Here is a 56,369-nt window from a genome sequence, read left to right as displayed (position 1 = left end):
GCCCTGCGCGGGCTTGATGTCCGGATCCTGCTGCCGGAACACGCCGACCACGTGCTGCCCTGGCTTGCGGCCTTTGCCTATTTTGACGAACTGCGCGGCGCGGGCGTGCGCATCCTGCGCTACCAGGGCGGCTTTATGCATCAGAAATGTTTTGTCATTGACGACACGATTTCCGGCGTCGGCACCGCCAATCTCGACAACCGCTCGTTCCGATTGAATTTCGAGACAATGGCGCTGTTCTTCGACCGCGGCTCCGCCGGGGAAATTGCAGACATGCTGGCCCAGGATTTTCAGCGTGCGACCGAGCTTAGCCTGCCGCTGGACCAGCAGAGGCTCAGCATCCGGCTGCTGGCCCCGGTAGCCCGGCTGCTGGCGCCGGTGCTTTAATCCTGGCCGTCATACGGCTGGCCGTTCAGAGAGAACAGGCGCCCCATCGCGCTGACCAGGAAGGCAGTGCTGATGCCGAACCCGAACAGCCCGGTCACGGCGGCAAAAGCGGCAAAGATCCGCAGCGCCGGCCCCAGCACCACGTCGCCATAGCCCAGCGTGGTGTAGGTCGCGAGCGAGAAATAGACGGAAGTGTTCCAGTCCTCAATCGCGCCGACCAGGACAAAGGCCGAGGACCAGATCCAGACTTGTGCGGTGTGGCCGCCGAGGATGATGAAAATCGCCGCGACCAGCATCAGTCCGATTTGCCATCGGCGGTACGGTTTGGGAAACCGGGCAGACAGCTTGTTCAGCACCGACGCGCACCAGACCAGAACCGAGATCTCCAGGATCAGGCAGACGCTCAGATAGATCGAGCCCCACAGCAGCTGGTTCCACAGTGTCATTCCTGCCCTCGTCTTCGTCGGTGGCTTGGCCTCTCCCGGCCGCCTAATTGGTTTCTGTTCTTAACCACTTAAGCCGAGGATCGCCAGCAGCAGGCATCCGGCCCTGTCTTTCTGCCGCACTGGACTTCCAAGAGCCAGAGGTATTGAGTGCATTTGCAGGAATGGACGGCCAAACGCCGGAGGTGCCGTAGAATGGTTCTGAAGATCCGCAACGTGACCAAGGCTTATCCCGGCCAGACCTCGGAAACCGCCGTGCTGCGGGGGGTGTCGCTTGACCTTGCTGCGGGTACCAGCCTGGCGCTGACGGGTGACAGCGGTTCCGGCAAAAGCACCCTGCTGCACTTGGCCGGAGCGCTGGATCACTTTGACAGCGGCGAGATCGAGATTGGAGCCACCCGGCTTTCCGGTCTTGGCGACCGCCATCGCGCAGCGCTTCGCAGGAAAGAGGTTTCTCTGGTTTTCCAGCAATTTAATCTCATCCCTTCACTCACGGTCCGGAAAAACATCTCGCTGCACGCGCGGCTTGGCGGCCGCTGGGACGCGGTTTGGGGCCAGCAGCTGGCGGACCGCCTTGGCCTGTCCGGGCTGCTTGACCGCTACCCGGAGCAGCTGTCGGGCGGCCAGCAGCAACGGGTTGCCATCGCGCGCGCCCTTGCCCTGCGTCCCAAACTGCTGCTGGCGGATGAGCCGACCGGAAACCTGGATGAGACCGCCAGCGCCGCGGTGATGGAGCTGATGCTGGAACTGGTGCGGGAAAGCGGTGCGGCGCTGTTTCTGGTCACACATTCCGCCGCAATCGCACAGATGCTGGACCGGCAGCTGCACCTCAAGCACGGCAAGGCCGCATGATCCGCGCCGCCCTGGGATCCATCCTGTCCCACTGGCGGCGCCATCCGCTGCAGCTGGCGACACTGATTGCCGGGCTGGCGTTGGCCACCGGCCTGTGGTCGGCAGTGCAGGCGATCAATGGCGAGGCCCGCGCCAGCTATGCCCGGGCGGCGCAGCAGCTGGGCACCGCAGGTGCTGACCGGCTGGTGCCGGATAGCGGCGGTATCGCATTGCGCCAGTATGCAGCCCTGCGCCGGGCGGGCTGGAAGCTGGCGCCGGTGCTGGAAGGCACTGTCAGGTTCGGGCGGCAAAGCTTTGATATTATGGGCGTTGACCTGCTCAGCCATCCGCTGGTGGCGGACATGGCCGAAGCAGCGGAACAGGATGGCGCGCCGCCGCTGGACGCGCTGCTGGCGCCGGGCCGCTTCTTTGCGCATCCGGACACTGCAGCAGAGCTTGCAGCCGCGCAGCAGCAGCACCCGGTCACCCGCACCAGCGCCTTGCCCCGCGGTGTGCTGGTGGCTGATTTGAGCCTCGCCAGCCGTCTGCTGAAGCAACCGGAGGCGCTGAGCTATCTTCTGGTCCTGCCCGGCCAGATTCCGGGCCTGACACCGCTGGCGGAACTCGCCCCCGCGCTGACCCGCGTTGCCGCCCAAAGCGCAGCAGCAGACACCGCGCGGCTCACCGACAGTTTTCACCTCAATCTGACCGCCTTTGGGCTGCTGTCCTTCGCTGTGGGGCTGTTCATTGTCCAGGGGACAATCACCCTCAGCCTGGAGCAGCGCCGCGGCCTGATCCGGACGCTGCGCGGGCTTGGGGTGCCGATGCAAGTCCTGACCGGCCTGTTCGCCGCAGAACTGGCGATTGCAGCATTGATTGCGGGTGCGGCTGGGCTGGCAGGCGGTTACCTGGTTGCTGCGGCGCTGCTGCCGGATGTCAGTGCCACATTGGCCGGGCTCTACGGGGCGCCGGTGGATGGCAGCCTGTCCCTGCGCCCTGGCTGGGTCTTGTCCGGGCTTGCAATGGCGCTTGGCGGTACATTCCTGGCCGGGGCACAGGCGCTTTTTGCGATGTGGCGGATGCCGCTCCTGGCGGCACCAGCAACCCGCGCCCGCGGCCAGCAGGCTGGCCGGACGCATCTGCTATCTGCCGCTGCGGGGGGCGTCTGCATCCTGGCAGGGATTTACGTTATTAATTTATTTCAGGGGCTTGTTTCCGGGTTTGTCTTTCTTGGCGGCCTGATGCTGGGCGCCGCTTTGATGCTGCCCTTGCTGATTTCAGGCGGCCTCCGGCTCGGCGCGCGGCTGGCCCGGCGGCCATATGCGGAATGGCTTTGGGCTGACACCCGGGCGCAGCTGCCGGGCATGTCGCTTGCCCTGATGGCGCTGCTGCTGGCGCTGGCGACGAATATTGGCGTGGGAACGATGGTTTCCAGTTTCAGGCTCACGTTTGTGGGCTGGCTGGACCAGCGCCTGGCGGCTGAGGTCTATGTGACCGCAGGAACTGACGCGCAAGGCGCAGCGCTTGCCGATTGGCTCGACGGCCAAGGGGTAACCGTGCTGCCGATCCGCCGAAGCGATCTGCGGTTCAAAGGGGCGCCGCTTCGGATCTATGGGGTGGTGGACGATCCGACCTACCGGGAGCATTGGCCGTTGCTACAGGCCTTGCCGCGGGTCTGGGATCGCGTCGCTGCCGGAGAGGCCGTGCTGATAAACGAGCAGCTAGCCCGCCGCCACGGCCTGGCGCCTGGCGGAAAGCTCCAGCTTGAACCCGGATGGTCGCTGACGATTGCCGGGATCTATTCCGACTACGGCAACCCCAACGGCCAGGCGATTGCCGCGCTGCACCAACTGCTGGCCCGCGCGCCCGGCATACCCAACCGGCAGTTCGGCCTGCGATTGCCGCCGGATCAGGTTCCTGACCTCATCAGCACCATCCGGGAGAGTTTTGAAATACCACGGGAAAACATCGTTGATCAGGCGAGCCTCAAGGCGCGCTCGCTGGCGGTGTTCGACCGGACCTTTGTCGTTACCGCCGCGCTGAACCTGCTGACCCTCGGGGTGGCCGCCTTTGCCATGCTGACCAGCCTGCTGACCTTGTGGAGCCAGCGCCTGCCGCAGCTGGCGCCGGTCTGGGCGATGGGGCTCAGCCGCCGCCAGCTTGCCGCAACCGAGGTGCTGCGCAGTGTCCTGCTCGCCGCGATCACCGCGGTGCTGGCGCTGCCGCTGGGGCTGATCCTGGCCTGGGCGCTGCTTGCGGTGATCAATGTCGAAGCTTTTGGCTGGAAGCTGCCCATGCATGTCTTCCCGGGCGACTGGCTGCGGCTGTTTCTGCTGGCGCTGCTGGCCGCCATGGTGGCTGCCGCCCTGCCCGCGCGCCGGCTCAGCCGGCTCGATCCGTCCGAACTGCTCAAGGTGTTTGCCAATGAACGCTAGAACTGTCCTCGCGCTTGTTGTTGCCGGGTGGGCTTCGCCCGCGCTGCCGCAAGGGTTTGCCGGTCTGGGCTCAGAGGCCGAAGGCTTTGCCATACCGCAGCGCGGCTATCAGCTGGACTTCCCCGCGGATCATGGCCCGCACCCGGACTTCCGTATTGAGTGGTGGTACTTGACCGCCAATCTTGAAGGCGCGGATGGCCGGGATTACGGCGTCCAATGGACGCTGTTCCGCTCGGCCCTGGCGCCAGGCGACGGGGCCGGCTGGCAGAATCCGCAGATATGGATGGCCCATGCGGCAGTGACCGCACCGGATCAGCACCTTTTTGCCGAGCGTATCGCCCGCGGCGGCATCGGCCAGGCAGGCGTCACAGCGCAGCCCTTCGCGGCCTGGATCGACAACTGGCAGATGGCGTCGTCCCAACATGGACTTGAAAACCTGAAGCTTACCGCTGCGGGCGTAACTTTTTCCTATGATCTGCAACTCACCGCGTCTGGCCCCTTAGTGCTGCATGGAGAAGACGGGTATTCCGTGAAATCCGCCAGCGTCCAGGCGAGTTATTACTATTCGCAGCCGCATTACGAGGTCACCGGCACCGTGTCGTTTCCCCAGAGCGCGGTTGAGGTCACGGGCCACGGCTGGCTGGACAGGGAATGGTCCAGCCAGCCGCTGGCTGAGGATCAAAGCGGCTGGGACTGGTTCTCGCTCAGCTTCGAGAACGGCGCCAAGCTGATGGGCTTTGTCCTACGGGCAGAAAGCGGCGATTTCACCTCCGGCACCTGGATTTCGGCAGATGGCACGGCGGAGCCGCTGGAGCCGGGGACCTTCCAAGCCGAGCCCTTGGAATACAGCGAGGTGCAGGGCCGCAGGATCCCGACACGCTGGAGCGCGCGCCTGCCGGAGAAAGCTGTTTCCGTTGAAGTCCAGGCACTTAACCCGCAAAGCTGGATGGGCACCACATTCTCGTATTGGGAAGGGCCGGTCACAGTCACCGGCAGCCACAGCGGCACGGGCTATCTTGAGATGACCGGGTACGAATAAGGGCGCCCGAAGGCGCCCCTAAGATGTTCAGCGGACCACAAAGACCGAGCAATCCGAGTGCCGGATCACCCGGGCCGCATTGGGCCCGAGCAGGTAGTCTTTCAGATCCGGCTTGTGCGCGCCGATCACGATCAGCCCGCTGCCCGCCGTTTCGGCCACTTTCAGGATCTCCTGATAGGCTGTGCCGGTGGCCACCAGATGGCGCACCTTTGCATTGCGCTCTTCCCCCAGCAGCTTGCTGCACAGGTCCTGAAGCCGCTTGGTGGCGTCCTCTACTGCCTTTTCGTGGTGGTGTTCCTCGAAAAAGCCGGACACCCAGGTCTCGCCGAAGTTGGGCAGGACGTTGACCACGTCCAGCTGGGCGCCGTCAAGATCCGCCAGCCTGGCGGCCTCGGTCAGGACCTTTTCGTCCAAGGCGCGGTCGCTCAGCTCCAGGGCGCAAAGAACGGGTTTGCTCATGCCGGTACTCCTTCCTGTTCACGCGCGCGTCCGCGCTGCAGAAACGCAATCAGCGCCACCAGCAGCAGCGCCGGGATGAAGATCAGTTCCTTGGGCAGCTGGCTGGCCGGGGCCTGGATTGCAATGATCCGCACCGGTTCGTCGGCGTAGAAGTCAAAGCTTTCCAGATTGGGCGCCGCCGGGGTGCCGAACATCGGCTCCTCCAGTTTCACCACGCCGTCCTCTTCCAGCAGCAGCAGGCCATAGGCATCCACAGCCTGCTGGCCGCCAGTGCCATCGGCGGTCAGGAGCATCGTCGTGCTTTTGATTTCGGACGTGTCGAAATCAGGGCCTTCCACAGTGATCCGCAGCTCAGCGCCCGGCTCTGCCTCATCCATCGCCTGCACCAGCTGCGCCGGCGGAACCTGCGCATAGGGTGGCATAATCCGGTCCATGAAAAAGTCCGGCCGGAACAGCGCAAAGGCGGCAAAGATCAGCAGGATGCTTTCATAGATCCGGTTGCGGCTGATGAAATAGCCCATTGTGCCGGCGGTAAAGACCAGGATCGCGATGGTAGCCGATATGGCAACCAGTATCCCCTGTATCCAGTTCACATCAATCAGCAGGAGATCGGTGTTGAAGATGAACACGAACGGCAGCGCCACGGTCCGCAGGCTGTAGAAGAATGCGGTGAAACCGGTGCGGATGGCATCGCCGCCAGACACAGCGGCCGCGGCAAAGCTGGCAAGCCCGACTGGCGGCGTCACGTCGGCCATGATCCCGAAGTAGAACACGAACAGGTGCACCGCGATCAGCGGCACGATAAGGCCCGACTGGGCACCCAGTTCCACCACGACACCGGCCATCAGCGAGCTGACGACGATGTAGTTGGCGGTGGTCGGAAGACCCATGCCCAGAACCAGAGACAGTATGCCGACCATAACCAGCATCAGGATCAGGTTGCCGCCCGAGATGAACTCAACCAGCTCTGACATCACCTGCCCCACACCGGTGAGGGTGACGGTGCCCACGATCACACCGGCGGTGGCGGTTGCCAGCGCGATGCCGATCATGTTGCGGGCGCCGTCGATCAGCCCGTGCCACAGGTCGCTAACGCCTTCCATGAAGGCATTGGCCATATCGCTCTGGCCGCGGAAAATGGCCTTGAGCGGTTTTTGGGTCACCAGGATCACGAACAGCAGCGCCGTGGCCCAGAAGGCGGAAAGACCGGGCGACTTCTGCTCGATCATCAGGAAGTAGACCAGCACGATGATCGGCAGCAGGTAATGCAGTCCCGCCTTATAGATTTCTGCCACAACAGGCAGTTCGACCTCTGCGGCATTGGGGTCATCCGGCACCAGATCATCAACGCCGGCGGCCAGCCACAGCAGTGCGATATAGGCGGTCACAACCAAGGCTGACAGCGTCAGCCCGGACGCGTCCGGCATGGCTGCAACGATCCATTTCACCGGGTACTGCACGCCATAGCAAAGCGCTGCGAAGCCGGCAAAGAACAGCGCCATACCGCCAATAGTACGGCCCATGGACACCACGCGGTTGCCCAGCGTCGGCATGTTCCGCTTCACCGCTTCCAGGTGCACGATATAGACCAGCGCGATGTAGGAAATCGCAGCCGGCAGGAAGGCGTGGGTGATCACCTCGACATAGGAGATGCCCACATATTCCACCATCAGGAAGGCCGCAGCGCCCATCACAGGCGGCATGATCTGGCCGTTCACGGAGGACGCAACCTCAACCGAGCCCGCCTGTTCTGACGTGAAGCCCACGCGTTTCATCAGCGGGATGGTGAAGGTGCCGGTGGTGACCACGTTGGCAATCGAGGAGCCGGAGATCAGGCCGGTCGCGGCAGAGCCCACAACCGCCGCTTTGGCCGGGCCGCCGCGCAGGTGGCCAAGCGCGCCAAAGGCCATCTTGATGAAGTAATTGCCGGCGCCTGCCTTATCCAGCAGCGCGCCGAACAGCACAAACAGGAACACGAATTTGGTGGACACACCCAGGGCAATGCCGAACACGCCCTCAGACGTGATCCACATGTGGCTCATCGCCTTTTTCAGGCTGGCCCCTTTCCAGCGGATGACTTCGGGCACGTATTCCGAAGAGCCGAAGAAAACATAGAGAAGGAAAATTGTCGCAATGATCGCCATTGCCGGCCCCAAAGCGCGGCGTGCGGCTTCGAACAGCAGGATCAGGCCGGCCAGGGCAAACCACTTGTCCATGTCATCGGCAAGGCCGCCAGAGTCGACGATTTTCTGATAGAAAATATAGCCATAGAGCGCGATGCCGGTCCCGGCGATGGCAAAGATCCAGTCCTGTATCGGAATGTATCCGCGCGGGCTGCTTTTTAATGCGGGATAGGCGGCATAGGCCAGGAAAATGGCAAAGGCCAAATGGATTTGCCGCGAATTGTTCACCACGCTGCCAGGCAGCAGCAAGTTGGAAACTGGTGAAGCCAGAATGACTTGGAAAACCGACCAGATGACTGCGACGATTGCCAGAAACAGCCCCACGCTTCCCACCGGGTTGCGGGCGCCGGCGTCAGAGGACGCGACAAGTTCCTGAAGCTCTTCTTCGCTGAGCGGTCGATTTCCCTGAGCATCGGATGTCATGGATAATCTCCCCTAGGGCCGGCGCGGAGCGGCTCGGCCTCAAATTTCATCCCCCGATCCGGGGGCAGAAACGGGGCGCTGATGCGCCCCGTCCCAGTGCTCAGGCGGATTACTCGATCCAGCCTTTTTCCTTATAGTACTTGGCCGCGCCAGGATGCAGCGGAGCCGACAGGCCGTCCGCAATCATCTCTTCCGGCTTCAGGTTGGCGAAGGCCGGGTGCAGCTTCTGGAAGGCTTCGAAGTTTTCGAATACCGAGCTGACGACCGCATAAACCGCATCCTCGGACACGTCTGCCGAGGTCACGAAGGTCGCGCCCACACCAAAGGTCTTCACGTCCTCGTCGGTGCCGCGGTACATGCCGCCGGGAATGGTGGCTGTGCGGTAAAAGGAGTTGTCGCCAACCAGTTTCTCAACCGCTTCGCCGTCCACGGTGACCAGAACAGAGTCACAGGCAGTGGTGGCTTCCTGGATGGAGCCGGACGGGTGGCCGACGGTATAGATCATCGCGTCGATCTGGTTGTCGCACAGCGCCGCGGACTGTTCCGCCGCCTTCAGCTCGGTTGCCAGGGCGAAATCTTCCATGCCCCAGCCCTTGGCGTCCATCAGTACTTCCATGGTGCCGCGCTGGCCGGAGCCCGGGTTGCCGATGTTGACGCGCTTGCCCTTGAGGTCGTCAAAGGTGGAAATGCCGGCATCGGCGCGGGCCACCACGGTGAACGGCTCCGGATGCACCGAGAACACGGCGCGCAGGCCTTCGAACGGGCCCGCTTCCTCAAACTTGGAGGAGCCGTTGTAGGCGTGGTACTGCCAGTCCGACTGGGCGACGCCGAATTGCAGCTCGCCCTCGCGGATGGTGTTGATGTTGTAGACCGAACCGCCGGTGGATTCGACGGCGCACTTGAAGCCGTGCTCCTTGCGGCCCTTGTTCACCAGACGGCAAATGGCGCCGCCGGTCGGATAATACACGCCGGTCACGCCGCCGGTGCCGATGGTGATGAATTCCTGCGCAGATGCTGCCGGAGCCATAAAGGCCGCGGTCACCAAAGCACCGATCGCCAGCTTGGTGTGTTTCATGATCAAGTCTCTCCCACTTGTCTTATGATTTTCAGCCCGGCCCGGGGCTTAGCGAAAGCGGTGTTTTGCTTATCGCACGGCCAGAGAATTTGGCCCCCAAGCAAGGCGTGTGCGGATTTTTTTTGCACGCCCGCAAGGGTTTCACCGGGACCTTCCCAAGTCAAGGGTGCTATCTATTGACGCACCCCTGAAAACAGCATTTTTCTCTGCCATGACGACAGTTAGGTAAATTTCCCCGTCAGTTTTCCCTGGCTTCCAGGTACCGGCATACAAAGAATTTAATTGCAAGGGAAATCTGCGGGCCGGCGATTCTTGCGCTACGGCAATTGCGGTTGGGCTGTCACGTGCCGGGCGGGGTCTGCCACCGCTTTTTGCGCTTGTTTGCTGTTGGTTGGGGGATTGCCCTGGTGACAAATCCGGCAGATGGCGCTAATAAGCGTCACACAAAAATTGATCCGCGGTTCAAGAACCGAAACTGCGGGCAGGAAGTCAGGGAGCTTGCGGCAATGCTGCTGAGCCAAGTAATTCACGACAACCCGTCGCTGACGGATTTCTGGGCTTTGGAGCGCTGCGTCTCCGCCGAGGCCCGCAAGATACCGCAGGAGACCAGTGCGCCGCTGACCTGCGATGTGGAACCGGAGTTCCGCTGCACGCCGCGGAAATGGGATCTGATCCTGTCGGCGGCCCATGAACGCGGCCTGCGGGCACGCCAGGGCTGAATACGCTGCATCCAAGCTTCGGCACGCACGGACGGCCCCGCCAGCCCGCAGGCTCGCGGGGGCCGCATCGTTATTCTGCCGGGCTGGCTGCGGGCGTGCCCTTGATGCGTTCGCGCATGCCTTGCATCATTGCATAAAGCACCGGCACCACGATCACCCCGACAACCGTCGCTGCCAGCATGCCGCCAAAGACCGCGATACCGATGGCGCGCTGGCTGGAAGCCCCTGCGCCGGAGGCCGCCATCAGCGGCACCACCCCCAGCAGGAAGGACAGCGCCGTCATCATCACGGCGCGGAACCGCTGCTTGGCGGCCTCTTGCGCGGCGTCCCGGATACTTAGGCCGGCCGCGCGCTGCTCCATCGCAAATTCAACGATGAGGATGGCGTTCTTGGACGCAAGGCCAATCAGCATGATCATCCCGATCTGGGTGTAGAGGTTGATGTCATTGCCTGCGATGGCTACCGCCGCGACGGCGCCGAACAAGGCAACGATAACAGACAGGAGGATCGCAACCGGCATGGTCCAGCTTTCGTATTGCGCCACCAGGAACAGGTAGCCGAACAGCACCGCCATCGCCAGGATCACCGTCACCAGCCCCGCGGAATCCAGCTGCTGCTGCGCGGTGCCGGTCCACTCAAAGGCATAGCCCGGCGGCAGCGCCGTGGCGGCCTCCTCCTGCATCACCTGGATGGCATCCCCGGTTGACAGCCCGGGCCCGGGCACTGCCGTCACAGTGGCTGAGCGGAAGATATTGTGCCGCTTAAGGAGCACCGGCCCCAGCACGTTCTCCACATCTATGAGGGTCGACAGCGGCACCATCTCGCCGGTCTGCGCCCGCACATAAAGCCCGCCAATGTCCTCGATCTTGTCGCGATAGGAGCCCTCAGCCTGCAGCATCACCTTGTAGACGCGACCGAACAGGTTGAAATCGTTGACATAGTAAGAGCCCAGATGCGTCTGCATGGTCTGGAACACCTCGGCAATCGGCACGTTCAGCGTCTTGGCCTTCTCCCGGTCCAGATCGACAAATACCTGCGGCACGTTGGCCCGGAAGGTGGTGTAGGACTGGGCGATCTCGGGCCGCTGATTGGCAGAATAGACCAGCGATCCCACCGACTGAGCCAGATCCTGCGGAGTGCCGCCCGCGGTTTGCTGGACCGCCATCTCTACACCGGCCGACATGCCCAGTCCGGAGATCGGCGGCGGGTTGAAGGCAACGATGCTGGCCGCGGCCTCGGCGTTGGCGATCCCGTAGATCTGGCCGAGGATAGCGTTTGGCTGCAGGGGTTCGCTCTGCCGCTCATCCCACGGAGCCAGGTTGGCGATGATCATCGCGCCATTGGCGCTGGCGCCGTTCAGCAGGCTGAAGCCATTGACCAGGACTGTGCCCTGGACGCCGGGGATCTGGCGGATCTGTTCGTCAATCCGGCTGGTCACCGTTTCGGTCCGCCCCAAGGCCGCCGCATCGGGCAGCTGCACATCGACAAACAGGTACCCGTTGTCCTCGGACGGGAGGAAGCCTTTTGATGTCGCCGTAAATACCGATCCGGTGCCGAAGGCAAAAGCCGCGATAATCGCCAGCCCGATCACCGGCAGGCGCAGCAGGCGCGTGACAATGCCCAGGTAGCCGTTGCGCACACCGCCGATCATGTTCTCAAACAGGGCCAGCAGCCCCTTGGGCGGGCCTGACCGGGGTTTCAGCACCATGGCGCAAAGCGCGGGCGACAGGGTCAGTGCATTGATCGAGGAGATCACAACCGCAACCGAAATGGTCACGGCAAACTGGGAGAACAGCTTGCCGGTGATCCCGGGCATGAAGGTGACCGGCACAAACACCGCCAGCAGCACCAGCGTGGTCGCGATAACCGGTCCGGTGATCTGACCCATCGCCTTGCGGGTGGCCTCCACCGGGGGCAGACCCTCCTCGGCGATGATCCGTTCGACGTTCTCCACCACCACGATGGCGTCATCGACCACGATGCCGATCGCCAGCACCAGCGCAAACAGCGAGATGGTGTTGAGTGACATGCCAAGGGCCAGCAAAAACGCAAAGGTCCCGATCAGCGACACCGGGATTGCCACCGCCGGAATAACGGTCGCCCGCAGCGAGCCGAGGAAGATAAACACCACCGATATCACCAGCACAAAGGTCATCATCAGGGTGGTGATCACGTCGTTCAGCGATTGCTCCACAAAATCGGTGGTGTTGAAGGGCACGGAATAGGCGACGTCTGCAGGGAAATCCTGCGACAGCCTCTCCAGCTCGGCCAGCACCGCTTCGGAAACGGCCAGCGCATTGGCGCCAGGGGCCTGATAGACCGCCAGGATGGTGGCCGGCACGCCATCGTAAAAGCCCGAGGCGCTGTAGTTGGAGGCGCCCAGTTCCACCCGCGCGATATCGCTCAGCCGCACGGTGCTGCCGCCGTTGCCGGTGCGGATCACGATGTCCTCGAACTCGCTGACCTCGGTCAGGCGGCCCTTGGATTTGATGGTGTACTGGAACACCTGGTCGCCGGGCACCGGCGGTGCACCCACCTGCCCCGCCGAGACCTCGATATTCTGCTCCCGCACCGCGTTGATCACGTCGCCGGGCGATATGCCGAGACCGGCCATCTTGTTGGGGTCGAGCCAGACGCGCATGGCGTATTCAAAGTTTGTCAGGATGTCCGCCTTGCCGACGCCGGCCACCCGCGCCAGCGCATCCTTGATGTTGATGGCGGCATAGTTCGACAGGAACACGCTGTCATAGGTCCCCTCGGGTGAGGTGAGCGCCGTCACCAGCAGCATGTTGGAGGAGCTTTTCTGCGTCACCACACCGTTGGCCGTGACTTCGGCGGGCAGCGCCGCAACCGCTTGCGCCACGCGGTTCTGCACGTTGACGGAGGCAATGTCCGGGTCGGTGCCGACCTCAAAGGTCACCGACAGCGAATAGCTGCCGTTGTCGGCGGAGTTGGAGGACATATAGAGCATCCCGTCCACCCCGTTCACCTGCGCCTCGATCGGCGCGGCGACGCTTTTTTCAACGGTTTCCGCGTTGGCGCCCGGGTAGCTGGCGGTGACGTTCACCACCGGCGGAGTGATTTCCGGGAACTGTGCAACAGGCAGAACGAAATAGCCGATCATCCCCATGACCGTCAGAACCAGGGAAATGACAATTGCGAATTTAGGGCGTGAGATAAAGAGAGAGGAAAACATCGCTTACTCTCCAGCCTGCGCCGCCGGGACCGGATCCACCTCGACACCGGGGCGGATCTTTTGCAGGCCCTGGACCACAACGGTTTCGCCCTGCGTCAGCCCGTCCAGCACGACAATGCCGGTGCCCTGCACATCCCCGGTCACGATATAGCGCTGCTGGACCTGGTTCTGGCCGTCGACAACCAATACAAACGGTCCCTGCTGATCGCGCTGAACCGCGGCCTGGCTGATGATGATCCGGTCAATGGCCTCCTGCGACTGCAGGCCGACGGTCAGAAAAGCACCGTCGAGGATCAACCGGTTGCTGTTGTCGAATTTCGCCCGCACGGTGACGGCGCCGGTGTCCGGGTCAACCCGGTTGCCGGCAAAGGCGATCCGGCCCTTCTCCTCCAGTTCTTCACCGTTCGGCAGCACGACGAACACTTCCGGTGCAGTTTCGGGATTTGCGCGGTCGCGGCCTTTGGCCTCCAGCTCTTGCAGGATCTCGACGAACTGCTTTTCATTCAGCGAGAAGGAGACATAGACCGGCGCCTCCCGCACGATGTTCACCAAGGGGGAGCCGCTGGGGCTTACCACGTCGCCAATGCTGACCTCGACCCGGCCGAGGCGGCCAGAAAACGGCGCGCTGACGTCCGTATAACTCAGATCCAGTTCAGCCTGCTGGATGGCAGCCTTGGCGGCCCGCACCTGGGCTTCGGCCACCAGCTCATTGGCGCGGGCGGTGTCACGGTCCGCCTCCGGCACCGAACCGCGCTCGAACAGTTCCTGCTTGCGGGCCAAGTCCAGCGAGGCCAGCTCCAGGTTGGCTTCCGCCTGCGCCAGTTCCGCCCGGCGGCTCTCCAGCACGGCCTCATAGGCGCTGCGCTCAATACGGAACAGCACATCCCCCCGCTCCACCTCGGCGCCGTCTTCCACCAGCACCTCCTCCAGATAGCCGCTGACACGGGCCATGATGTCGGCCTTGTCAATCGCCTCGCCCCGGCCGATGAACGTGGCCGTGTCCTTGATCGGCTTCACGACAGCCGGCGCCACCGAAACCTTCGGCGCCGCGCCCTGCTGGGCGGCTGCAGGCCCCACAAGCATCAGCCCTGCCGCTGCAACCAACGCAAGACCGGTTCCACTAGACAGGCCTGCAGTCCAAAATCGTGCCATGCTGTGCCCTTTCGAATATTGGAAGTTTATTAGGAATGATTGCAGCAACGGCTGTGGCAGCCGCTTTTGCGGAAACGAAATTTCCTCCATTCAATAATTTGCTAACCTTAACCGCAAGAGCCGTTGTTGCGTCTTGGGCGTTTCTCTTGCTGCGTGGCCCGGACAACCGCACCATTTTCCCCCGGCGCGGTGCTCAATCACCGCCGGGCGGGAACCGCAGGCGGCGGCCAGGGGTTATCAACACGGGAGCCCGACGGACAGGCCGGCCGGGCGGGCCCCGTTGATAGCTGCCGCCGCGCCGCTATCTGATCCCGCAGATGCCGGCAGGCCAGGATGCCAGGAGGATACCATGCGTTGGAGAGGACGCCGCGGAAGCAGCAACATTGAGGACCGGCGGGGCCGGGGTTTCACCGGCAGAACCGCCGGAATCGGCGGCGCGGGGGCGATTCTGATCATTGTGGTCGGCGCCTTTCTGGGTGTGGACCTGACGCCTCTGCTGCAAGGCACGGCACCGCAAAGCAGCCAGTCCGCGCCGGTCACCGAAGCCGACCAGGCCGCGGCCGAATTCGTCAGCGTCGCCCTGGCCGATACTGAGGATGTGTGGTCGACGATTTTCGACCAGCAGCTGGGCCGGGCCTACGATCCAGCTGTTCTGGTGCTTTACAAGGGCGTCACGCAATCGCCCTGCGGCGGGGCCTCCGGCGCGACCGGACCGTTTTATTGCCCGCTGGATGAGAAGGTCTATCTCGACACCTCCTTTTTCACCACGCTCAGCCAGCGGCTGGGCGCCAGCGGTGATTTCGCAGCCGCCTATGTGGTGGCGCATGAGGTTGCCCATCATGTCCAGAACGAACTTGGCATCCTGGGCCAGACCCAGCGAATCCGCGCCCAGGTCAGCGAGGTTGAGTCCAACGCGATCTCCGTGCGCACCGAACTGCAGGCCGATTGCTTCTCCGGCATCTGGGCGCGCTATGCCCGGGATCAGCTGGGCACGCTGGAGCCGGGCGACATCAGCGAAGCGATGAACGCCGCCAAACAGATCGGCGATGACACGCTGCAGCGCAACGCGGGCCAAGTGCCGCAGCCGCATACCTTCTCGCACGGCACCAGCGCCCAGCGGCAGGCTTGGTTTGCGCGCGGGTACGAGAGCGGGGATGTCAACACCTGCGACACTTTCTCGGCCAACTCGCTGTGATCCAGCGGCTGCGGGTTCATTGAATTCTGCCGGGGTTGGTGGTTGTCTAACCTCACAGGCAGCGCTACGCCGGAGCCGGAAACCGGATCGATTCCGGCGCCGCGCCATGGCCGCCGGACTAGGGAGACAGCCAGATGAAAGTTGACGGTACGCATTACCGGTCCCTGTGGTGGGACCATGACAAGGACGCGCTGCAGATCATTGATCAGCGCTGGCTGCCGCATGACTTCCGCATCCAGCAGGTCAGCACCCTGCAGGAATTTGCAGACGCGATTGTCGAAATGCGGGTGCGCGGCGCGCCGCTGATCGGCGCCACCGCGGCCTATGGCATGGCGCTGGCGATGCGGCTGGATCCGTCCGATACCGCGATGGATCAGGCGTGGAGTTTCTTGAACGCCACCCGCCCCACCGCAATCAACCTGCGCTGGGCACTGGACCGGTGCCGCAATCACCTGCGCCCGCTGGCCGAAGGCGAACGCGCCCCGGCGGCCTTGGCGCTGGCCCATGACATCGCCGATGAGGATGTCGAAATCAACCGCAGCATCGGGGCGCATGGGCTGGAGCTGATCAAACAAATCGCCGCCGGCAAACCGGCATGCGAGCCCGTCCGGCTGCTGACCCACTGCAACGCCGGCTGGATTGCCACCGTCGACTGGGGCACCGCCACCAGCCCGATGTACCAGGCCCATGACGCCGGTATTCCGATCCACGTCTGGGTGGATGAGACCCGCCCGCGCAACCAGGGCGCGCTGACTTCTTGGGAACTGGGCAGCCACGGTATCAGCCATAGCTACATCACCGACAACTCCGGCGGCCATCTGATGCAGCACGGCCAGGTCGATCTGGTGATCACCGGCACCGACCGCACCACCCGCCGCGGCGATGTCTGTAACAAGATCGGCACCTACCTCAAGGCGCTGGCAGCCAAGGACAACGGCGTGCCCTTCTATGTCGCCCTGCCCTCGCCGACGATCGACTGGACCGTCTCGGATGGCGTTTCCGAAATTCCGATTGAGGAGCGCAGCGAACGCGAGATCACCCATGTCCAGGGCAAGACGGAGAGCGGTGAAATCGGTGTGGTCCAGGTCACGCCCGATGGTACCCCTGGCGGCAACCCCGCCTTTGACGTGACGCCCAACCGGCTGGTCACAGGGCTGATCACCGAACGCGGCGTCTGCGAAGCCTCCGAGGAAGGCCTGGCCGGGCTGTTCCCGGAAATGGCCGCTGCCAAGTCCGCATGACCGGGGCGTCTGAGGTGAAACCGCCCTACCAGGATTGCACCGGGCTACGGCAGGCGGTGATCGACGCCTGCCTTGAGATGAATGCCACCGGGATCAACCAGGGCACATCCGGCAATATCTCCGTTCGGGCGGGCGATCATATGCTGATCACCCCCTCCGGCGTGCCTTATGAAAAGATGACCCCCGCGGATCTGGTTTGTATGCCGCTGGACGGCAGTGCCGCGCCAGAGGGTCAGCTGAAACCCTCCACCGAGTGGCCGTTTCACTTGGCGATCCTGCAGGCCAAGCCTGCCGTCAACGCCGTTGTCCATGCTCATCCTGTCTATTGCAGCGCGCTGGCGATGAACCGGCAGTCAATCCCCGCCTGCCACTATATGGTGGCGGCCTTTGGCGGCAGCGACGTGCCGGTGGCGGACTATGCCCTGTTCGGCAGCCGCCAGCTGTCGGAAAATATCACCCGCGCTTTGCAGAACCGCAGTGCTTGCCTGATGGCCAACCATGGCGCGGTCGCCACAGGTGAAAGCCTTCCCCGCGCGCTCTGGAGGATGACGGAACTCGAAACACTGGCAAAGGGTTATGCGACCAGCCTGACCTTGGGAAAAACGCATATCCTGAGCGAAGACGAGATGGCGGCGGTGATCGCAGCCTTCGCTGATTACGGCCTGAAAGACAGCCGCTGATTTTGCGCGGACGCAAAGCACAACCGGGGTGAGCCGCCCGCCGCAGGCAATCCCTACCGAACTTGCCGCACTGGCTCCGGAACTTTCCCGATGTGTTTGATATTTAGCGGAAATCTGTGGTGCCCAAGGAGAGACTCGAACTCTCACGATGTTGCCATCGGGGGATTTTGAATCCCCTGCGTCTACCATTCCGCCACTTGGGCCACGCCCTTTTCCTAGCCAAGCCTGCCGCCAAGGTCCAGAGGCAAAACGGCCCTTCTGCGCCGAATTCACACCCCGTTGCAATTTCATCCGCAGCAAAGGTTGACGGAGGCCGGCGCACGTGCCACGTCCCTCTGCAAACGCCGTTGAGGACGCAGGGCGCAGCATGCTGAAACCGTTATATGACCGGACGATGGCCTTGGCCGATCACCCCAAGGCGCTCTGGTGTCTGGCCGCTGTGGCCTTTGTCGAAAGCTCGGTATTTCCGATTCCGCCCGACGTGCTGATGATCCCGATGATCCTGGCCCGCCCGTCCCGCGCCTGGCTGATTGCACTGGTGGCCTTGGCGGCCTCTGTCGCAGGCGGAATGCTCGGCTATGCCATCGGTGCCTTCTTCTATGACAGCATTGGCCAGCCGGTGCTGGAGGCGATGGGCAAAGGCGGCGCCATGTCGGAATTCAACGCCCGCTTCAACGACTTTGGCTTCTGGGCGGTTCTCGGCGCCGGCATCACGCCGTTCCCCTACAAGGTGATCACTATCATGTCGGGCTGGACAGGCATGCCGCTTGGGACCTTCATTGCCACCTCTATCCTTGCGCGGGCACTGCGTTTTTTCATCGTGGCTGGTCTGCTCTGGCAGTTCGGGGCCCCGATCCGCGACTTCATTGAACGCCGCCTGGGGCTGGTCTTCTCGGCCTTTATGGTCGTCCTGTTCGGCGGCTTCCTGATGGTGAGGTTTCTCTGATCATGCACCGCTTATTGATTGTCATCGCTGCCACCGGCTCTGCCGCACTGCTGCTTGGGGCGCTGGGCTTCCAGTACATTGGCGAGATGGCGCCCTGCAAACTGTGCTACTGGCAGCGCTATCCGCATGCTGCGGCGGCCGGGATCGGCGTTCTGGCACTGATCATTCCCAGTGCGGTGCTGCCTTATCTGGGGGCGCTGGCGGCGCTGTCCACTGCCGGGGTCGGCGTCTATCATACCGGTGTTGAGCGCGGCTGGTGGGAAGGCCCCTCCACCTGCACCTCCGGGCCGGTGAGCGGGCTGTCGCCCGATCAGCTGATGGAGCAGATCATGGCCGCGCCGTTGGTGCGCTGCGATGAGGTCCCGTGGGAGCTGTTTTCCCTCTCCATGGCCAGCTGGAATGCCATTGCCTCCTTTGGCCTGGCGCTGATCTGGATTGCCGCCGCCAACCATGCCCGCAAGAAAGGTTAACGGTCCGGTAAGCTGAAACCAGGCCGCTAACCCATTGATCGCGTTTAGGCCGTCCCGGCTTCAGGTGTCCTTTTTCGTGGCCAGCAGCAGATTTGTTTCGCTGCTCACCACCCCCTCAAAGGTGCGGATCTTGGCCAGCGCTGCGTCCAGTGTTTCCAAAGTCTCGGTCCCGAGTTCGATGATCAAATCCCAGCGGCCGTTGGTTGTGTGAATCGCCCGCACCTCCGGCAGCCCTTGCAGCTGCCGGGTGATCCGGCTGGTACCGCGGCCCTCGATGCCGATCATCATCAGGCCGCGCACCGGATCGCGCAGCACATCCTCCTTCAGCACCACGGTGAACCCCAGAATGTCGCCGCGCGCCTGCAGCCGCTCGATCCTGGCCCGCACCGTCGTCCGCGACAGGTTCAGTTCCAGCGCCAGGTCTGACAAAGACGCCCGCGCATTGTGGCGCAGCGCAGAGATCAGACGCTCATCCGTTTTGTCCATACTCCACCTCAATTTGAACAATCAGTTCCCATTATGCGCAAAGTGATGACTGGATTCCATCACATTTCGGAAGTTAACAGGAAGAAAGCCAACGTTTTGAGAGAGCAAAACCGTGACGTCGCAACATTGCATTCTAATTGGAGCCCCGGTCGACAGCGGCAAGCGCCGGGCCGGCTGCCTGATGGGCCCGGACGCCTACCGGACCGCTGGGATTGCCGCCGCCCTGGAAAGCCTTGGCCACACGGTGGAAGATATTGGCAACCTGGCGCCGGAGGCCCATCCTGCCGACACCAATGACGGACTCGTCTACGCCCGCAACGAAACCATCGGCTGGACTTCGCGCCTCGCGCAGGCTGCCGAAGACGCGCTGGAGTGCGGCCTGCCGGTGTTCCTGGGCGGCGATCACTCGCTGTCGCTGGGATCCGTGGCCGGGGCTGCAAACTTTGCCGCAAAGGAAGGCCGGCCGCTGTTTGTGCTTTGGCTGGACGCGCATACGGATTTCCACACGCCGGAGACATCGGACAGCGGCAATCTGCACGGCACACCGGTTGGATATTTCACTGGGCGCAGGGGGTTCGACGACTTTCCTGAAGTTCTGAACCCGGTTCCCGAGGAGAATGTCTGCATGATCGGTCTGCGGTCTGTGGACACTCAGGAGCGGCTCGCGCTGGAAGACAGTTCCATCCGCACCCATGACATGCGCCATATCGATGAAAACGGCATTGCCGGTCCGCTGAACCGGTTCCTGGATCAGGTCGCAGAGGCCAATGGCATGCTTCACGTCTCGCTGGATGTGGACTTTCTCGACCCCTCGGTTGCGCCCGCTGTCGGCACCACTGTTCCCGGCGGTGCCACCGTGCGCGAGGCGCACCTGGTCTGCGAAATTCTGCACGACTCCGGCCTGATGACCTCGCTGGATCTGGTTGAGCTGAACCCGTTCCTGGATGAGCGCGGCCGCACGGCGCATCTGATGGTGGACCTCTGCGCCTCCGCCCTGGGCCGCCGAGTGTTCGACCGCCCGACACGGAGCTACCAGTGACCAGCCTGCAAGCCCCCTCTGCGGTGGTGATGATCCGGCCGCATCATTTCCGCTCGAATCCGGAAACAAAGGGTGACAACGCCTTTCAAACATTGGCCAATGCCTCGGCCACGGCAACCGCGGCCCAGGCGCTGGCGGAATTCGATGGCGCCGTTGAAGCCCTGCGCGGCGCGGGCGTTTCGGTGCATGTGTTCGACGATACCACCACCGAAACCCCGGACAGCGTGTTTCCCAACAATTGGTTCTCTACCCATGCCGGCGGCCACGTTGCGGTTTATCCGATGTTTGCGAAGAACCGCCGCAAGGAGCGCCGCTGGGATGTGATCGAGCTGCTGAAACGGGAGTACCGGGTTCAGGATGTCATCGACTATTCCGGCCTGGAACAGGACGGGCTTTCGCTGGAAGGCACCGGTGCCATGGTGCTGGACCACATCGGCCGCATTGCCTACACCGTGAAGTCCAACCGCGCCGACCCTGTGCTGCTGGAGCGCTTTTGTACTCATTTCAACTTTGAACCCATGGTGTTCGAAGCCAAAGATGAAGCGGGCCGCGACGTGTATCACACCAATGTTCTGATGGGGATCGGCACCGGTTACGCGCTGATCTGCCTGGACATGGTTGCCGATCCCGCCCGCCGCGTTGAGGTTGCCGCACGGCTGGAGGAAACCGGGCGGCAGGTAATTGACCTCACGCCCCATCAGATCGCCAGTTTCGCAGGCAACGCCCTGGAGCTTACTGGCCGCGAACGGCTTCTGGCTCTGTCGGCCAAGGCGCTGGACGCGCTGCGTCCGGATCAGATTTCAGTCATTGAACAGAGCGCAGAGCCGCTGCCGCTGAGCATTCCCACCATCGAAACCGCAGGCGGGTCGGTGCGCTGCATGCTGGCAGGCATCCACCTGAGCCCCCGTGAAAGGAAATCCGCATGACACAGCCTTCGGACAAGGCACTGGTGCCTTTTGTCAGCGTCGACAACATGATGCGCCTCATTCATCACGTCGGCATCGAGCAGATGATGCGCGATCTGGCCGAATATGTGGAAGAAGACTTCAAGCGCTGGGAGCTGTTTGACAAAACCCCGCGCGTCGCCAGCCACTCCGACGTCGGTGTGATCGAGCTGATGCCGACCTCCGATGGGGAGGCCTATGGCTTCAAGTATGTGAACGGCCACCCCAAGAACACGTCCGAAGGGCTGCAAACCGTCACCGCATTCGGCTTGCTGGCGGATGTCTACACCGGTTACCCGGTGCTGCTGACCGAAATGACCATGCTGACCGCGCTGCGCACCGCCGCGACCTCAGCAATGGCCGCCAAGTATCTGGCCCCAAAGGGGTCGACCACGATGGCGATGATCGGCAACGGGGCCCAGTCTGAATTCCAGACGCTGGCGATGAAGGCAATCATCGGCCTGAGATCCGTGCGCCTGTATGATAATGACCCGGCCGCGACCGAAAAATGCGCCCGCAACCTGCAAGGAATGGGAATAGAGGTCGTGTCCTGCAAGACGCCGGAGGAAGCGATCGAAGGCGCGCAGATCCTCACCACCTGCACCGCGGACAAGCAGTATGCCACCATTCTGACCGACAACATGGTGGGCAGCGGCGTCCACATCAACGCGATTGGCGGCGACTGCCCTGGCAAGACCGAACTGGCGCCCGGCATCCTCAACCGGTCCGACGTTTTTGTCGAATACCCGCCGCAAACCCGGATCGAGGGCGAGATCCAGCAGATGCCGGAAGATTTTGCCGTGACCGAACTGTGGGAAGTGATTGCGGGCAATAAACAGGGCCGCACCGGTGACCGCCAGATCACGCTGTTTGACAGCGTCGGCTTTGCCATCGAGGACTTCTCGGCGCTGCGCTATATCCGCGACCGCATCAAGGGGACCGATTACTTCATCGACCTGGACATGCTTGCTGACCCTGACGATCCGCGCGATCTGTTCGGTATGCTTCAGCGCGCCAAACCCTGAGGCGCCGCGCCCTGACACCCAGCAAAGGCGGCCCGCTGAACTGAGGCCGCCGGCACCTCCGGCCTCCTTGTCTGTTCGCCGCAGTCAGCGGCATCTGCCGGCACTGCTCATGGGGATCTGAGCAGTCGCCCCACCGGGAGCAGGCACTCAGGCAAAGAGGCCGGAACCCTTCTTTTCCAAGTAGATGGACGGTTTCGCTTAAGCGTCCAGCTCAGTATCCCAGTACAGGAAGTCCATCCAGCTTTCGTGCAGGTGGTTGGGCGGAAACTTTCGTCCTGTATTGCGCAGCTCCTCCGCCCCCGGCCGCCGCGGCGGTTTGCGCAGCGACATGCCGGCCCGGTGCAGCGATTTGGACCCTTTCTTCAGATTGCAGGGGCTGCAGGCCGCCACGACATTTTCCCAGCTGGTCACACCGCCGGCCGCGCGCGGCACCACATGGTCAAAGGTCAGCTCACCCTTGCTGCCACAGTACTGGCAGCGGAATTCATCCCGCAGAAACAAATTAAAGCGCGTGAAGGCCACGCGCTTTTGAGGTTTCACATAATCTTTCAGAACCACCACAGACGGTATTCGGATCTCGGTACTCGGACTGTGCACCACCTCGTCGTATTCGGCCACAATGGCCACCCGGTCCAGCCAAGCGGCCTTGACCGCATCCTGCCAGGTCCACAAAGACAAAGGATAATAGGAGAGCGGCCGGTAGTCCGCGTTCAGCACCAATGCCGGGTGCTGCTTCAGCGCCCCCGGAGATCTGACAAACTCTGCTCTGAAATCGCCATCCATTTTTGAACGTCTTCCTCGCCCTGATCTTCCGTGTTGCGGAACCAGAGCGGGGAACCCGCCCCAGCCTAACTTTGACTATATATCGTGGTTAGCGCCTGACAAGCCCTGATGATCCACAATATGTCGGGAGCAATCTGTGCTGCTTCCGTGACACCGCGGTGACACTTATCCACAGGGGCTTGGCCTCCGGGGCTCTTGCCCTGCGGCGCCGGGACCCCTATTGCCGTGCCATGACCCGCCTGATCCGTTTCAACAAGCCCTATGACGTTCTGCCCCAGTTCACCGACCGCGGCAGCCAGGACAGCCCGCGGCCCACGCTGAGCAATTATATCGACTGCCCGGGCGTCTATGCGGCCGGCCGCCTGGACCGGGACAGCGAAGGGCTGATGCTGCTGACCGACAACGGCCGTCTGCAAGCCTGGATCACCGACCCCAAGCATAAGATGGACAAAACCTATTGGGTTCAAGTCGAAGGAATTCCGGATCAGGACGCTCTCAGAGCATTGTCGGAAGGTGTCGAACTAAAGGACGGAAAAACCAGGCCCGCCAAGGCCCGGCTGATGCCCGAACCGCCGGGCCTGTGGGTGCGCACGCCGCCGGTCCGGATGCGCAAGACCGTTCCCGATTGCTGGATCGAACTTACCATCCGCGAGGGCCGCAACCGGCAGGTGCGCCGGATGACGGCGGCGGTCGGGCATCCCACGCTGCGCCTGATCCGCTACAGCATCGGCGCCTGGACGCTTGACGGGCTCGCGCAAGGAACATGGGAGGATCTGGAACCGCCCCGGGTTCTCGGACCGCCGAAACCTTCGCAAAAGCCGCCGCGCCGCCCCAAGGCTTCCTTGGCGCGCCCGGCAAAAGGTGACAGACCCCGCCGCCGCTGATAGCCTGCAGCCATGCTGCCGCACGCCCCTGCCCCGATCGCCATTCTCGAAGCGTCGCTCTATGTTGACGACTTGGACGCAGCCGAAGACTTTTATGGCCGTATCTTAGGGCTGGAACGTATTCAGAGGGTGGCAAACCGGCATGTTTTTTTCCGCTGCGGACCCTCCGTCCTGCTGCTGTTCAACGCTGAGGAAACCGTGAAACCACCGGGCAACCCGCGGCTGCCGGTGCCGCCGCACGGCGCCCGCGGGCCCGGGCACGTGTGCTTTGCACAGACCAGGGAAGAATTGCTCTTGATGCGCGCCAGGCTCAAAAAAGCCGGTGTTGCGATAGAGGCTGAGTTTGATTGGCCGAGTGGCGCCCGGTCCGTCTATTTTCGCGATCCGGCCGGAAATTCAGTTGAAATCGCCGAACCGCATCTGTGGGCACCCTGACCTTCCGCGCAAACGGAAGGCCAGGTTTTTCAGCAGGTTACAGCCCAAGCTTGTCGCGCATGAACGCCAGGGCCACGCTCAGCCCGTCGGGCGCGATGCCATGCGCGGTGCCCTTCTGGATATGGGCAAAAACATCCTGGAAGCCCGCCTCCTGCAGCGCTTCGGCAGCCTCGGGCAGCGACTGCACCGGCACCACGTCGTCCTGGTCGCCATGCACCAGCAGCACTGGCATCTTTGAGACCGCTTCATCCTTCAGCAGTTCGGGCTCCAGCAGCCGGCCGGAGAAGGCAACGATCCCTGCCACTGCGTCCTCGCGGCGCGGTGCCACATGCAGGCTCATCATGGTGCCCTGGCTGAAGCCGAACAGCACGACCTGTTCCGGCAGCACGTCCTCGTCCACCATCAGCGCATCCAGGAAGGCGTTCAGATCCTCAATTGCCGACAGCATGCCGCGCATGCTCTCTTCCTCAGATGAGCCGTCAATCCAGGGGATCGGAAACCACTGGAAGCCAAAAGGCGCGCCGGCGCAGGCCTCCGGCGCATCCGGAGCGACAAACAGCGTATCCGGCAGATGCTCCCCCAGCGGATCGGCCAGCCCCAGCAAATCAGCTCCATTGGCGCCATAGCCATGCAGGAACACCACAATCGAGCGGGTGCTGCCGGAAACCGGCTCTTTGCGGCCGGCATTCAGTACACGAGTCATCGGATCCCTTCCCTGTCCTTCGCCACCCGGTAATAGGCCCAGAGAATGCGCGCCGCAACCGACCGCCAGGGGGACCAGGCTTCGGCCATTTGCCGCATTTCGCGTTCCTTGGGCCGGGCGGGCAGCTCAAACAGCACCCGCGCCGCCTCCTGCAAGGCAAGATCACCATGGGCAAACACATCCGCGCGGCCCAGCGAAAACATCGCATATATCTCTGCCGTCCAGAGGCCGACACCCGGAACCTGAACCAGCGTTGCAATCACCTCGGCGTCAGGGGCATCGCGCAAGGCTTTGAAATCAATACGTGCATCTGCCAGGGCGCGGGCATAGCGGATTTTCTGACGGCTTAGGCCAGCGGCGCGCAAATCGTCATCCGTAGCGGCAAGGATTTTGCGTGGGCCGGTGAGTTCCGTCTCTTTCATCCGCGTCCAGATCGCGTTGGCCGAAGCCACGCTGACCTGCTGGCTGACAATCGCGCTCAGAAGTTCCGCAAACCCGTCCGGCCTCCGCCTGAGCGGAAGCGCGCCGGTCAGTTCCAGCGCCCCGGCAAACCGGCTGTCCTGCGCCGCCAGCCACGCGGCACCTTCGGACACGCAGGCGTCACACTGGATGATCCGGCCCACACCCGGCAGGAATGTCTGCACTTCTGACGCCACGTCACCCCCTGATTGGCAGCTGTTGAAAGAAAGCGTGATCGGCAAGCCAATGCCGCTGGCTTGCTCCTCAACATATTCACCGTTACGCATCCCATATGACCATGAGCATGACCACCCCCAGCGACGCCGTCGCCAAGAAAAACGTCGCCATCCTGGTGCTGGCCCAAGCGATCCTCGGCGCGCAGATGCCGATGATCTTTACCATCGGCGGCCTTGCGGGGCAGTCGCTGGCGTCGAACCCCTGTTTTGCAACGCTGCCGATCTCGCTGATCGTCGGCGGGTCGATGCTGGCCGCCACGCCAATTTCGGCAATCATGCAGCGCTGGGGCCGCCGGGCGGGTTTCTTTGTCGGCGCCGCCTTTGGCGCTGTTGGCGGGCTGGTCGGCGCCTATGGTCTGTATCTGGGCTCCTTCCCCATCTTTCTGCTCGGCAGCCTGCTGACCGGCGTCTACATGAGCGCGCACGGGTTTTACCGCTTTGCCGCCGCCGATACAGCCTCCGAAGCCTTCCGCCCCAAGGCGATCTCTTACGTTATGGCAGGCGGGCTGGCGGCGGCGATCATCGGGCCGCAGATTGTGAAGGCCACCAGCCAAGCTTTTGTTATTCCATTCCTTGGCACTTATCTGGCCGTAATTGCGGTCAACGTCCTGGGCGCTGCGCTGTTCCTGTTTCTCGAAATTCCTAAACCGCCTGCCCCCACTGAGGACAGCCCAAAGGGCCGCAGCCGGATGGAACTGCTGAAGACTCCGGTGATCGCGGTGGCAGTTATTTGCGCGATGGTTTCCTATGCGCTGATGAACCTGGTGATGACCTCGACCCCGCTGGCCGTTGTCGGCTGCGGCTATACCGAGGGCAACGCCGCGGATGTGGTCACCTGGCATGTACTGGCGATGTATGTGCCCTCTTTCTTTACGGGCCACCTGATTGCCCGTTTCGGCGTGGAAAAAATCGTCGCCGCCGGTTTGGTGATCCTCGCAGGTGCCGGTGCCGTCGCGCTGCAAGGCGTTGATCTGGAGAACTTCTTCATAGCGCTGGTGCTGCTGGGCATCGGCTGGAACTTTGGTTTCATCGGCGCCACCACGATGCTGGCCGGCGCGCATGAAAGCTATGAGCGCGGCCGGATGCAGGGGCTGAACGACCTCCTGGTCTTTGGCGGCGTCACCATGGCCTCGCTGGCATCTGGCGGGCTGATGAACTGCTCGGGCGGCAACCCGGTGGAGGGCTGGAGCGCAGTGAACATGGCCATGGCCCCCTTCCTGGTGCTGGCGGGCGGCGCGCTGATGTGGCTGGTGTTGCGCCCTAAAGAGGCCTGATGTCCTAGCGGCAGGCAAAAAGAAAGGCGCCCGGGGAGGCGCCTTTTTCTTTGGCAGGGGTTTACCAGCGCCCCAGGGCTGTACGCCACATCAAACCGGCCCTGCGCCGGAACTCGCTCTGCCCAAGCGCGCCTTGCGCCACCCGTTCGGGCTGCCGGATGGCCTGTTTCAGCAGGCCCTCCGCTTGCCAGCCCGCCAGCAGCGCAGCGCCCGACTGCTTCGAAATCCTCCCGCCGCGTGAGCGGGAGTTTTGTATTTTCTCCAACCCCTTATGCGCCAAAGCTTGCACACCCTCCAGGGTGCCGTCCAACAGAGGTATCCGCTTTTGCGCCTCCAGTTCCGGAATGGCGCGCAGCCAATTGGCGACACCAGTGCCATAGGCAAAATCGCGCACCGCAGCCTCATCCGCCCGACCCAAGGACGCGGCCGCCATCCACATCAGCGACCCGCTGGTCCGGTCGATATAGCTGTCAAAAGCGGCCTCATCCTCAAAGGGGTCTTTGTAGATGTCCCAGCGCCGTGCCTCGGCCATGCCGTCGATGCAGGCCGCAAGCTCCGGCTTGAGCAGTTGCGCCAAGGGTGTCGCCACATAGTGGCGCCGGACCGGCTTGCCTTCGGCGATCTCCGCCCCGACGTCGCGCCACCACTGCACCCGCATTTCGGCAATCATGCTCTCCTGGCTGGCCCAGGGTGCGCGCGCCAGCTCGATATTGAAGGCGTACAGCGCAAACAGCAGCGGCCGCGCCTGAACCGGCGCGGCCATCGTGGCCAGAAACCGGTCCGGGTCGCTCTTTTGCACCAGGTCGGCGCAGGCCGTCAGGTCCGCGTCAAACTGCATCCGTCCGCCCGGTTCCGCAGTCATGCACCAGCTTCCAGCGGATTGCATCCAGCAGCGCCTCAAACGATGCGTCTATGATGTTCGGGCTGACACCAACAGTGGACCAGCGGCGGCCCTGGCTGTCCTCACTGTCGATGATGACGCGGGTAACAGCTTCGGTTCCGCCCTGGGTGATCCGCACTTTAAAGTCGACCAGCCGCATGTCCTCCAGCTGTGACGAGTAGCGCCCAAGATCCTTGATCAGCGCCCGGGCCAGCGCGTTCACCGGGCCGCGGTCGCTGCCGGTTTCATCCAGCGATTCACTGACAGACAACCGTTTTTCGCCATCGACCTTCACCACCACAACCGCCTCCGACAGGCTCACCATGCGGTTGTACTTGTTCTTGCGGCGCTCGACGGTGACCTTGTAGCGCTTGACCTCAAAGAACTCCGGCAGCTGGTCCAGCTCATCGCGCGCCAGCAGTTCGAACGAAGCCTGCGCTGTATCGTAGGAATAGCCTTCCGCCTCGCGCTCCTTGATCCGCTCCAGAATCCGCGCCAGCGCTGGGTTGCCCTTATCAACAGACAGCCCCGCATCGGTCAAACGCTTGCGCAGGTTCGACTGCCCGGCCTGGTTCGACATCGGGATGACGCGCGCATTGCCGACCTTATCCGGCTCGATATGCTCATAGGTCGACGGATCCTTGAGGATCGCGCTGGCATGCAGCCCCGCCTTATGGGCAAAGGCTGACGCCCCCACATAGGCTGCCTGCCGCACCGGAACCCGGTTCAGGATATCATCCAGCATCCGGCTGATGCGGGTCAGCCCGGCAAGCGCCTGCAGGCTCACACCGGTCTCGAACTGGCTGGCATAGGGCTCCTTCAGCAGCAGTGTCGGGATCAGCGCGGTCAGGTTGGCATTCCCGCAGCGTTCGCCCAAACCATTCAGCGTTCCTTGGATCTGCCGCGCCCCTGCGTCTACCGCAGCCAATGAGCACGCCACGGCATTTTCCGTGTCGTTATGGGTGTGTATACCCAGTTTCTCACCCGGAATTCCGGCGCCAACAACCTCTGTGACGATGCGGCTCACCTCGGCCGGCAGCGCGCCGCCATTGGTGTCGCACAGCACCACCCAGCGCGCTCCGGCCTCCAGCGCGGCCCGGCAAGCCGCCAGTGCATAGTCCGGATTGTCCTTGTAGCCGTCAAAAAAATGCTCGGCGTCAAACAGCGCCTCGCGCCCCTGCGCCACGATATGGGCGACCGAGGCGCGGATGTTGTCGAGGTTCTCCTCCAGCGTGATCCCCAGCGCGTGGGTCACGTGATAGTCGTGGCTTTTGCCGACCAGACACACCGCTTGGGTGCCCGCATTCATCACTGCCGCCAGCACATCATCGTTGTCCGCCGACCGCCCGGCCCGCTTGGTCATGCCAAAGGCGGTCATGGTGGCACGGGTGTCCGGCGCTTCGCTGAAAAACGCGCTGTCTGTCGGATTCGCCCCGGGCCAGCCGCCCTCGATATAGTCGATACCAAGATCGTCCAGCGCCCGCGCGATCTGCTTCTTTTCCGCGGTGGAGAATTGAACGCCTTGGGTCTGCTGCCCGTCGCGCAACGTGGTGTCGTAAAGATAGAGGCGTTCCTTGGCCATCAAAGCGCCTCCATCGACAGGAGGTTCTGAAAAGTTCTCACGATCCTCACAACCCACGTTCCTTCATGCTTTTTTCGAGGCCAAGACGAAAGGACTTCAATTTTTTGAGAGTTTTTCTCCAACGATCTTGACGTGTTATTTCAGATGCCGAGACGCCTTCCACACTAGTTGAAACGGCTCCTTTATGACGTAGACGTGGTCCAAGTTCCCACTCGTAACCTTCTGCAAGATCCTTTACTTCAAATCCTAAGTCATTGAGCGCATCTCGGGCTCCGTCAGCGTCACTAAAGAACTGACTTCCTGTTTCGCGGTCGCCAGCCTTAAAGCTTGCCTTACCTTTTACTTTGAGCAAGTCCCGCACTGCCATTAGTGCTTCGACTTCAGACTTAAAGAACGATTTGTCCAATTGTTCACCTTCTAAGTACCAGGCCCCCATCTCGTCCGTCAGAAGTCCCAGCATCCGGGCTGAGGCCAGCAGCCCCGCGGCATCGCCCGCCGCTGCCAGCTTGTGCAGCTCGGCAATGGCGCCCGCGGAATTGAGGTCATCCGCCAGCGCCTCCAGGACCGCGGCAGCAGCGCTGGACGCGGGTTCGATGCCCGCGGTCAGCGCCCGCCACTTGCGCAGCGTTGCCTCTGCCTCCTTGGCCTTCTTATCGGTCCAGTCCATCGGCTTGCGGTAGTGGGTTTGCAGAAACACCAGCCGGATCACCTCGCCGGGGTAACCCTGATCCAGAAGATCGCGCACGGTGAAAAAGTTGCCCAGCGATTTGGACATCTTCTTGCCTTCGACCTGCAGCATCTCGTTGTGCAGCCAGAAACGTGCAAACTCACCCTCCGGATGGGCGCAGCAGCTTTGCGCAATTTCATTCTCATGGTGCGGGAACATCAGGTCGTTGCCGCCGCCGTGAATGTCAAAGTTCTCCCCAAGCAACTCATAAGACATTGCCGAGCACTCGATATGCCAGCCCGGCCGCCCCCGGCCCCAGGGGCTGTCCCAGCCCGGCAGATCCTCGGTGGAGGGCTTCCACAGCACAAAATCCATCGGGTTCTTTTTATAGGGCGCTACCTCAACCCGGGCGCCGGCGATCATGTCATCAACAGACCGGCCTGACAGATTGCCGTAACGGTCCTTCCAGCTGTCGACAGCAAACAGCACATGTCCCTCTGCGGCATAGGCGTGGCCCTTGGCGATCAGGTCCTCAATCATCGCCACCATCTGCGGGATGTACTCCGTTGCCCGCGGCATGTGGTTGGGCTGCAGCGCGCCAAGCTCGCCCATATCATCCAGAAACCACTGTGTGGTCTCCGCGGTGATGTCGCCGATCGGGCGTCCGCTTTCGGCGGCGCGGGCGTTGATCTTGTCGTCAACGTCGGTGAAGTTCCGGGCGTAAGTTACTTGATCTGCGCCATAAACTTCTCGCAGCAGCCGGTACAGCACATCGAACACCACCACCGGCCGGGCATTGCCAAGATGCGCCCGGTCATAGACGGTAGGCCCGCAGACATACATCCGCACGTTACTGGCGTCGATCGGCTCAAAGACCTCTTTCTTGCGGGTCTTTGTGTTGTGCAGCTTGATCACTATGTCCTTGGTTCCCATGCCCGTTCCTTTCCCATGCCCAGCTCTCAGATGGCCGGCATAACCCATTGCGCGCAGCGCGGGCTTAGCAAGTTGTCAGGGAAATGAAAACGACAGAAACCAGCCCGCTGATATGTCAGCAGGTAATGCAGCAAATGATGGCGGTGCATTTCTGGTTCATAAGGGCTGCTTAGCATGGGCCGCCAGCCCCGCCAAGCCTTTTGCCCCAAATAGCAAAAAGGCCGCCCCGTCTGCCTTGGGTACAGACCGGGCGGCCAGCGGCGCGGCGGAAAAGCGCCGCCGCGCCAGCGTGTGCGTCAGATTAGAACTTGAACGACGCGCGCAGCGAAACCGAGGTGGCATCTGCGCCCACACCGGAGTTGCCGAAATCGTCGAACTCATGCTCCAGCACTTCGCCGCCGATCTGCCACTGGTCGGTGACCTGATAGGCCAGGCCGACGCCGTAGAACTCACCGGTTTCGCTGCCCAGCGAGCTGTCGGCCTCAGCCACACCGCCGGTCACATAGGCCAGAACGTTGCCGAAGTCGTAACCGGCTTTCACCTTGGCGCGTGCGACGGAATCCACGGTTGCGCCGCCGCCCAGGTCCACGTCGGTGGTGTCATAGTCCAGTTCGCCACCCAGGACGAAACGGCCGAAATCATAGTTGTAACCGGCGTGGATACCGTAAGCGGCATCGTCACCCGAGGCTCCGTTGGTTGCGTCCACGTCCAGCTGGCCGATCTGGCCACCCAGGTAGAAACCGGTCCAGTCGCCGCCATCATTGGCCACCGGCACGGGTGCCGGTGCCGGCGCGGGTTCGACCACCGGCTCACTGATGTTGCCGGCAAATGCTGCACTGCCCATTACGGCTGCGATGGCTGTCATAGCTACGAAACGAGTCATTTAGACTTCTCCTTTTGCAGTCCCGGCGCAGGTTGTGCGCCGTTGGAGCTTACAAAAGGGCTCCGTGCCCGAACTTCCAGTCTTTCCGGCTCACGTTCCCTTGAGCTGGCAATGACTGGCCGAAATTCCCCTGCTGCGTGCGCTTTTCCGCCGGCCGCGGCTGACGGAATTCGGATAAGCCATTGAAATATGATTGCGGGCACCTAGCGGGAGGCCTGTCTACCCGGCTGCTTCACGCCTGCCCACGCGGCAACGCCTGTCAGAACCGGAAGGCCGCGCTGATAGAAAGAGTCTCGCCGCGCGGGCGGCCGCTGCCGTCCCTGGGCCCAGCTTCGTGATGCAGCACTTCACCCCTCAGCTGCAGCGCCCGGTTGAGGGACACGCGCATCCCCAACCCGAACAGCGTCCCCTGACGCTTGCCGCCTGAAGTTTCGGCCTGCAGCCCGCCGAGCGTGACAACACCCGTTGCCGGCCCAAAGTCGTAGCCGGCATGCAGGCGCAGCTGGTGGGTTTCGTCCGCTTGCACTGCCCGCGTCAGCAGGCCGGACCGGTTGGACGCAACAGTGCCGCCGAAGATAATGCTGCCGAACTCCCGGATAAAGGCCAGCTGGAACGCCTGCGGCTCCGCGCTGCCGCCGCCGGAAGGGGCGCGAGCGGAGGTGTTGAACAGCGGCCGCGCCCACCCTTCTGCCGAACTTGACTGGCCAAAAGTAAGCGCCACCGTGACACCCGCGGCAAAGGCATGGATAAGTGCGGTTTTCCTGACCATCGGCATGTCTCTCTGCCTCTTTGAAATGCGCCGTGTCAGCGCGCCATCCCCAGGGCCCCAGTATCACCGTTAATGATTAATATTCGGTTCCCAGGGTCATCCTGCCAATATCCACCCGCCCCGCATAGCGTCAAAAATCGAAGTCCCACCATTAAAAGTCAAAACATTTACTTAAAGCCACTGCTTCAAGACTGTCCAAAGCCGCCTCTGAACCCGGGTGAAATTCTTGTCGTTTTTTTCACACTGGTCGCAATTGTGCTAGAAACCCCTTCCAGGGCTGGCACTCTTCAGCAAACCAGAGGGAGTCCGCATGCAGGGTGAACGCTGCCTTGTCAGCCTGATCTTCCGCACCATCGGTGCGGCACGCGGGCGTGCGGCCAGAGGACGGCCGTTCTGAGCTGAAATTCCAGAATTTTATGCTCATCCAACTGAAAGGCTAAATGTAATGAACGACCAAGCCTCCTCCCGCGCTGGCCGCAGCGGCGGACGCAACGCGCGCCGTGCAGCCCGCGCTGCAGCACTGCCCGATCATCTGCGTCCCGTACGTCCGGGAATGGAATCCAAAGCCCTCCAAGTTCTCAGCCCGCAGGACATGGAGAAGATCCATCAGACCGCACTGACCGCACTGGAAGAAATCGGCCTCGCCGATGCGCCTCAAAGCGGCATCGGCTACCTCACCGCGGCAGGCTGCACTCTGGGCGACGATGGCCGGATCCGCTTCCCCCGCGCCCTGGTCGAAGACACCATTGCCAAGGCAAACCGCTCCGTCACCCTTTACAGCCGGGACGGCAAGACCGACCTGCAGCTCTCTGGCGGCCGGGTCCATTACGGCACCGCCGGCGCCGCGGTCAGCATGGTGGACGTGCATGGCAAGACCTACCGCGACTCCACCGTGCAGGACCTGCACGACGCCGCGCGCATCTGTGACCAGCTTGACAATATCCACTTTGTCCAGCGCCCGATGGTGTGCCGCGACATCGCCGATAACTGCGAGATGGATCTGAACTCGATCTACGCCACCACCGCCGGGACCACCAAACATGTGGGCGTCTCCTTCACTGAGCCGGGCTTCGTGAAACCCGGGCTGGAGCTGCTGCACATGATTGCTGGCGGCGAGGACAAATGGCGCGAGCGCCCCTTCGTCTCGAACTCCAACTGCTTTGTGGTTCCGCCGTTGAAATTTGCCACGGAATCCTGCGAGGTGATGGAGGAATGCATCAAGGGCGGTATGCCAGTGCTGCTGCTGTCGGCGGGCATGGCAGGCGCGACCGCCCCTTCCACCATTGCCGGCGCAATTGCCCAGGCAGTTGCGGAATGCCTGGCCGGACTGGTTTACGTAAACGCCGTAAAGCCCGGTGCACCCGCGATTTTCGGGACTTGGCCCTTTGGCTTGGACCTGCGGACCGGCGCGATGTCCGTGGGCTCCGGCGAACAGGCCTTGCTGACCGCTGGCTGCGCCCAGATGCACAAATTCTATGACTTGCCCGGCGGTGCCGCTGCGGGTGCCTCGGATTCGAAAATGCCCGATATGCAGGCCGGCTGGGAGCAGATGTGTTCTGCCGTCATGGCGGGTCTCTCAGGTCTGAATATGGCTTACGAGGCCGCGGGCATGCACGCCTCGCTGCTGGGCTTCTGCCATGAGTCGCTGATCCTCGACAACGATCTGCTGGGCCAGGCGCAGCGCTGCGTGCGCGGCATCGAAGTGAACGAAGACACTCTGGCCCTGGACCAGATGCGTGCCACCTGTCTCGGCGGGCCCGGCCACTATCTCGGCACCGACCAGACCCTCAGCCGGATGCAGATGGACTATGTCTATCCCGACCTGGGGGACCGGACCTCGCCCAAGGAGTGGGCGGAACGCGACAAGCCGGACCTGATCGAGAAAGCGATTGCGAAAAAGGAAAAGATCCTGTCGCAGCGCTCCGCCGCCCGGTTTGACGCTGCCACCGACATGGCCATCCGGAAGAAATTCAACATCCATCTGCCAGCATAAGCGCCCGAATCGCTTGCAGACGGGCCGGTCACTCCGGCCCGTTTTTGTGCCGCTCTGCCAGCCATTTCAACGGCAGGAACGCTGCCAATCCGCTAACCCGCTTACTTGGCCCTACCGCTTCTGCGCCGCAGCGGCTGAAACTTCTAGAAGTCTAATAATTGGCTTTTGCAGCCGAATTATTAATGATAACCTTTCGTTAAGGCGTGATTTCTTGCAAACCACTCTTAGCACGGGTAGTGGAGGACATGTAATTTTGCCAGGGCAATTGCGCAATATCATCCTGCAAAAATGCAAATGACAATGCGCCCGGCGTCCTCGGCAGAGCAGCACCCCTTGAAGGATGCAAAACACTTGCATCAAAGAGGCCTGATGTCATCGCCTGAAAAAACGCAAGTCGGAGCTTCGGAATGACCTCGAAGGGTTGCTGTTCTGCGCAAGCAAGGTGCGCGACGTTAACCGGTTAAACTGCCAGACAGCAGAAAAACCTTAAAACCCCGGCCTGCTTTGCAATTGGCGGTAAGTTTTTGGGATCCGATTGTGCGGTTATTCGCAAACGCGCCGCGCCGGGATCCTTTGCGAAATCCGCAGGATGGTCACCGCCAGCAAATCCGCAAGATCAAAATGCAAAAGTGCAGCGCGAGGCCTTACCCCGCGCTGCACGCAGTCCTCAGAAGAAAGCCTGCAAGCCAGTTTGTGCCCGGCCCAGGATCAGAGCGTGCACATCATGGGTACCTTCATAGGTGTTCACCGTTTCCAGGTTCACCATGTGGCGGATCACGTTGAACTCCAGGCTGATGCCGTTGCCGCCATGCATGTCGCGGGCCATCCGGGCAATCTCCAGCGCCTTGCCGCAGTTGTTGCGCTTGATTATCGAGATCATTTCAGGGGCCGCGTTCGCCTCGTCCATCAGACGCCCGACCCGCAAAGAGGCCTGCAGGCCAAGGGTGATCTCTGTCTGCATGTTGGCAAGCTTCAGCTGGAACAGCTGGGTGTTGGCGAGCGGCCGGCCGAACTGGCTGCGGTCCAACCCATACTGGCGCGCCGCGTGCCAGCACGCCTCTGCTGCGCCCATAGCACCCCAGCTGATCCCGTAACGGGCGCGGTTCAGACACCCGAAAGGCCCTTTAAGCCCTTGAACATGCGGCAGAAGCGCCTCTTCGCCTACCTCAACGCCGTCCATCACGATTTCACCGGTGATCGACGCACGCAAGGAGGCCTTGCTCTGGATCTTCGGCGCGCTCAGGCCCTTCAGGCCCTTGTCCAGCACAAAGCCGCGGATTTTGCCGCCATGCGCCTCGGACTTAGCCCAGACCACAAAAACATCGGCAATCGGTGCGTTGGAAATCCACATCTTGGAGCCGGTAAGCCTATAACCGCCTTCGGTTTTTTCGGCCCGGGTCTTCATGCTGGCAGGGTCGGACCCGGCATCCGGTTCGGTCAGGCCGAAGCAGCCGATCCACTCGCCGGAGGCAAGTTTCGGCAAATACTTCTGGCGCTGCTCCTCGCTGCCGTATGCATAGATGGGATACATCACCAGCGAGCTTTGCACCGACATCATCGAGCGGTAACCGCTGTCCACACGCTCCACCTCGCGGGCAACCAGGCCATAAGACACATAGCCGCCGTCAAGCCCGCCGTATTCCTCTGGGATCGTGGTGCCGAGCAGGCCCATCTCGCCCATCTCGCGGAAGATCTCCGGATCGGTTTCCTCGTTCTCATATGCACTTAGAACGCGCGGCTGAAGTTTTTCCTGGGCATAGGCGCGGGCGGAGGCGGAGATCATCCGTTCATCCTCGGTCAGCTGATCCTCCAGCCGCAGCGGGTCTTCCCAGTTGAAACGGCCCAGATCCGGGGCATCCTTGGCGCGCAGCGCGGGTTTGTCGGTCATCTTGTTACCTCAATGGTTCGCGATTTGGCCAAACCCTAACGGCAGGTGAACGGAAAAAACAGCGAGACTTTTGCACAGAAGCATGACAAAAACTCATACATGTCTGTACCTCGCAAATTCCTGCCGTCTATCCCCTCCCTGCGCGCGCTGGAAGCGCTTGACCGCTTAGGCAGCGCCTCCGCCGCGGCCGAGGAACTGGCGCTGACTCAAGGCGCTGTCAGCCGACAGCTGCAAACGCTGGAACGGCAATTGGGGATGGAACTGGTGCAACGGGACCAGAAGCGCTTGATGCTGACCACAGAGGCGCAGGATTACGCGGCGGAGATCCGGCAGGCCTTGAACCAAATCGTGCAAGCCACCCTGCGTTTGCAAGCCGCGCCGCTGGCGGGAACGCTGAACCTGGCCATTCTGCCGGCCTTCGGAATGCGCTGGCTCATGCCGCGGCTGCCGGACTTCGCCCGGCTGCATCCGAATGTGACCATCAATATGTCGACCCGGCTGGAACCTTTCAACTTTTCCTCAGAACCCTTTGACGCGGCTATTCATTATGGAAATGCAGAGTGGCCCGGCACGCAATCCCTGCTGCTGAAGCACGAACAATTGTTGCCGGTGTGCGCGCCGCAGCTTTTGGACGGCAGAAGTGTCACCGAACCTCAAGACATTCTAAAGTTGCCGCTTCTGCACATTCAAACCCGGACGACCGCTTGGCGCGACTGGTTCAGCCGCTTTGGAATTGCCGCCGAGGACGGGCTGAGCGGCACGATCTATGATCAGTTCGCAACCATCACTCAGGCCGCGCTGCATGGCCTGGGGGTGGCGCTGATGCCGGATTACCTGGTGGAGCAGGACCTGGCGACGGGCCGTCTGGTGGCCCTGCATCCGGAGGCTGCTGAGACTTCCGGCGCCTATTACCTGGTGTGGCCGGAGCGGAAATCGGCCGCGCCCGCGCTGGTGAAGTTCCGGGAGTGGCTGGCGGGCCAGGCGCAGCCGGAAGATCCGCTGCCGCGCTGACCCGCGGCCGGAATACAAGGGGGTGACATGCGTGCACCCCCTGTGCACCGCCGGTACACCCCCTGATGCCGCCTCAGCCGAGCGCGTAGCCCGCGCCGCGCACAGTGCGCACCGGATCGCTGCCGCCATGCTGGGTCAGCGCCTTGCGCAGCCGGCCGATATGAACATCGACGGTGCGGGTGTCGACATAGATGTCGCGGCCCCAGACACGGTCCAAAAGCTGCTCCCGGCTCCAGACCCGGCCCGGCTTCTCCATGAAGGTGGAGAGCAGACGGAATTCCGTCGGCCCCAGCTTCAGCGGATTGTCGGCGCGGCTGACCTTGTGGGTCTCCGCGTCCAGCACGATGTCGTCGTACTCCAGCCGGACCCCCACGGTGGAGGGCCGCACCCGGCGCAGCTGGGTGCGCACGCGGGCCATCAGCTCAATCACCGAATAGGGTTTGACCACGTAATCATCGGCGCCGGTTTCCAGACCGCGGACTTTGTCGACCTCTTCCGAGCGGGCCGACAGCATGATCACCGGAATGTTGCGGGTTTCAGAGCGGGTTTTCAGCCGGCGGCACACTTCGATGCCGCTGAGGTTGGGCATCATCCAATCCAGGATGATGATGTCGGGCATATCCTCCTCGACCACCAGCAACGCTTCTTCGCCATGTTCGGCGCGCAACACGCGGAAGCCGTCGGCCTCGAGGTTGTAGGCCAGCACTTCCCGCTGGGCCATTTCGTCTTCAACAACAAGAACGGTGGGCTGATCGGCAGCCATCGGTCAGATCTCCTGCGGTGTTGTCGAGGTTGTGTCGGCTTTCTTGCGGTCTTCTTCCGGCTTCTCGCCGGTCACAAGATAGATCACCTGCTCTGCAATCGCGGTCACGTGGTCGCCCATGCGTTCGGTGTTTTTTGCGATGAAATGCAAGTGCATACAGGCCGAAATGTTGCGCGGGTCTTCCATCATGTGGGTCAGGAATTCACGGAACAAGGCGTTGTACATCTGGTCCACGTCCCGGTCGCGCTCAATCACATCGCGGGCCAGCTCCACGTCGCGCTGGATATAGGAATCAAGTGCGTCCTTGAGCATCCGCTCCACCTCGCGCGCCATCCGGCGCAGGGCGGCGGTGCCTTCGCTGATGCTGGGACCCTGGGCCAGCACGGCGGTGCGCTTGGCCATGTTTTTGGCATAGTCGCCAATGCGTTCCAGGTTGCCGGCAATCTTCATCACCGACAGCACCAGCCGCAGGTCAGAGGCCGCGGGCGCGCGCAGCGCGATCAGGCGGGCGGTTTCCTCGTTGATCAGCTCTTCCAGCCCGTCGATGGCTTTGTCGCCATGGCGCACTGTCAGCGCCAGTTCCTCGTCGCGGGTCTCCAGCGCGCGGGCCGCCTCACGGATGGCGTCCTCGACCAAGCCGCCCATTTTCATGATCCGGGCCTGAATTGCCTCCAGGTCACGGTCGAATGCCGATGCAATATGCTGTTCTACCATGTTGATATTCCTATAGATCAGCCGATCCGGCCGGTGATGTAGCTTTCGGTGCGCGGATCTTCGGGGTTGGTGAAGATCTGGCCGGTGGGGCCGAATTCCACAAGGTTGCCGAGGTGGAAGAAGGCGGTTTTCTGGCTGACGCGCGCGGCCTGCTGCATCGAGTGGGTGACGATCACTACCGAGTAGCGGCTGCGCAGTTCGTCAATCAGCTCCTCGACCTGCGCGGTGGCAATCGGGTCAAGCGCCGAGCAAGGTTCGTCCATCAGCAGCACTTCGGGTTCTGTCGCGACGGCGCGAGCGATGCACAGGCGCTGCTGCTGGCCACCGGACAGCCCTGTACCGGGCGCGTCCAGACGGTCTTTCACCTCATCCCAGATCGCGCCTCGGCGCAGGGATTTTTCAACGATTTCATCCAGTTCTGCCTTATTCCTGGCAAGGCCGTGAATGCGGGGACCGTAGGCCACGTTGTCATAAATCGACTTGGGGAACGGGTTCGGCTTTTGGAACACCATGCCGACCTTGGCACGCAGCTGCACCGGATCGACGCGCTTGTCGTAAATGTCCTCGCCATCCAACAGGATGTCGCCCGTCACCCTGCAGGTGCCGATAGTGTCGTTCATCCGATTCAGGCAGCGCAGGAAAGTGGACTTGCCGCAGCCGGAGGGACCGATAAAGGCGGTGACGGTGTTGTCCTCGATCTCGACGTTCACGTCTTTGATTGCGTGGGTGTCGCCGTAATAGACGTTCACGTCCTTTGCGGCGATTTTGATGTTCTGAGTGTCCACGGTGTTATCCATCAAGGTCATGTCGTTCATTGCACTATGCCCCCTTACCAGCGGCGTTCAAAGCGGCGGCGCAGGATCACGGCAAGCGTGTTCATGGTCACCAGGAAGATCAAAAGGATGATGATGCCGCCCCAAGCGCGTTCATAGAAGGCCGGATCGGCGCGCTTGGCCCATTCGTAAATCTGGGCGGGCATGGCGGAGTTCGGTGCCAGCAGGCCGTCGGCCAGGGTCTCCGGCGCGTTGGAGGCGATAAAGCCGACCATGCCGATGAGGAGCAGCGGCGCGGTTTCCCCCAGCGCCTGCGCCAGACCGATGATAGTGCCGGTCAGGATGCCGGGCGCGGCCAGCGGCAGCACGTGGTGGAATACCGCCTGCATTTTCGACGCACCGACGCCCAATGCGGCGTCGCGGATCGACGGCGGCACCGATTTCAGCGAGGCACGGGTGGAGATGATGATGGTCGGCAGGGTCATCAGCGTCAGCACCAGGCCGCCCACCAGCGGCGCCGAGGTCGGCAGGTGCATGTAGTTGATAAAGACCGCCAGGCCCAGGATGCCGAAAACAATCGACGGCACCGCGGCGAGGTTAGAGATGTTCACCTCGATCATGTCGGTGAGCCAGTTCTGCGGCGCGAACTCCTCCAGATAGATGGAGGCGGCGACGCCGATCGGCAGCGCCAGAGCCAGCACCACCAGCATCATGAACAGCGAGCCCAGCATCGACACGCCAATGCCAGCCGCCTCGGGGCGGGCGTCAGAGGCGTCGGCGCCGGTGATGAAGTCGAGGTTAAAGGTCTTCACCAGCACCCCGGCAGCAGCCAAAGCGTCAACAAGATCAAGCTGTTCGGCTGAGATGTTCTTGTCATTGACGATGCTGTCGCGGGTGACGCGGCCCTTCAGGTAGCCGTCCACGCGGCTGGAGGCGAGGAAGCGGAACTCCACCGTCTGGCCGATCTGGCCCGGGTTAGCGATCACATAATCACGCAGCTGGGCGGCCACATCCTTGGACAGGATGCCAGCCAGTTCTTTGGGTTTGAGGCCGGTTTCGATGCCCAGATCCTCAACCGCGGCGGTCATCGCGCCCTTGATGATCGGTGCATAGCCGAAGGTGGTGACCTTCTTGATGTCCTCGATATTGCGGTTGCCCTTTTTGTCGAGCTTGCTTTCCAGCAGTTCCACATTGAGTGTGACAAAGGTTTGCTGGAACGCGCTGGTGCCCTTGCCGACGATGGTGGTCACCAGGATCACCAGCATGATCAGGCCCGCGGTGATGGCCGCAATGCCATAGGCGCGAAAGCGCGCTTCGGCGGCGTTGCGCTTTTTGGTGCGCGGGGTCTGTTCCAGCAGCGAACCGCCATGTTTGCGGGGCGCAGCGCCTGCGGTGGATTGGCTGAGGTCAGTCATTATTCGTACTGCTCCCGGTATTTGCGCACGATGAAGAGCGCCAAGACGTTCAGGCCGAGGGTCAGGACAAACAGGGTCAAGCCCAAGGCAAAGGCAACAAGGGTTTCGGGGCTGGCAAAGTCGGTGTCGCCGGTCAGCTGGCTGACGATGCGGGTGGTGATGGTGGTCATCGACTCCAGCGGGTTGGCGGAGAACTTGGCAATCGCCCCCGCCCCCATCACCACGATCATGGTCTCGCCAATGGCGCGCGACGCGGCCAGCAGCACCGCGCCGACGATGCCCGGCAGCGCGGCCGGCATCACCACCTGGCGCACGGTTTCGGACTTGGTGGCGCCCAGGCCCAAGGAGCCGTCGCGCATGGCCTGCGGCACCGCGTTGATGATGTCATCGGACAGCGAGGAAACAAAGGGGATCAGCATGACGCCCATCACCAGCCCGGCGGTCAGAACAGAGGTGGCTCCGGACATCCATTCGACCCCCAGCAGCCCGCCTTTGGAAAACAGGTCTGCCAGTGCAGGACCGACCGTCAGCAGCGCAAACAGGCCGTAGACGATGGTCGGTATTCCCGCCAGGATCTCCAGCAGCGGCTTGGCGAAAGAGCGAACCGTGTTGCTGGCGTATTCGGAAAGGTAGATGGCGGCAAACAGGCCAACCGGCACCGCCACCAGCAGCGCGATGAAGGAGATATAAAGCGTGCCCCACAACAGCGGCAGGATCGACAGATCGCTGTCGCCGCGGAAGTTGGGCGCCCAGGTGCTGCCGAAGAAGAAATCGGTCCAGCTATGCAGGCCGAAGAAGTTCTTGGTCTCAAACAGCATCGAAAGGACAATGCCGACCGTTGTCAGGATCGCAAGCGAAGCGGCCAGGATCAGCAGCGCCAGCACGCCTCGCTCCACGACGTTGCGGGCGCGGAAGTCCTTATGAGTGCGGCTGTACGCCCAGCCAAAGCCCCCAAGCGCCAGCAGCGCGACAACCGCGGTCATGGCGGTCCGGCCGGTGTGGGACAGATTGCGGTAGGCCTGCGCAGCCTCCAGCACCTCAGGGCGCACGTTAGATCCAAGGGCCACGCCCACCTCACCCAGCAGCCCGCGCAGGTCCTGCTCGCCCGCCACGGCATTGCGGGCGTCGCGGGCGGTCAGCAGCCCCTGCTCCACCGCCAGATCCAGCCCCTCGGCAACCCGGCGCACGTCGCTCATCACCAGGCCGATGGTGGTGTTTTCCGGCACAGCCTCGGCCGGGATCATGTCTGAGACGCGGTTTTCGATGATCATCGGCTGGGCCAGCAGCCAGACGGCCAGCACCGCGATGGCGGGCACAAATGCGGCCAGCGCAACGTGATAGCCATAATAAGACGGCAGCGAATGCAGGTCTTTTGCATCGCCCCCGGCGGTTCTGAGCGCGCGGCTGCGCCCCAGGTAGAAACCCGCTGCGGACAAAGCAAGCAGGAGAACAACGAGCCAGAAAGTGGGCATAGAGGGCTCCGTTTGGCGGTGACGGAAAGGGAAACAGCGTCGGGGACCGGGACAAACAGCGCCGGGGCAGAAGGATCCGCCCCGGCAAATCTTGTATCAGGGCAACGTCTTAGGAGTTGCCGCCCATGACGGCTTCGTTTGCAACGGTTTCCTGGGTCTCGGCCAGTTCCGGATCAGCAACCAGGCCGTATTCGGCCAGCGGGCCGTCTTCGCCGGCAACTTCGTCAGCCACGAAGAATTCAGCATATTCCTTCAGGCCCGGGATCACGCCGATGTGGGCTTTCTTCACGTAGAAGAACAGCGGGCGGGAGACCGGGTACTCGCCGGTTGCGATGCTCTCGGTCGAGGGCACAACGCCGGACATGGTGGCAACCTGCAGCTTGTCGGTGTTGTTCTCATAGAACGCCAGGCCAAAAACGCCGATGCCGTCCTTGTTGGACTCAATCCGGGCCAGGGTCTCGGTGTAGTCGCCGTCGATGTCGACCGACTTGCCGTCGGTGCGCAGGGCGATACAGGCTTTCTCGGCTGCTTTCTTGTCGCCGCCGTTGGCCTCCTTGAAGGCTTCAAAGGCGCCGGTTTCCTCACAGCCTGCCAGGATAACCTTGTCTTCGAAAACTTCGCGCGTGCCGTGCTTGGTGCCCGGAACGAAGGCCTGGATGTCGACGGCCGGGAAGTCCGGGTTCACGTCGGCCCAGGTGGTGTTCGGGTTGCCTGCCAGCTCACCGTCAACCAGGATCTTGTCGGACAGCGCCAGGAACCAGTCGGACGGGGTGAATTCAAACGCGTTGGCGTTGATGTCAGAGGCAAACACGATGCCGTCATAGCCGATGCGGACCTCAATGATGTCGGTCACGCCGTTTTCGGCACAGGCGGCGATTTCCTTGTCCTTGATCTTGCGCGAGGCGTTGGCGACGTCGATGGTGTTTTCGCCCACACCCTCGCAGAACCGCTTGAGGCCCGCGGAGGAGCCGCCGGATTCCACAACCGGGGTCGGGAAGTCGAAGTTCTCGCCAAAGGCCTCAGCCACAATAGAGGCATAGGGCAGAACGGTCGACGAACCGGCAACCTGCACCTGGTCGCGCGCGGCTGCTGCGGTGGCAGAAACGGCGGAAATTGCCAGGGCGGACGCGGTCAGTTTCACAAAGGACATTTTTGTCTCCATGAGTTTTCAATGTTCGATCACCCCGCGGTGATCTTGGCGCATCACCTAGAGGCCGCTGATGAGGCTTTTGTGACACCAGTGTAACAGGTTCATGACAAACCCGGTCCGGGCGGCAAAAAATGCGTCATGAATCAGCAAGCCGCCGCCGGAAATGTCCGGCGGCGGTTGTTTACGTTCAGGATGTGCGGCGGGAGTTATTCCGGAAGAACCACCTTGAAAACAGACCCTTGCCCCAATTCACTTTCGACGCGCAAGCGGCCGCGGTGGCGGTTGACGATGTGTTTTACAATCGCCAGGCCCAGCCCGGTGCCGCCCATTTCGCGAGAGCGGTGGCTGTCGGCGCGGTAAAACCGTTCGGTCAGGCGCGGCAGGTGGACAGGGTCGATTCCCGGCCCGTTGTCGATCACCTGAACGCGGGCGGCGGCGGCACGCACCGCCGGGTCGCGTTCGGAGCGACTCAGCACCACCCGGACTTCGTCGCCGCCGTATTTCACTGCGTTTTCAACCAGATTGGTAAAGACCTGCTGCAGCTGGTCGGGATCCCCGGTGACCGAAACGGCCTCTTCCGGCGCCTCCAGTTTCATCGCCACGCCGCGGGCCTCGGCCACCGGCTGAAGCGTCTTGAGAGTCGAAGCCAGATGGCCGGTCAGATCGACCGTCTGCTTGGGCCGCACCCGCTCTTCGCTTTCGACCCGGTTCAGGGACAGGAGGTCGCCCACCAGGCGGTTCATCCGGCTGGCCTCGCCCTCCATGATGGTCAGGAAACGGTCGCGGGCCTGCGCGTCCTCCCGGGCCGGGCCGCGCAGGGTTTCGATGAAGCCGATCAGCGCGGTCAGCGGCGTGCGCAGCTCGTGGCTGACATTGGCGACAAAATCGCGGCGCATCTGACCCGCCTGCTCGCGCTCGGTGACGTCGTCGAAACAGGCCAGCACCGCGCCGCCGCCGACCGCACCAATGCCGGGCACATAGCGCAGGGTGACGGCGAATGTGGTGTCCTGGGCGCCGTCATTGGCAAGATGTTTGGCGACACGCGGATTGCGGTCGCGCAGGCACCCTTCGATGGCGGCGGCGACGCTGGGCTGGCGCAGGATGGTGGCGAAATGGCGCCCCTTTACCCCCTGCCCCAGCAGCGTCGCGGCGTCGTCATTCACCGCAATGAAGCGCTCTGTCTGGTCCACCATCACCGCGGGCAGCGGAATGGCCGCCAGAAATCCGTCGATTAGCTCCGTCGTCATCAGATCCCCGTTTATGAGAGTCCGGACTGCCTAGCGCTGCAATGTAAACGGCGTGTGGCAGCAGCCGTTCAGGCAGCGCAAAATCCGGGACGGCACGGTCCGCTTACAGCGGTTTCAGCTCTGCCCGGAAGCGGCGCATGTTGTCCTGATAATGGAGCGCGCTTTGGGTGAGCTTCTCTGCCAGCGCAGCATCCACCTCCCGCACCACCTTGCCGGGGCTGCCCATGACCAGGGAGTTGTCGGGGATTTCCTTGTTCTCGGTGATCAGCGCGCCGGCGCCGATCAGGCAGTTTTTGCCGATCTTGGCGCCGTTGAGGATGGTGGCGCCCATGCCGACCAGGGTGTTCTCGCCGATGGTGCAGCCGTGCAGCATCGCCTTGTGGCCGATGGTGCAGTTCTTGCCGATGGTCAGCGGATAGCCCGCATCAATGTGCATCACCACGTTTTCCTGCACGTTGGTGCCTTCGCAGAGGCGGATCTCCTCGTGGTCGGCGCGGATGGTGACGCCGAACCAGACCGAAGACCCCGCCTCCATCACCACCTTGCCGATCAGGTTGGCATCAGGGGCGACCCAGGTGTCCTCATGAATTTGCGGCTTGTCCTCTCCAAGTGTGTAAAGGGTCATGACTGTTCCTCGAATTGGGTTTGCAAGGCGCGCACATGTTCCTGCAGCTTGGGCTGTTGGATCCGGCGCATCCGTTCGGCTTCGACGATGGTTTTCAGCTTGGCCTCGGTCTGGTCCAAGTCGTCGTTGACCAGCACATAGTCATAATAGCCCCAGTGGCTGATCTCATCCCAGCTTTTCTGCATCCGTTTCGCGATCACGTCGTCGCTGTCCTGGGCGCGGGTTTCCAGACGGCGGCGCAGCTCCGGGATCGAGGGCGGCAGGATGAAAATCGACAGCGCGTGCTTGCCCAGGTCCGAGTTGCGGATCTGGATTTCGCCCTGCCAGTCGACGTCGAACAGCACGTCCTGGCCGGCCTCGATGGTGTCCTTTACCGGGCCTGCGGGCGAGCCGTAGAAGTTGCCGAAGACGTGTGCATGCTCCAGCATGCCCCCTTCGGCCACCTTCTGGCGGAACTCGTCCTCGGACATGAAGAAATACTCGCGGCCATGCTCCTCGCCCGGGCGCGGGGCGCGGGTGGTGGCGGAGACCGAGAACTTGAGGCCCGGGTCCCAGGCCATCAGGCGGCGGGCCAGGGTGGATTTGCCTGCGCCCGAAGGCGATGAGAGGATGATCAAAAGGCCGCGGCGGTCCGCCATCTGGGCACTCCTTGTCTTATTCTATGTTCTGCACCTGCTCGCGCATCTGGTCGATCACGGTTTTCAGCTCAAGCCCCACCGCCGTCAAGGCACTGTGTTGCGCCTTTGAACAGAGCGTGTTGGCCTCGCGGTTAAACTCCTGCATCAGGAAGTCCAGTTTGCGGCCCACGGCCCCGCCCTTGACCAGCAGGCCGCGCGCAGCTTCGACATGGGCGCCGAGGCGGTCCAGTTCTTCGGTGACGTCCGCCTTGACGGCAATCAGCGCCAGTTCCTGCGCCACCCGGTCCGGGTCGGCGCCGTCGGCGTTGTCCAGCACCCGGGCCAGATTGGCCTTGAAGGTTTCGGCCATCTTCACCTTGCGCTCGTCGGCGCGGGCGCCCGCTTGGGCCGTCAGTGAAGCGACCTGCTCCAGCTGGCCGTTAAGAATTACGGCCAGCGCGGCGCCCTCGGCCTCGCGCATCTGAACGAATTCCGCCACAAGTGTGTCCAGTTCCTTACTCAGTGCATTGACCAGCGGCGCCGGGTCGTCGTCGATTGCGGCCTGCTCCAGCACGCCCTTGAAGCCCAGCACCTCCGCCGCAGAGGCCGGGCGGATGCCGACCCTGTTCTGCTGGGCGATAGACTGCGCCTCGCCCAAGGCCTTGATCACCGACTGCAGGACCGCCGTGTTTATCTGCACCTGCGCGGCACTGTCTTCGGTCCTGGATACCCGCAGCGTCAATGACACATTGCCCCGCGCCAGCGCCTTGGACAGAACCGTACGGATATGGTTTTCAAGGCCTTCCAGCCAATCCGGCACCCGCAGCCGGATGTCCAGCCCCTTGGCATTGACCGAGCGGAGCTCCCAGCTCCAGCTGTGCTGCCCGGTGCTGCCCTGCGCCGAGGCAAAGGCGGTCATGCTGCGGATGGTCATGGGAAAGGCCCTCTCGTCGCTGGTGGTTGGTCAGCTCTACTGTCTCGAAAGTATAGGGTGCAAGCGCAATCGCATAAACGCCCCTACCCCTGCGCGTTAACCATTGCTTAAAGAAGTAGTCCAAATTTGAATTAGATTGTGTCATCTTAACTTCAGGGTAACCATTCCGGCCCTAAGTGTTAACGCAGCCGCTGGCTGAAGGAGACGCAAGGCGCGCCGGGGTTGAAGGGGAAATGAAATGATTTTTGGCAGCCGCAGCGGTACCGGAACGACGAATAGACAGGACAAGGTTGTTTCCATGAACCGGTTCCGCAAGGGCGGGCCGCTGTCGCCGCTGCGCCAGGCGGAGGCCTATTGGACGGCACTGCGCCGCGGCGATGATGTGCCGAGCCGGTCGCAGATTGACCCGCGCGGGCTGGAAAACATCCTGAGCCACACCTTTATTCTGGAGCGGATCGCACCGGGCATCGCCCGCTTCCGCCTGGCCGGTTCTACGGTGAACGACATGGCCGGTATGGAAGTGCGCGGCATGCCGATCACCGCCTTCTTCACCACCGACGCGCGCAAGCAGCTGAGCTCGGCGATGGAGCATATGTTCGACACGCCCGCAATCGTGGAGCTGGAGCTGCAGATCGAAGCGCCGCGCCTGCGCACCCCGCGCGAAGCCCGCATGCTGATGCTGCCGCTTCGGAGCGATCTGGGCGATATCAGCCGGGTTCTGGGTGTTCTGGTGGCGGATGAGGGCGACACGGCCACTTCGCAGCGGTTCTCGATCTCCTCGATCGAAATGCGCGCGGTCGCCAAAGCCCCGGGCACTGCCGGGTTCAAGGCCAAGCCGCGGCCCGAAGCCCCCGCGCCTGCTGGCACGCCTGCCGCCAAGGAAGAGCGCCGCGACGTGAATCAGCCCAATCCGGGCTTTGCCGAAACACAGGCCCGGTTCAAGCCGGAGCGGTCCATTCTGGACGAGGCCAAGGCGCTGCTGGACCGCAGCCGGGTGTCGAGGCCCGCAGCACCGGCTGAGACGCCCGCAGAAGCCCCAGCCAAGCGCAAGGGCGCGCCGCACCTGCGCCTGGTGGTCAGCCGCGACTGACAGGCCGCACTGCATAGCTGTTTTCATTCAAGTACAAGGTCATAGCACTTGAATTGACTGCGCCCCGAGGGAGAACCCCCGGGGCGCCTTTTTCTGTGCCGAGCCTTGCAGACCGGCCGCGAACCCGCGGCCCGTCCGGTGTCAGCCGGCCTGACGGGCGTTTTGAGCGGCGCGCAGGGCGGACAGCTCCTCTGCCACCAGGAAGGCCAGTTCCAGCGACTGGCTGGCGTTCAGGCGCGGATCGCAGGCGGTGTGGTAACGGTCGCTCAGATCCTCTTCGGTCACGGCGCGGACACCGCCGGTGCATTCGGTCACGTCCTGGCCGGTCATCTCGAAATGCACGCCGCCGGGCACGGTGCCCTCCGCCTTGTGGATGCCGAAGAAGTCGCGCACTTCGCGCAGAACGCTGTCGAAGGGGCGGGTCTTGTAGCCGGTGGAGGACTTGATGGTGTTGCCATGCATCGGGTCGCAGACCCAGGTGACATTGGCACCCTCTTCCTTCACCGCCTTGACCAGCCGCGGCAGATGCTCCCCCGCCTTACCAGCGCCGAAGCGGGCGATCAGGGTCAGCTTGCCCTCTTCGTTCTCGGGGTTCAGGCGCGACATCAGCACCTTCAGGTCCTCGGCGGTGGTGGTCGGGCCGCACTTGAGCCCGATCGGGTTCAGCACGCCGCGGCAGAACTCCACATGGGCGCCGTCCGGCTGGCGGGTGCGGTCGCCGATCCAGATCATGTGGCCGGAGCCTGCCAGCCATTTGCCAGAGGTCGAATCCAGGCGGGTCAGCGCCTCTTCATACTCCAGCAGCAGGCCTTCGTGGCTGGTGTAGAATTCCACGGTGGAGAACTCATGGGTAGTTTCGGCGGTGATACCCGCAGCGCCCATGAAGTCGATGGTGTCCTGAATGCGGGTCGCAATCTCGCTGTATTTCTGGACTTCCTGTTCATCGGTGAAGCCCAGGGTCCAGGAGTGCACCCGGCTCATGTCGGCAAAACCTCCGGTGGAGAAGGCGCGCAGCAGGTTTAGCGTGGCCGCGGCTTGGGTGTAGGCCTGCAGCATCTTGCTGGGATCGGGGATGCGGGCGGCCGGTGTGAAGGCGAGCTCGTTGATGATGTCGCCGCGGTAGCTGGGCAGTTCGACGCCGTCGATGGTTTCGGTCGGCGCGCTGCGCGGTTTGGCGAACTGGCCGGCCATGCGGCCCACCTTCACCACCGGCACCTTAGCCCCATAGGTCAGCACCATCGCCATCTGCAGCATCACCTTGAAGGTGTCGCGGATCGCATCCGCGCTGAACTGGTCGAAGCTTTCGGCACAATCGCCGCCCTGCAGCAGGAACGCCTCGCCGCGGCCGGCAGCGCCCAGATGCTGCTTGAGGCGGCGCGCCTCACCGGCAAAGACCAGCGGAGGAAACTTGGAAAGCTGAGCCTCGACAGCGTTCAGCGCTGCCGCATCCGTGTAGTCCGGCATCTGAACCCGCGGCTTGTTGCGCCAGTCCGATTTTTGCCATTCGCTCATGACTTTTTCTCCGCATCAGAGGACTTTAGAAATTGTTGGAAGCTCTATACAAAATCCGTCCCTTGGAGGCCAGTTTAGAATTGCGCCTACTTGACCCGGCGTCCATCCTGTGAACACGGTTTTCTGACCTGCCGCGGAGCGTGCTCCCGCGGCCCGAATTGTTTCTTGAAGGACCCCCGCCATGCAGACGTCACGCAAGCCTGCTGATTCTGGAAATGAAGCCGGCCAGCCGAAGAGGTTCGTCTTTGTGCTGCTCGACAAGTTCACGATGCTGTCCTTTGCATCGGCAGTCGAGTGCCTGCGGATCGCCAACCGGATGAATGGCGAAAACACTTATTCCTGGACCCTGATCGGCGAAGGCGGCGAGACCGTAACCTGTTCGGCCGGCACCACGTTCCAGCTGGATGGCGATTTGACGGAACTGCGCCGCGATGATGTGCTGATGCTGTGCTCCGGCATCGACGTGCAGGAGGCCACCACCAAAAAGCTGCTGGCCTGGCTGCGCCGCGAAGCCCGCAAAGGGCTGGTTGTGGGCGGGTTGTGCACGGCCTCTTATACCATGGCCAAGGCCGGACTGCTGGATGGAAAACGGGCCACCATCCACTGGGAAAACGCAGACAGCTTTGCCGAGGAATTCGACGAGGTGGACCTGACCAAATCGGTATTTGTGATCGACGGCAACCGTGTGTCTACCGCCGGCGGCACCTCGTCAATCGACCTGATGCTCAAGCTGATTGCAAACGATCACGGCGAGGAACTGGCCAATGCGGTGGCGGACCAGCTGATCTATTCCTCGATCCGCACCGACCAGGACACCCAGCGGCTGTCGATCCCGACCCGCATCGGCGTGCGCCACCCCAAGCTGTCGATGGTCATCCAGATGATGGAAGCCAACATCGAAGAGCCGATCAGCCCCTCGGTGCTGGCGCAGGATGTGGGCATGTCCACCCGCCAGCTGGAGCGGCTGTTCCGCCGTTACCTGAACCGCTCACCCAAACGCTATTACATGGAGCTTCGGCTGCAGAAGGCGCGCAACCTCTTGATGCAAACCGATATGAGCGTGATCAACGTGGCGCTGGCCTGCGGCTTTGCCTCGCCGTCGCATTTCTCCAAATGCTACCGCGCGCATTACGACACCACGCCGTACCGCGAGCGCGGCAGCAAGGCGGCGCATTACAAACTCTGACCTGCGGCTGGCTGTTCCGTTCAGCGGGACAGCCTGAAAATGGCCCCCTCCGTTTCCGAGGCGAACCAGATGCTGCCATCTGGCGCTTCCTGCACGTCGCGGATGCGGCCCGTTTCGCTGCTTTGCAACTGCTCTACCTCCTGCAGCGGCGCTCCGGAAAGCCGCGAGATATAGTCGAACTTGAGTGAGCCGACAAAGATGTCACCGCGCCACTCCGGCCACATCCGGCCGGAATAGATCATCATACCGGACGGCGCCATGGAGGGGTCCCAGTACCACTGCGGCTGCTCCATGCCGGGTTTCGCGGTGCCCTCTCCGATCCGCGCGCCTGAGTAATGGCGGCCGTAGGAAATCACCGGCCAGCCGTAGTTGGCCCCTTTGCGGACCCTGTTCACCTCATCGCCGCCTTTGGCGCCGTGTTCAGCGACCCACAGGTTGCCTTGCAAGTCCAGCGCCATGCCCTGCGGGTTGCGGTGCCCGAAGGACCAGATTTCCGGCTGAGCGCCTTCGGTCTTTGTGAATGGGTTACTGACTGGCACCGTGCCGTCGCGGTTGATCCGCACCACCGATCCCTGGTGTAGCCGCAGGTTCTGGGCGCTGGGCCGGTCGCCGCGCTCCCCCAGCGAGACAAACAAGGTGCCGTCCCGCGCTTCCACCACGCGGGAGCCGAAATGCCGCCCGCCGCGGGACCCGGGCGCGGCCTCGAACAGCAGTCTGACATTCGTCAGCCGGGAATTGTCCCGGCTGAGCTTGCCGACAGCCAAGGCGGTGCCAGCCCCGCGCCCCTGGCGCTTGGCGTAGGTCAGGAATATCTCGCGGCTGCGGGCAAAGTCGCGCGGCACCATCACATCCAGCAGCCCGCCCTGCCCCTCGGCTGCCACTGCCGGCGTGCCGCTGACGCGCTGCTTTTGCCCGTCGCGCACATAAAAAAGCCGGCCGTCCCGCTCTGTCACCAAAAGGCCGCCATCCGGCAGAAACGCAATCGCCCAGGGCACATCAAACCCCGCCGCGATCCGGGTGACGCGGAGCGCGCCCTGGCTGCTGGAGAGCGTTTCCGCGGGTGCCGCCGTGAAAACCGTCATCAGCGCCAGGGCAAGCGTCACGGGGCGAAGCAGCTGTAACATTGAGGTCTTTTCCTTCTGCTGATTCCACGGTAAATCCACGCCGGCGCTGCATCCGGGGATCAAGAGGAGGAGCAGCGCGAAACAAGCGGCCCGAGGAAAATTGTTCCGGTTCAATAAGACTTTTCTTTTTCAACCGGCTTGCCTAGGGTCCGATGTGAACATTTTTGTTCCAACAATGGGAGTTCTCAAATGAAAAAACTGCTGATGGCCACCGCGGCCGCTGCGCTGACGGCTGGCACCGCATTTGCTGGCGGCCATGCGAAGGAAGTGAAACTGGGCGTGCTGTTCGGCTTCACCGGCCCGATTGAATCGCTGGCCCCGGCAATGGGCGACGGCGCCGAACTGGCCATGGAAGAAGTCACCAAATCGGGCAAGCTGCTGGACAGCGCCACCGTGACCCCGGTCCGTGCTGACACCGGCTGTATCGACAACGGCCTGGCCGTGGCAAACGGCGAAAAGCTGGTGGCTGAGGGCGTGAACGGCATCATCGGCGGCGATTGCTCCGGCGTGACGGGCGCCATCCTGCAGAACGTGGCAATTCCGAACGGCATGGTGATGATCTCGCCCTCCGCAACCTCGCCCGGCCTGTCGTCCATGGAAGACAACGGCCTGTTCTTCCGCACCTCGCCGTCTGACGCGCGCGAAGGCCAGGTGATGGCCGAGATCCTGAAAGAGCGCGGCATCAACTCGATCGCCCTGACCTACACCAACAACGACTATGGCAAGGGACTGGCGGACGCGATCAAGACCTCGTTTGAGGAAGTTGGCGGCGAAGTCACCATCGTGACCGCGCATGAAGACGGCAAAGGCGACTATTCTGCTGAAGTCGGCGCGCTGGCATCGGCCGGCGGCGACATTCTGGTGGTTGCGGGCTATCTGGACCAGGGCGGCCTGGGTATCATTCAGGGCGCGCTGGATTCCGGTGCGTTTGACACCTTTGGCCTGCCCGGCGGCATGATCGGCGACACCCTGCCGCAGAACGTCGGCCCGGACCTGGACGGCTCCTTTGGCCAGATCGCAGGCTCCGACAGCAAGGGCGCGGAAATCTTTGCCGAAATGGCGAAAGAGCGCGGCTTTGACGGCACCTCCGCCTATGCGTCCGAATCCTATGACGCTGCGGCGCTGTTCCTGCTGGCGATGCAGGCTGCCAACTCCACCAACCCGGCGGATTACGTCGGCAAGATCCTGGACGTGGCCAACGCCCCGGGCGAGCCGATCAACCCGGGTGAACTGGGCAAGGCGCTTGAAATCCTCGCCGAAGGCGGTGAGATCGACTATCAGGGCGCAACTGGCGTTGAGCTGATCGGCCCGGGTGAGAGCGCAGGCTCCTACCGCGAGATCGAAGTGAAGGACGGCAAGAACGAAACCCTTCGCTTCCGCTGATAACTATCGGAAAAGCAACCAAAAAAGAACAGCCCGGGTTTTGCCCGGGCTGTTCCAAATTAAAAACGCCGCACAAACTGCGGCAGGGGATGAAATGACATGATCGTCGTCGAGGACTTGCATAAGCACTTCGGCGGGTTCCACGCGGTGGATGGCGCTTCGCTGGAAATCGCTAAGGGGTCCATAACCGGTTTGATCGGCCCGAACGGGGCCGGAAAGACCACACTTTTCAACGTTATCGCAGGCGTGCTGGAGCCGACTTCAGGCCGGGTCACCATGGACGGTGAGGACATTACCGGCCTGCCGCCGCATGAGCTGTTCCACAAGGGCCTCTTGCGCACCTTCCAGATCGCGCATGAATTTTCCTCGATGACCTGCCGGGAAAACCTGATGATGGTGCCCGGCGCGCAATCGGGCGAGACGCTGTGGAACACCTGGTTCGGCCGCAAGCGGATTGCAGACGAGGAACGCGCGCTGCGGGCCAAGGCCGACGAGGTGCTGGAATTCCTGACCATCAGCCACATCGCGGACCTGAAAGCAGGCCAGGTGTCCGGCGGCCAGAAGAAGCTGCTGGAACTGGGCCGCACCATGATGGTGGATGCCAAGATCGTCTTCCTGGATGAGGTCGGCGCCGGGGTGAACCGCACCCTGCTCTATACCATTGCCGACGCGATCAAGCGCCTGAACGAGGAGCGCGGCTATACCTTTGTCGTCATCGAGCACGACATGGAATTCATCGGCCGCCTGTGCGACCCGGTGATCTGTATGGCCGAAGGCAAGAAGCTGGCCGAGGGCACCCTGGACGAGATCAAGGCAAACGAGCATGTGATCGAGGCTTATCTGGGCACCGGCCTGAAAAACAAGGGCAAACTGGAGGCGGACGCATGAGCGACAACCCCTACCAGGACGATCACGGCAACAAGGACGCCTCGATCACCAACCTGAAAGGCGTGGGCACGATGCAGCCGGCCCATCTAAAGAGCGGCCCCACGCATAAGGTCGATGGCGGCCCTTTCCTGATCGGCGACACCATGACCGGCGGCTACGGCAAGGGTCCGGACATCCTGCATGACTGCACTATCGCCGTCGACAAGGGCGAGATCGCGGTGATCGTCGGCCCCAACGGCGCAGGCAAGTCAACCGCAATGAAGGCGGTGTTCGGGATGCTGAACGTGCGCTCCGGCTCCGTCCGGCTGGACGGCGAGGACATCACCCTGCTCAGCCCCCAGGACCGCGTGGTCAAGGGCATGGGGTTTGTGCCCCAGACCAGCAACATCTTCACCTCGATGACGGTGGAAGAGAACCTGGAGATGGGCGCCTTTATCCGCACGGATGATTTCCGGGACACGATGGAGCAGGTTTATGATCTGTTCCCGATCCTGCGCGACAAGCGCAACCAGCCGGCCGGTGAGCTGTCCGGCGGCCAGCGCCAGCAGGTGGCCGTGGGCCGCGCGCTGATGACCAAGCCCAAGGTTCTGATGCTGGACGAGCCGACGGCCGGCGTCTCCCCCATCGTGATGGATGAACTGTTCGACCGCATCATCGAGGTCGCCCGCACCGGGCTGCCGATCCTGATGGTAGAGCAGAACGCCAAGCAAGCGCTTGAGATCGCAGACAAAGGCTATGTCCTGGTGCAGGGGCGCAATGCCTATACCGGCACCGGCAAGGAGCTGCTTGCCGATCCCGAAGTACGCAAATCTTTCCTGGGGGGCTGATAGATGGATCTTCTCAACGCCCTCGTGGCGCTTACCAACTTTGTTATTGTCCCCGGGCTGGCCTATGGCAGCCAGCTGGCGCTTGGCGCGCTGGGGGTGACGCTGATCTACGGGATCCTGCGGTTCTCGAATTTTGCCCATGGAGACACCATGGCGTTCGGCGCGATGGTCACGATTCTGATTACCTGGCTGTTCCAGTCGATGGGGATCGGTGCAGGCCCGCTGCCGACGGCGCTGCTGGCCTTGCCCTTTGGCATTCTGGGAACTATCGGCCTGGCGCTGCTGACCGACAAGACCGTCTACCGGTTCTACCGCCAGCAAAAGGCGAAGCCGGTGATCTTCGTGATGGTCTCTCTGGGTGTGATGTTCATGATGAACGGCATCGTGCGTTTCATCATCGGCCCCGGCGATCAGCGGTTTTCCGACGGCGAGCGCTTCATCATTAAGGCGCGCACTTTCAAGCAGATGACCGGCCTGAACGAAGGCCTGGCGATCAAGACCACCCAAGGCATCACCGTGATTACCGCGATCATCGTGGTGGCGGTGCTGTTCTGGTTCCTGAACAAGACCCGAACCGGCAAATCCATGCGCGCCTATTCGGATAACGAGGATCTGGCGCTGCTGTCGGGCATCAACCCGGAACGCGTGGTGATGTACACTTGGATGATCGTGGCGGCTCTGGCGACCATTGCGGGCGTGCTCTACGGCCTCGACAAATCGTTCAAGCCGTTCACCTATTTCCAGCTGCTGCTGCCGATCTTTGCCTCTGCCATCGTGGGCGGCCTCGGCAACCCGATCGGCGCGATTGCGGGCGGGTTCATCATCGCCTTCTCCGAGGTGACGATCACCTATGCCTGGAAAAAGGTCCTGACCTACGGCCTGCCGGACAGCCTGGCGCCTG

The 56,369-nt window shown here is 62.5% G+C and carries 52 protein-coding genes and 1 tRNA gene (2 of these 53 only partly in view); 24 read left to right on the top strand and 29 right to left on the bottom strand.

What is annotated here, in order from left to right:
- Positions 1-387, top strand: partial view of a cardiolipin synthase gene (gene cls, locus ACTRWG_RS00795; RefSeq protein WP_027237654.1) — the end only. 1,029 nt of this gene lie to the left of the window's left edge; the window shows 387 of its 1,416 coding nt (coding positions 1,030-1,416); its start codon lies beyond the left edge, outside the window; it ends in the stop codon at positions 385-387.
- Here the strand turns inward: cls and ACTRWG_RS00790 are convergent.
- Positions 384-833: a potassium channel family protein gene (locus ACTRWG_RS00790; protein ID WP_027237653.1), complete on the bottom strand. Its 450-nt coding sequence runs from the start codon at positions 831-833 to the stop codon at positions 384-386. The two genes, cls and ACTRWG_RS00790, sit on opposite strands and share 4 nt — an antisense overlap.
- Before the next feature lie 192 nt (positions 834-1,025).
- On the opposite strand from ACTRWG_RS00790, the gene ACTRWG_RS00785 reads away from it, so the two are divergent.
- Genes ACTRWG_RS00785 through ACTRWG_RS00775 form a run of 3 tightly spaced genes read left to right on the top strand, consistent with a single transcriptional unit; the run spans position 1,026 to position 5,135 of the window.
- Complete coding sequence (locus ACTRWG_RS00785; protein WP_027237652.1) at positions 1,026-1,682, top strand: ABC transporter ATP-binding protein; 657 nt, start codon at positions 1,026-1,028, stop codon at positions 1,680-1,682.
- On the top strand, positions 1,679-4,096 hold the full coding sequence (locus ACTRWG_RS00780; protein WP_027237651.1) for an ABC transporter permease: 2,418 nt from the start codon (positions 1,679-1,681) through the stop codon (positions 4,094-4,096). Before ACTRWG_RS00785 ends, ACTRWG_RS00780 begins: the two co-directional genes overlap by 4 nt.
- A complete protein-coding gene (locus ACTRWG_RS00775) occupies positions 4,086-5,135 on the top strand; it encodes a lipocalin-like domain-containing protein (protein ID WP_462828831.1) in 1,050 nt (349 codons plus the stop codon). Before ACTRWG_RS00780 ends, ACTRWG_RS00775 begins: the two co-directional genes overlap by 11 nt.
- A gap of 27 nt (positions 5,136-5,162) precedes the next feature.
- On the opposite strand, the gene ACTRWG_RS00770 is transcribed toward ACTRWG_RS00775, so the two are convergent.
- The 3 genes from ACTRWG_RS00770 to ACTRWG_RS00760 all read right to left on the bottom strand — a co-directional run bounded on the left by ACTRWG_RS00770 (position 5,163) and on the right by ACTRWG_RS00760 (position 9,275).
- The gene (locus ACTRWG_RS00770; RefSeq protein WP_027237649.1) at positions 5,163-5,594 is read right to left on the bottom strand and encodes a universal stress protein; all 432 of its coding nucleotides are present in this window, start codon (positions 5,592-5,594) and stop codon (positions 5,163-5,165) included.
- Positions 5,591-8,200: a TRAP transporter permease gene (locus ACTRWG_RS00765; RefSeq protein WP_027237648.1), complete on the bottom strand. Its 2,610-nt coding sequence runs from the start codon at positions 8,198-8,200 to the stop codon at positions 5,591-5,593. The genes ACTRWG_RS00770 and ACTRWG_RS00765 overlap by 4 nt, the downstream gene beginning before the upstream one ends.
- A gap of 109 nt (positions 8,201-8,309) precedes the next feature.
- On the bottom strand, positions 8,310-9,275 hold the full coding sequence (locus ACTRWG_RS00760) for a TAXI family TRAP transporter solute-binding subunit (protein WP_027237647.1): 966 nt from the start codon (positions 9,273-9,275) through the stop codon (positions 8,310-8,312).
- A 506-nt stretch (positions 9,276-9,781) separates the two neighbouring features.
- On the opposite strand from ACTRWG_RS00760, the gene ACTRWG_RS00755 reads away from it, so the two are divergent.
- Entirely contained in the window at positions 9,782-9,994 is a 213-nt protein-coding gene (locus ACTRWG_RS00755) for a hypothetical protein (RefSeq protein WP_027237646.1), read from the top strand.
- 70 nt (positions 9,995-10,064) lie between these two features.
- Here the strand turns inward: ACTRWG_RS00755 and ACTRWG_RS00750 are convergent, their stop codons facing one another.
- Together ACTRWG_RS00750 and ACTRWG_RS00745 are read right to left on the bottom strand one after the other, a co-directional pair.
- Positions 10,065-13,190, bottom strand: a complete 3,126-nt coding sequence (locus tag ACTRWG_RS00750; protein WP_027237645.1) for an efflux RND transporter permease subunit — start codon at positions 13,188-13,190, stop codon at positions 10,065-10,067.
- A gap of 3 nt (positions 13,191-13,193) precedes the next feature.
- Positions 13,194-14,342, bottom strand: coding sequence for an efflux RND transporter periplasmic adaptor subunit (locus ACTRWG_RS00745; protein ID WP_462828830.1), 1,149 nt, complete (start codon positions 14,340-14,342; stop codon positions 13,194-13,196).
- A 349-nt stretch (positions 14,343-14,691) separates the two neighbouring features.
- On the opposite strand from ACTRWG_RS00745, the gene ypfJ reads away from it, so the two are divergent.
- From ypfJ to ACTRWG_RS00730, 3 genes are all read left to right on the top strand, one after another.
- Positions 14,692-15,537 (top strand): KPN_02809 family neutral zinc metallopeptidase, encoded by an 846-nt coding sequence (gene ypfJ / locus ACTRWG_RS00740; RefSeq protein ID WP_259959227.1) that lies wholly within the window; start codon positions 14,692-14,694, stop codon positions 15,535-15,537.
- 134 nt (positions 15,538-15,671) lie between these two features.
- Positions 15,672-16,778 (top strand): S-methyl-5-thioribose-1-phosphate isomerase, encoded by a 1,107-nt coding sequence (mtnA, locus tag ACTRWG_RS00735; protein WP_462828829.1) that lies wholly within the window; start codon positions 15,672-15,674, stop codon positions 16,776-16,778.
- Positions 16,775-17,458, top strand: a complete 684-nt coding sequence (locus ACTRWG_RS00730; protein WP_051357844.1) for a class II aldolase/adducin family protein — start codon at positions 16,775-16,777, stop codon at positions 17,456-17,458. Before mtnA ends, ACTRWG_RS00730 begins: the two co-directional genes overlap by 4 nt.
- Positions 17,459-17,575: 117 nt before the next feature.
- On the opposite strand, the gene ACTRWG_RS00725 is transcribed toward ACTRWG_RS00730, so the two are convergent.
- Positions 17,576-17,661, bottom strand: a tRNA-Leu gene (locus ACTRWG_RS00725).
- Between the two features lie 164 nt (positions 17,662-17,825).
- On the opposite strand from ACTRWG_RS00725, the gene ACTRWG_RS00720 reads away from it, so the two are divergent.
- Together ACTRWG_RS00720 and ACTRWG_RS00715 are read left to right on the top strand one after the other, a co-directional pair.
- On the top strand, positions 17,826-18,404 hold the full coding sequence (locus tag ACTRWG_RS00720) for a YqaA family protein (protein WP_027237640.1): 579 nt from the start codon (positions 17,826-17,828) through the stop codon (positions 18,402-18,404).
- Positions 18,405-18,406: 2 nt separating this feature from the next.
- Complete coding sequence (locus ACTRWG_RS00715; protein ID WP_027237639.1) at positions 18,407-18,874, top strand: disulfide bond formation protein B; 468 nt, start codon at positions 18,407-18,409, stop codon at positions 18,872-18,874.
- A 60-nt stretch (positions 18,875-18,934) separates the two neighbouring features.
- Here the strand turns inward: ACTRWG_RS00715 and ACTRWG_RS00710 are convergent, their stop codons facing one another.
- Positions 18,935-19,360, bottom strand: a complete 426-nt coding sequence (locus ACTRWG_RS00710; RefSeq protein WP_027237638.1) for an Lrp/AsnC family transcriptional regulator — start codon at positions 19,358-19,360, stop codon at positions 18,935-18,937.
- Positions 19,361-19,472: 112 nt separating this feature from the next.
- On the opposite strand from ACTRWG_RS00710, the gene rocF reads away from it, so the two are divergent.
- The 3 genes from rocF to ACTRWG_RS00695 are packed head-to-tail and all read left to right on the top strand — an operon-like array spanning position 19,473 to position 22,368.
- A complete protein-coding gene (gene rocF, locus ACTRWG_RS00705; protein WP_259959232.1) occupies positions 19,473-20,399 on the top strand; it encodes an arginase in 927 nt (308 codons plus the stop codon).
- Complete coding sequence (gene ctlX, locus ACTRWG_RS00700) at positions 20,396-21,325, top strand: citrulline utilization hydrolase CtlX (protein ID WP_462828827.1); 930 nt, start codon at positions 20,396-20,398, stop codon at positions 21,323-21,325. Before rocF ends, ctlX begins: the two co-directional genes overlap by 4 nt.
- On the top strand, positions 21,322-22,368 hold the full coding sequence (locus ACTRWG_RS00695) for an ornithine cyclodeaminase (protein ID WP_462828826.1): 1,047 nt from the start codon (positions 21,322-21,324) through the stop codon (positions 22,366-22,368). Before ctlX ends, ACTRWG_RS00695 begins: the two co-directional genes overlap by 4 nt.
- Positions 22,369-22,566: 198 nt before the next feature.
- On the opposite strand, the gene ACTRWG_RS00690 is transcribed toward ACTRWG_RS00695, so the two are convergent.
- Positions 22,567-23,151, bottom strand: coding sequence for an HNH endonuclease (locus tag ACTRWG_RS00690; RefSeq protein ID WP_027237634.1), 585 nt, complete (start codon positions 23,149-23,151; stop codon positions 22,567-22,569).
- Between the two features lie 230 nt (positions 23,152-23,381).
- On the opposite strand from ACTRWG_RS00690, the gene ACTRWG_RS00685 reads away from it, so the two are divergent.
- Together ACTRWG_RS00685 and ACTRWG_RS00680 are read left to right on the top strand one after the other, a co-directional pair.
- Positions 23,382-24,035, top strand: coding sequence for a pseudouridine synthase (locus ACTRWG_RS00685; protein WP_027237633.1), 654 nt, complete (start codon positions 23,382-23,384; stop codon positions 24,033-24,035).
- A 12-nt stretch (positions 24,036-24,047) separates the two neighbouring features.
- Positions 24,048-24,470: a VOC family protein gene (locus ACTRWG_RS00680; RefSeq protein WP_027237632.1), complete on the top strand. Its 423-nt coding sequence runs from the start codon at positions 24,048-24,050 to the stop codon at positions 24,468-24,470.
- Between the two features lie 37 nt (positions 24,471-24,507).
- Here the strand turns inward: ACTRWG_RS00680 and ACTRWG_RS00675 are convergent, their stop codons facing one another.
- Both ACTRWG_RS00675 and ACTRWG_RS00670 read right to left on the bottom strand, forming a co-directional pair.
- Complete coding sequence (locus tag ACTRWG_RS00675) at positions 24,508-25,173, bottom strand: alpha/beta hydrolase (protein WP_027237631.1); 666 nt, start codon at positions 25,171-25,173, stop codon at positions 24,508-24,510.
- Complete coding sequence (locus ACTRWG_RS00670; protein ID WP_245597400.1) at positions 25,170-25,829, bottom strand: DNA-3-methyladenine glycosylase family protein; 660 nt, start codon at positions 25,827-25,829, stop codon at positions 25,170-25,172. The genes ACTRWG_RS00675 and ACTRWG_RS00670 overlap by 4 nt, the downstream gene beginning before the upstream one ends.
- A 95-nt stretch (positions 25,830-25,924) precedes the next feature.
- Between ACTRWG_RS00670 and ACTRWG_RS00665 the strand changes: the two genes are divergently transcribed.
- A complete protein-coding gene (locus tag ACTRWG_RS00665) occupies positions 25,925-27,142 on the top strand; it encodes an MFS transporter (RefSeq protein WP_259969501.1) in 1,218 nt (405 codons plus the stop codon).
- A 61-nt stretch (positions 27,143-27,203) separates the two neighbouring features.
- Here ACTRWG_RS00665 and ACTRWG_RS00660 read toward each other — a convergent pair whose 3' ends face one another.
- The 5 genes from ACTRWG_RS00660 to ACTRWG_RS00640 form a co-directional block, all read right to left on the bottom strand.
- Positions 27,204-27,980 (bottom strand): squalene/phytoene synthase family protein, encoded by a 777-nt coding sequence (locus ACTRWG_RS00660; protein WP_027237628.1) that lies wholly within the window; start codon positions 27,978-27,980, stop codon positions 27,204-27,206.
- Entirely contained in the window at positions 27,970-29,604 is a 1,635-nt protein-coding gene (gene cimA, locus ACTRWG_RS00655) for a citramalate synthase (protein WP_027237627.1), read from the bottom strand. The genes ACTRWG_RS00660 and cimA overlap by 11 nt, the downstream gene beginning before the upstream one ends.
- 46 nt (positions 29,605-29,650) lie before the next feature.
- Positions 29,651-31,204, bottom strand: coding sequence for a cysteine--tRNA ligase (cysS, locus tag ACTRWG_RS00650; RefSeq protein WP_036797553.1), 1,554 nt, complete (start codon positions 31,202-31,204; stop codon positions 29,651-29,653).
- Between the two features lie 301 nt (positions 31,205-31,505).
- Positions 31,506-32,087: an outer membrane protein gene (locus tag ACTRWG_RS00645; protein ID WP_027237626.1), complete on the bottom strand. Its 582-nt coding sequence runs from the start codon at positions 32,085-32,087 to the stop codon at positions 31,506-31,508.
- Positions 32,088-32,346: 259 nt separating this feature from the next.
- A complete protein-coding gene (locus ACTRWG_RS00640; protein ID WP_027237625.1) occupies positions 32,347-32,862 on the bottom strand; it encodes a hypothetical protein in 516 nt (171 codons plus the stop codon).
- Positions 32,863-33,301: 439 nt separating this feature from the next.
- Between ACTRWG_RS00640 and ACTRWG_RS00635 the strand changes: the two genes are divergently transcribed.
- Positions 33,302-34,849 (top strand): trimethylamine methyltransferase family protein, encoded by a 1,548-nt coding sequence (locus tag ACTRWG_RS00635; RefSeq protein ID WP_027237624.1) that lies wholly within the window; start codon positions 33,302-33,304, stop codon positions 34,847-34,849.
- Between the two features lie 667 nt (positions 34,850-35,516).
- Here the strand turns inward: ACTRWG_RS00635 and ACTRWG_RS00630 are convergent.
- Positions 35,517-36,737, bottom strand: coding sequence for an acyl-CoA dehydrogenase (locus ACTRWG_RS00630; RefSeq protein ID WP_027237623.1), 1,221 nt, complete (start codon positions 36,735-36,737; stop codon positions 35,517-35,519).
- 99 nt (positions 36,738-36,836) lie between these two features.
- Between ACTRWG_RS00630 and ACTRWG_RS00625 the strand changes: the two genes are divergently transcribed.
- Positions 36,837-37,748, top strand: a complete 912-nt coding sequence (locus ACTRWG_RS00625) for a LysR substrate-binding domain-containing protein (protein ID WP_462828825.1) — start codon at positions 36,837-36,839, stop codon at positions 37,746-37,748.
- 73 nt (positions 37,749-37,821) lie between these two features.
- Here ACTRWG_RS00625 and phoB read toward each other — a convergent pair whose 3' ends face one another.
- From phoB to ACTRWG_RS00575, 10 genes are all read right to left on the bottom strand, one after another.
- Entirely contained in the window at positions 37,822-38,511 is a 690-nt protein-coding gene (phoB, locus tag ACTRWG_RS00620; protein ID WP_259959244.1) for a phosphate regulon transcriptional regulator PhoB, read from the bottom strand.
- Positions 38,512-38,514: 3 nt separating this feature from the next.
- A complete protein-coding gene (phoU, locus tag ACTRWG_RS00615) occupies positions 38,515-39,225 on the bottom strand; it encodes a phosphate signaling complex protein PhoU (RefSeq protein ID WP_027237620.1) in 711 nt (236 codons plus the stop codon).
- A gap of 17 nt (positions 39,226-39,242) precedes the next feature.
- On the bottom strand, positions 39,243-40,040 hold the full coding sequence (pstB, locus tag ACTRWG_RS00610) for a phosphate ABC transporter ATP-binding protein PstB (RefSeq protein ID WP_027237619.1): 798 nt from the start codon (positions 40,038-40,040) through the stop codon (positions 39,243-39,245).
- A gap of 14 nt (positions 40,041-40,054) precedes the next feature.
- Entirely contained in the window at positions 40,055-41,413 is a 1,359-nt protein-coding gene (pstA, locus tag ACTRWG_RS00605; RefSeq protein ID WP_462828824.1) for a phosphate ABC transporter permease PstA, read from the bottom strand.
- On the bottom strand, positions 41,413-42,885 hold the full coding sequence (pstC, locus tag ACTRWG_RS00600) for a phosphate ABC transporter permease subunit PstC (RefSeq protein ID WP_462828823.1): 1,473 nt from the start codon (positions 42,883-42,885) through the stop codon (positions 41,413-41,415). The genes pstA and pstC overlap by 1 nt, the downstream gene beginning before the upstream one ends.
- A 109-nt stretch (positions 42,886-42,994) precedes the next feature.
- Positions 42,995-44,035, bottom strand: coding sequence for a substrate-binding domain-containing protein (locus ACTRWG_RS00595; RefSeq protein ID WP_027237616.1), 1,041 nt, complete (start codon positions 44,033-44,035; stop codon positions 42,995-42,997).
- A 206-nt stretch (positions 44,036-44,241) separates the two neighbouring features.
- A complete protein-coding gene (locus ACTRWG_RS00590; protein WP_027237615.1) occupies positions 44,242-45,282 on the bottom strand; it encodes a sensor histidine kinase in 1,041 nt (346 codons plus the stop codon).
- Positions 45,283-45,385: 103 nt separating this feature from the next.
- Positions 45,386-45,907 carry a gamma carbonic anhydrase family protein gene (locus ACTRWG_RS00585; protein WP_027237614.1) on the bottom strand — a complete coding sequence of 174 codons (522 nt, stop codon included), beginning with the start codon at positions 45,905-45,907 and terminating at the stop codon, positions 45,386-45,388.
- Positions 45,904-46,545 carry a guanylate kinase gene (gene gmk, locus ACTRWG_RS00580; protein WP_027237613.1) on the bottom strand — a complete coding sequence of 214 codons (642 nt, stop codon included), beginning with the start codon at positions 46,543-46,545 and terminating at the stop codon, positions 45,904-45,906. The genes ACTRWG_RS00585 and gmk overlap by 4 nt, the downstream gene beginning before the upstream one ends.
- Before the next feature lie 16 nt (positions 46,546-46,561).
- Positions 46,562-47,458, bottom strand: coding sequence for a YicC/YloC family endoribonuclease (locus tag ACTRWG_RS00575; protein WP_027237612.1), 897 nt, complete (start codon positions 47,456-47,458; stop codon positions 46,562-46,564).
- A gap of 238 nt (positions 47,459-47,696) precedes the next feature.
- Between ACTRWG_RS00575 and ACTRWG_RS00570 the strand changes: the two genes are divergently transcribed.
- Positions 47,697-48,548, top strand: a complete 852-nt coding sequence (locus ACTRWG_RS00570) for a PAS domain-containing protein (RefSeq protein WP_027237611.1) — start codon at positions 47,697-47,699, stop codon at positions 48,546-48,548.
- 141 nt (positions 48,549-48,689) lie between these two features.
- Here the strand turns inward: ACTRWG_RS00570 and ACTRWG_RS00565 are convergent, their stop codons facing one another.
- Positions 48,690-50,060 carry a class II 3-deoxy-7-phosphoheptulonate synthase gene (locus tag ACTRWG_RS00565; RefSeq protein ID WP_027237610.1) on the bottom strand — a complete coding sequence of 457 codons (1,371 nt, stop codon included), beginning with the start codon at positions 50,058-50,060 and terminating at the stop codon, positions 48,690-48,692.
- Between the two features lie 181 nt (positions 50,061-50,241).
- On the opposite strand from ACTRWG_RS00565, the gene ACTRWG_RS00560 reads away from it, so the two are divergent.
- A complete protein-coding gene (locus tag ACTRWG_RS00560) occupies positions 50,242-51,246 on the top strand; it encodes a GlxA family transcriptional regulator (protein ID WP_027237609.1) in 1,005 nt (334 codons plus the stop codon).
- A 20-nt stretch (positions 51,247-51,266) separates the two neighbouring features.
- Here the strand turns inward: ACTRWG_RS00560 and ACTRWG_RS00555 are convergent, their stop codons facing one another.
- A complete protein-coding gene (locus ACTRWG_RS00555; protein ID WP_027237608.1) occupies positions 51,267-52,370 on the bottom strand; it encodes a PQQ-dependent sugar dehydrogenase in 1,104 nt (367 codons plus the stop codon).
- A 189-nt stretch (positions 52,371-52,559) separates the two neighbouring features.
- Here ACTRWG_RS00555 and ACTRWG_RS00550 point away from each other — a divergent pair, with 189 nt between their 5' ends.
- From ACTRWG_RS00550 to ACTRWG_RS00535, 4 genes are all read left to right on the top strand, one after another.
- Positions 52,560-53,753, top strand: a complete 1,194-nt coding sequence (locus ACTRWG_RS00550; RefSeq protein WP_027237607.1) for an ABC transporter substrate-binding protein — start codon at positions 52,560-52,562, stop codon at positions 53,751-53,753.
- Positions 53,754-53,852: 99 nt separating this feature from the next.
- Complete coding sequence (locus ACTRWG_RS00545) at positions 53,853-54,641, top strand: ABC transporter ATP-binding protein (RefSeq protein WP_462828821.1); 789 nt, start codon at positions 53,853-53,855, stop codon at positions 54,639-54,641.
- Positions 54,638-55,468 carry an ABC transporter ATP-binding protein gene (locus ACTRWG_RS00540; protein WP_260004084.1) on the top strand — a complete coding sequence of 277 codons (831 nt, stop codon included), beginning with the start codon at positions 54,638-54,640 and terminating at the stop codon, positions 55,466-55,468. The genes ACTRWG_RS00545 and ACTRWG_RS00540 overlap by 4 nt, the downstream gene beginning before the upstream one ends.
- Before the next feature lie 3 nt (positions 55,469-55,471).
- A protein-coding gene (locus ACTRWG_RS00535) for a branched-chain amino acid ABC transporter permease (protein WP_027237603.1) crosses the window boundary here: on the top strand, positions 55,472-56,369 show its 5' portion. 113 nt of this gene lie beyond the right edge of the window; the window shows 898 of its 1,011 coding nt (coding positions 1-898); its start codon is at positions 55,472-55,474; its stop codon lies beyond the right edge, outside the window.

The sequence above is a fragment of the Leisingera sp. G5_S3_59_S7 genome, assembly GCF_054968485.1.
The sequence above is the reverse complement of the archived record's forward strand: the minus strand, read 5'-3'. Positions and strand labels throughout refer to the sequence as shown.

Coding starts and splice junctions, on each gene's coding strand:
- ACTRWG_RS00630 (WP_027237623.1), bottom strand. CDS start 36,737: ATGACCGACAAACCCGCGCTGCGCGCCAAGGATGCCCCGGATCTGGGC.
- ACTRWG_RS00690 (WP_027237634.1), bottom strand. CDS start 23,151: ATGGATGGCGATTTCAGAGCAGAGTTTGTCAGATCTCCGGGGGCGCTG.
- ACTRWG_RS00765 (WP_027237648.1), bottom strand. CDS start 8,200: ATGACATCCGATGCTCAGGGAAATCGACCGCTCAGCGAAGAAGAGCTT.
- ACTRWG_RS00755 (WP_027237646.1), top strand. CDS start 9,782: ATGCTGCTGAGCCAAGTAATTCACGACAACCCGTCGCTGACGGATTTC.
- mtnA (WP_462828829.1), top strand. CDS start 15,672: ATGAAAGTTGACGGTACGCATTACCGGTCCCTGTGGTGGGACCATGAC.
- gmk (WP_027237613.1), bottom strand. CDS start 46,545: ATGGCGGACCGCCGCGGCCTTTTGATCATCCTCTCATCGCCTTCGGGC.
- ACTRWG_RS00540 (WP_260004084.1), top strand. CDS start 54,638: ATGAGCGACAACCCCTACCAGGACGATCACGGCAACAAGGACGCCTCG.
- ACTRWG_RS00565 (WP_027237610.1), bottom strand. CDS start 50,060: ATGAGCGAATGGCAAAAATCGGACTGGCGCAACAAGCCGCGGGTTCAG.
- ACTRWG_RS00645 (WP_027237626.1), bottom strand. CDS start 32,087: ATGACTCGTTTCGTAGCTATGACAGCCATCGCAGCCGTAATGGGCAGT.
- ACTRWG_RS00785 (WP_027237652.1), top strand. CDS start 1,026: ATGGTTCTGAAGATCCGCAACGTGACCAAGGCTTATCCCGGCCAGACC.
- ACTRWG_RS00730 (WP_051357844.1), top strand. CDS start 16,775: ATGACCGGGGCGTCTGAGGTGAAACCGCCCTACCAGGATTGCACCGGG.
- ACTRWG_RS00750 (WP_027237645.1), bottom strand. CDS start 13,190: ATGTTTTCCTCTCTCTTTATCTCACGCCCTAAATTCGCAATTGTCATT.
- ACTRWG_RS00775 (WP_462828831.1), top strand. CDS start 4,086: ATGAACGCTAGAACTGTCCTCGCGCTTGTTGTTGCCGGGTGGGCTTCG.
- ACTRWG_RS00780 (WP_027237651.1), top strand. CDS start 1,679: ATGATCCGCGCCGCCCTGGGATCCATCCTGTCCCACTGGCGGCGCCAT.
- ACTRWG_RS00745 (WP_462828830.1), bottom strand. CDS start 14,342: ATGGCACGATTTTGGACTGCAGGCCTGTCTAGTGGAACCGGTCTTGCG.
- cysS (WP_036797553.1), bottom strand. CDS start 31,204: ATGGGAACCAAGGACATAGTGATCAAGCTGCACAACACAAAGACCCGC.
- ACTRWG_RS00635 (WP_027237624.1), top strand. CDS start 33,302: ATGAACGACCAAGCCTCCTCCCGCGCTGGCCGCAGCGGCGGACGCAAC.
- ACTRWG_RS00695 (WP_462828826.1), top strand. CDS start 21,322: ATGACACAGCCTTCGGACAAGGCACTGGTGCCTTTTGTCAGCGTCGAC.
- ACTRWG_RS00575 (WP_027237612.1), bottom strand. CDS start 47,458: ATGACCATCCGCAGCATGACCGCCTTTGCCTCGGCGCAGGGCAGCACC.
- ACTRWG_RS00640 (WP_027237625.1), bottom strand. CDS start 32,862: ATGCCGATGGTCAGGAAAACCGCACTTATCCATGCCTTTGCCGCGGGT.
- ACTRWG_RS00570 (WP_027237611.1), top strand. CDS start 47,697: ATGATTTTTGGCAGCCGCAGCGGTACCGGAACGACGAATAGACAGGAC.
- cimA (WP_027237627.1), bottom strand. CDS start 29,604: ATGGCCAAGGAACGCCTCTATCTTTACGACACCACGTTGCGCGACGGG.
- ACTRWG_RS00665 (WP_259969501.1), top strand. CDS start 25,925: ATGACCATGAGCATGACCACCCCCAGCGACGCCGTCGCCAAGAAAAAC.
- ACTRWG_RS00625 (WP_462828825.1), top strand. CDS start 36,837: ATGTCTGTACCTCGCAAATTCCTGCCGTCTATCCCCTCCCTGCGCGCG.
- ACTRWG_RS00710 (WP_027237638.1), bottom strand. CDS start 19,360: ATGGACAAAACGGATGAGCGTCTGATCTCTGCGCTGCGCCACAATGCG.
- ACTRWG_RS00760 (WP_027237647.1), bottom strand. CDS start 9,275: ATGAAACACACCAAGCTGGCGATCGGTGCTTTGGTGACCGCGGCCTTT.
- ACTRWG_RS00555 (WP_027237608.1), bottom strand. CDS start 52,370: ATGTTACAGCTGCTTCGCCCCGTGACGCTTGCCCTGGCGCTGATGACG.
- ACTRWG_RS00685 (WP_027237633.1), top strand. CDS start 23,382: ATGACCCGCCTGATCCGTTTCAACAAGCCCTATGACGTTCTGCCCCAG.
- phoB (WP_259959244.1), bottom strand. CDS start 38,511: ATGGCTGCCGATCAGCCCACCGTTCTTGTTGTTGAAGACGAAATGGCC.
- ypfJ (WP_259959227.1), top strand. CDS start 14,692: ATGCGTTGGAGAGGACGCCGCGGAAGCAGCAACATTGAGGACCGGCGG.
- ACTRWG_RS00545 (WP_462828821.1), top strand. CDS start 53,853: ATGATCGTCGTCGAGGACTTGCATAAGCACTTCGGCGGGTTCCACGCG.
- ACTRWG_RS00790 (WP_027237653.1), bottom strand. CDS start 833: ATGACACTGTGGAACCAGCTGCTGTGGGGCTCGATCTATCTGAGCGTC.
- phoU (WP_027237620.1), bottom strand. CDS start 39,225: ATGGTAGAACAGCATATTGCATCGGCATTCGACCGTGACCTGGAGGCA.
- ACTRWG_RS00770 (WP_027237649.1), bottom strand. CDS start 5,594: ATGAGCAAACCCGTTCTTTGCGCCCTGGAGCTGAGCGACCGCGCCTTG.
- ACTRWG_RS00660 (WP_027237628.1), bottom strand. CDS start 27,980: ATGCAGTTTGACGCGGACCTGACGGCCTGCGCCGACCTGGTGCAAAAG.
- ACTRWG_RS00680 (WP_027237632.1), top strand. CDS start 24,048: ATGCTGCCGCACGCCCCTGCCCCGATCGCCATTCTCGAAGCGTCGCTC.
- ACTRWG_RS00560 (WP_027237609.1), top strand. CDS start 50,242: ATGCAGACGTCACGCAAGCCTGCTGATTCTGGAAATGAAGCCGGCCAG.
- pstB (WP_027237619.1), bottom strand. CDS start 40,040: ATGAACGACATGACCTTGATGGATAACACCGTGGACACTCAGAACATC.
- ACTRWG_RS00550 (WP_027237607.1), top strand. CDS start 52,560: ATGAAAAAACTGCTGATGGCCACCGCGGCCGCTGCGCTGACGGCTGGC.
- ACTRWG_RS00675 (WP_027237631.1), bottom strand. CDS start 25,173: ATGACTCGTGTACTGAATGCCGGCCGCAAAGAGCCGGTTTCCGGCAGC.
- ACTRWG_RS00720 (WP_027237640.1), top strand. CDS start 17,826: ATGCTGAAACCGTTATATGACCGGACGATGGCCTTGGCCGATCACCCC.
- ACTRWG_RS00585 (WP_027237614.1), bottom strand. CDS start 45,907: ATGACCCTTTACACACTTGGAGAGGACAAGCCGCAAATTCATGAGGAC.
- pstC (WP_462828823.1), bottom strand. CDS start 42,885: ATGCCCACTTTCTGGCTCGTTGTTCTCCTGCTTGCTTTGTCCGCAGCG.
- pstA (WP_462828824.1), bottom strand. CDS start 41,413: ATGACTGACCTCAGCCAATCCACCGCAGGCGCTGCGCCCCGCAAACAT.
- ACTRWG_RS00715 (WP_027237639.1), top strand. CDS start 18,407: ATGCACCGCTTATTGATTGTCATCGCTGCCACCGGCTCTGCCGCACTG.
- ACTRWG_RS00595 (WP_027237616.1), bottom strand. CDS start 44,035: ATGTCCTTTGTGAAACTGACCGCGTCCGCCCTGGCAATTTCCGCCGTT.
- ACTRWG_RS00590 (WP_027237615.1), bottom strand. CDS start 45,282: ATGACGACGGAGCTAATCGACGGATTTCTGGCGGCCATTCCGCTGCCC.